The organism is Cupriavidus sp. H39 (assembly GCF_050271075.1).
Taxonomy (GTDB): domain Bacteria; phylum Pseudomonadota; class Gammaproteobacteria; order Burkholderiales; family Burkholderiaceae; genus Cupriavidus; species Cupriavidus necator_B.
Map to the genome: position 1 here is coordinate 1402230 of NZ_CP189848.1, position 55779 is coordinate 1458008.

General features: G+C 68.5%; 53 protein-coding genes (2 of these 53 running past the window's edge). 31 read left to right on the forward strand and 22 right to left on the reverse strand.

The features are described 5' to 3' along the window. The 3 genes in view from hscA to iscX are tightly spaced (at most 40 nt apart) and all read left to right on the forward strand, a layout consistent with a single transcriptional unit that may run on beyond the window. Positions 1 to 1397: the 3' portion of a Fe-S protein assembly chaperone HscA gene (hscA, locus tag ACOCMH_RS21960; RefSeq protein WP_427312988.1), read on the forward strand. It extends 469 nt beyond the left edge of the window; the window shows 1397 of its 1866 coding nt (coding positions 470-1866); the start codon falls outside the window, past its left edge; the stop codon is at positions 1395 to 1397. Positions 1398 to 1437: 40 nt separating this feature from the next. Beyond that, positions 1438 to 1776: an ISC system 2Fe-2S type ferredoxin gene (gene fdx, locus ACOCMH_RS21965; protein ID WP_171517349.1), complete on the forward strand. Its 339-nt coding sequence runs from the start codon at positions 1438 to 1440 to the stop codon at positions 1774 to 1776. A 34-nt stretch (positions 1777 to 1810) separates the two neighbouring features. Beyond that, positions 1811 to 2005, forward strand: coding sequence for a Fe-S cluster assembly protein IscX (gene iscX / locus ACOCMH_RS21970; protein WP_013956121.1), 195 nt, complete (start codon positions 1811 to 1813; stop codon positions 2003 to 2005). 44 nt (positions 2006 to 2049) lie between these two features. On the opposite strand, the gene ACOCMH_RS21975 is transcribed toward iscX, so the two are convergent. The 4 genes from ACOCMH_RS21975 to prfB form a co-directional block, all read right to left on the reverse strand. Further along, positions 2050 to 3069 (reverse strand): hypothetical protein, encoded by a 1020-nt coding sequence (locus tag ACOCMH_RS21975; RefSeq protein ID WP_427312989.1) that lies wholly within the window; start codon positions 3067 to 3069, stop codon positions 2050 to 2052. Positions 3070 to 3331: 262 nt separating this feature from the next. Beyond that, entirely contained in the window at positions 3332 to 4882 is a 1551-nt protein-coding gene (lysS, locus tag ACOCMH_RS21980) for a lysine--tRNA ligase (RefSeq protein WP_427312990.1), read from the reverse strand. Between the two features lie 51 nt (positions 4883 to 4933). Continuing rightward, on the reverse strand, positions 4934 to 5692 hold the full coding sequence (locus tag ACOCMH_RS21985) for an SDR family oxidoreductase (RefSeq protein ID WP_427312991.1): 759 nt from the start codon (positions 5690 to 5692) through the stop codon (positions 4934 to 4936). Between the two features lie 101 nt (positions 5693 to 5793). After that, positions 5794 to 6898, reverse strand: a protein-coding gene (gene prfB, locus ACOCMH_RS21990; protein WP_427312992.1) for a peptide chain release factor 2 whose coding sequence is annotated in 2 segments (ribosomal slippage) — positions 5794 to 6816 and positions 6818 to 6898 — 1104 coding nt in all. Because the reading frame shifts where the segments join, the coding sequence is not laid out codon by codon here. Positions 6899 to 7091: 193 nt separating this feature from the next. On the opposite strand from prfB, the gene ACOCMH_RS21995 reads away from it, so the two are divergent. Then, positions 7092 to 7817, forward strand: coding sequence for a peptidoglycan DD-metalloendopeptidase family protein (locus tag ACOCMH_RS21995; protein ID WP_427312993.1), 726 nt, complete (start codon positions 7092 to 7094; stop codon positions 7815 to 7817). Positions 7818 to 7829: 12 nt separating this feature from the next. Here ACOCMH_RS21995 and recJ read toward each other — a convergent pair whose 3' ends face one another. Both recJ and ACOCMH_RS22005 read right to left on the reverse strand, forming a co-directional pair. Next, entirely contained in the window at positions 7830 to 9527 is a 1698-nt protein-coding gene (recJ, locus tag ACOCMH_RS22000) for a single-stranded-DNA-specific exonuclease RecJ (RefSeq protein WP_427312994.1), read from the reverse strand. 32 nt (positions 9528 to 9559) lie between these two features. Then, the gene (locus ACOCMH_RS22005; RefSeq protein WP_427312995.1) at positions 9560 to 10678 is read right to left on the reverse strand and encodes a hypothetical protein; all 1119 of its coding nucleotides are present in this window, start codon (positions 10676 to 10678) and stop codon (positions 9560 to 9562) included. A 160-nt stretch (positions 10679 to 10838) separates the two neighbouring features. On the opposite strand from ACOCMH_RS22005, the gene ACOCMH_RS22010 reads away from it, so the two are divergent. From ACOCMH_RS22010 to ACOCMH_RS22025, 4 genes are all read left to right on the forward strand, one after another. Then, on the forward strand, positions 10839 to 12089 hold the full coding sequence (locus ACOCMH_RS22010; protein WP_427312996.1) for a lipoprotein-releasing ABC transporter permease subunit: 1251 nt from the start codon (positions 10839 to 10841) through the stop codon (positions 12087 to 12089). Continuing rightward, positions 12082 to 12822, forward strand: coding sequence for a lipoprotein-releasing ABC transporter ATP-binding protein LolD (lolD, locus tag ACOCMH_RS22015; protein ID WP_427312997.1), 741 nt, complete (start codon positions 12082 to 12084; stop codon positions 12820 to 12822). The genes ACOCMH_RS22010 and lolD overlap by 8 nt, the downstream gene beginning before the upstream one ends. A gap of 12 nt (positions 12823 to 12834) precedes the next feature. Further along, on the forward strand, positions 12835 to 13677 hold the full coding sequence (locus ACOCMH_RS22020; RefSeq protein ID WP_427312998.1) for a TatD family hydrolase: 843 nt from the start codon (positions 12835 to 12837) through the stop codon (positions 13675 to 13677). An 88-nt stretch (positions 13678 to 13765) separates the two neighbouring features. Continuing rightward, a complete protein-coding gene (locus ACOCMH_RS22025) occupies positions 13766 to 16198 on the forward strand; it encodes a DNA internalization-related competence protein ComEC/Rec2 (RefSeq protein ID WP_427312999.1) in 2433 nt (810 codons plus the stop codon). A gap of 22 nt (positions 16199 to 16220) precedes the next feature. On the opposite strand, the gene ACOCMH_RS22030 is transcribed toward ACOCMH_RS22025, so the two are convergent. Continuing rightward, positions 16221 to 17156, reverse strand: coding sequence for a MurR/RpiR family transcriptional regulator (locus ACOCMH_RS22030; RefSeq protein WP_427313000.1), 936 nt, complete (start codon positions 17154 to 17156; stop codon positions 16221 to 16223). A 254-nt stretch (positions 17157 to 17410) separates the two neighbouring features. Between ACOCMH_RS22030 and edd the strand changes: the two genes are divergently transcribed. The 12 genes from edd to ftsB all read left to right on the forward strand — a co-directional run bounded on the left by edd (position 17411) and on the right by ftsB (position 30436). Beyond that, positions 17411 to 19306 carry a phosphogluconate dehydratase gene (gene edd, locus ACOCMH_RS22035; RefSeq protein WP_427313001.1) on the forward strand — a complete coding sequence of 632 codons (1896 nt, stop codon included), beginning with the start codon at positions 17411 to 17413 and terminating at the stop codon, positions 19304 to 19306. A gap of 150 nt (positions 19307 to 19456) precedes the next feature. Then, positions 19457 to 19963 (forward strand): gluconokinase, encoded by a 507-nt coding sequence (locus ACOCMH_RS22040; RefSeq protein ID WP_427313002.1) that lies wholly within the window; start codon positions 19457 to 19459, stop codon positions 19961 to 19963. A gap of 355 nt (positions 19964 to 20318) precedes the next feature. After that, positions 20319 to 21794: a circularly permuted type 2 ATP-grasp protein gene (locus tag ACOCMH_RS22045; RefSeq protein ID WP_427313003.1), complete on the forward strand. Its 1476-nt coding sequence runs from the start codon at positions 20319 to 20321 to the stop codon at positions 21792 to 21794. Positions 21795 to 21840: 46 nt separating this feature from the next. Next, positions 21841 to 22815 (forward strand): alpha-E domain-containing protein, encoded by a 975-nt coding sequence (locus tag ACOCMH_RS22050; protein WP_427313004.1) that lies wholly within the window; start codon positions 21841 to 21843, stop codon positions 22813 to 22815. A gap of 44 nt (positions 22816 to 22859) precedes the next feature. After that, positions 22860 to 23699, forward strand: coding sequence for a transglutaminase family protein (locus ACOCMH_RS22055; RefSeq protein ID WP_427313005.1), 840 nt, complete (start codon positions 22860 to 22862; stop codon positions 23697 to 23699). 113 nt (positions 23700 to 23812) lie between these two features. Beyond that, the gene (locus ACOCMH_RS22060; RefSeq protein ID WP_171517331.1) at positions 23813 to 24634 is read left to right on the forward strand and encodes a peptidase; all 822 of its coding nucleotides are present in this window, start codon (positions 23813 to 23815) and stop codon (positions 24632 to 24634) included. A 9-nt stretch (positions 24635 to 24643) separates the two neighbouring features. Then, entirely contained in the window at positions 24644 to 25450 is an 807-nt protein-coding gene (locus tag ACOCMH_RS22065) for an alpha/beta fold hydrolase (RefSeq protein ID WP_427313006.1), read from the forward strand. Positions 25451 to 25589: 139 nt separating this feature from the next. Continuing rightward, the gene (locus tag ACOCMH_RS22070; protein WP_427313007.1) at positions 25590 to 27242 is read left to right on the forward strand and encodes a CTP synthase; all 1653 of its coding nucleotides are present in this window, start codon (positions 25590 to 25592) and stop codon (positions 27240 to 27242) included. Between the two features lie 27 nt (positions 27243 to 27269). After that, entirely contained in the window at positions 27270 to 28139 is an 870-nt protein-coding gene (gene kdsA, locus ACOCMH_RS22075; protein WP_427313008.1) for a 3-deoxy-8-phosphooctulonate synthase, read from the forward strand. 90 nt (positions 28140 to 28229) lie between these two features. Further along, on the forward strand, positions 28230 to 28523 hold the full coding sequence (locus ACOCMH_RS22080; protein WP_427313009.1) for a DUF1330 domain-containing protein: 294 nt from the start codon (positions 28230 to 28232) through the stop codon (positions 28521 to 28523). Between the two features lie 115 nt (positions 28524 to 28638). After that, complete coding sequence (gene eno / locus ACOCMH_RS22085) at positions 28639 to 29928, forward strand: phosphopyruvate hydratase (RefSeq protein WP_116382403.1); 1290 nt, start codon at positions 28639 to 28641, stop codon at positions 29926 to 29928. Between the two features lie 166 nt (positions 29929 to 30094). Beyond that, a complete protein-coding gene (gene ftsB, locus ACOCMH_RS22090; RefSeq protein ID WP_029046895.1) occupies positions 30095 to 30436 on the forward strand; it encodes a cell division protein FtsB in 342 nt (113 codons plus the stop codon). Between the two features lie 51 nt (positions 30437 to 30487). Here ftsB and ACOCMH_RS22095 read toward each other — a convergent pair whose 3' ends face one another. The 3 genes from ACOCMH_RS22095 to ACOCMH_RS22105 all read right to left on the reverse strand — a co-directional run bounded on the left by ACOCMH_RS22095 (position 30488) and on the right by ACOCMH_RS22105 (position 32631). Further along, positions 30488 to 30910: a hypothetical protein gene (locus ACOCMH_RS22095; protein WP_427313010.1), complete on the reverse strand. Its 423-nt coding sequence runs from the start codon at positions 30908 to 30910 to the stop codon at positions 30488 to 30490. A gap of 155 nt (positions 30911 to 31065) precedes the next feature. Further along, positions 31066 to 32067 carry an Hsp33 family molecular chaperone HslO gene (locus ACOCMH_RS22100; protein WP_171517325.1) on the reverse strand — a complete coding sequence of 334 codons (1002 nt, stop codon included), beginning with the start codon at positions 32065 to 32067 and terminating at the stop codon, positions 31066 to 31068. A gap of 39 nt (positions 32068 to 32106) precedes the next feature. Further along, complete coding sequence (locus tag ACOCMH_RS22105; protein ID WP_427313011.1) at positions 32107 to 32631, reverse strand: gamma carbonic anhydrase family protein; 525 nt, start codon at positions 32629 to 32631, stop codon at positions 32107 to 32109. Positions 32632 to 32754: 123 nt separating this feature from the next. Here ACOCMH_RS22105 and ACOCMH_RS22110 point away from each other — a divergent pair, with 123 nt between their 5' ends. Continuing rightward, positions 32755 to 33636: a ferritin-like domain-containing protein gene (locus tag ACOCMH_RS22110; protein WP_427313012.1), complete on the forward strand. Its 882-nt coding sequence runs from the start codon at positions 32755 to 32757 to the stop codon at positions 33634 to 33636. 7 nt (positions 33637 to 33643) lie between these two features. On the opposite strand, the gene ACOCMH_RS22115 is transcribed toward ACOCMH_RS22110, so the two are convergent. After that, on the reverse strand, positions 33644 to 34849 hold the full coding sequence (locus ACOCMH_RS22115) for an MFS transporter (protein ID WP_427313013.1): 1206 nt from the start codon (positions 34847 to 34849) through the stop codon (positions 33644 to 33646). A 49-nt stretch (positions 34850 to 34898) separates the two neighbouring features. Next, complete coding sequence (locus tag ACOCMH_RS22120) at positions 34899 to 36122, reverse strand: serine hydrolase domain-containing protein (protein ID WP_427313014.1); 1224 nt, start codon at positions 36120 to 36122, stop codon at positions 34899 to 34901. A gap of 114 nt (positions 36123 to 36236) precedes the next feature. On the opposite strand from ACOCMH_RS22120, the gene ACOCMH_RS22125 reads away from it, so the two are divergent. Continuing rightward, positions 36237 to 37136, forward strand: a complete 900-nt coding sequence (locus ACOCMH_RS22125) for a LysR family transcriptional regulator (protein ID WP_427313015.1) — start codon at positions 36237 to 36239, stop codon at positions 37134 to 37136. Here ACOCMH_RS22125 and ACOCMH_RS22130 read toward each other — a convergent pair. Continuing rightward, entirely contained in the window at positions 37133 to 38863 is a 1731-nt protein-coding gene (locus tag ACOCMH_RS22130) for an acyl-CoA synthetase (protein WP_427313016.1), read from the reverse strand. The genes ACOCMH_RS22125 and ACOCMH_RS22130 overlap by 4 nt on opposite strands. A 151-nt stretch (positions 38864 to 39014) precedes the next feature. Here ACOCMH_RS22130 and ACOCMH_RS22135 point away from each other — a divergent pair, with 151 nt between their 5' ends. Then, positions 39015 to 39914: an alpha/beta fold hydrolase gene (locus ACOCMH_RS22135; protein WP_427313017.1), complete on the forward strand. Its 900-nt coding sequence runs from the start codon at positions 39015 to 39017 to the stop codon at positions 39912 to 39914. Between the two features lie 19 nt (positions 39915 to 39933). Here the strand turns inward: ACOCMH_RS22135 and ACOCMH_RS22140 are convergent, their stop codons facing one another. Continuing rightward, entirely contained in the window at positions 39934 to 41007 is a 1074-nt protein-coding gene (locus tag ACOCMH_RS22140) for an NAD(P)/FAD-dependent oxidoreductase (protein ID WP_427313018.1), read from the reverse strand. 168 nt (positions 41008 to 41175) lie between these two features. Here ACOCMH_RS22140 and ACOCMH_RS22145 point away from each other — a divergent pair, with 168 nt between their 5' ends. From ACOCMH_RS22145 to ACOCMH_RS22175, 7 genes are all read left to right on the forward strand, one after another. Continuing rightward, complete coding sequence (locus tag ACOCMH_RS22145) at positions 41176 to 42021, forward strand: 3',5'-nucleoside bisphosphate phosphatase (protein WP_427313019.1); 846 nt, start codon at positions 41176 to 41178, stop codon at positions 42019 to 42021. 69 nt (positions 42022 to 42090) lie between these two features. After that, on the forward strand, positions 42091 to 42714 hold the full coding sequence (locus ACOCMH_RS22150) for an L-threonylcarbamoyladenylate synthase (RefSeq protein ID WP_427313020.1): 624 nt from the start codon (positions 42091 to 42093) through the stop codon (positions 42712 to 42714). A gap of 76 nt (positions 42715 to 42790) precedes the next feature. Further along, the gene (locus tag ACOCMH_RS22155; RefSeq protein ID WP_427313021.1) at positions 42791 to 43456 is read left to right on the forward strand and encodes a site-2 protease family protein; all 666 of its coding nucleotides are present in this window, start codon (positions 42791 to 42793) and stop codon (positions 43454 to 43456) included. Positions 43457 to 43466: 10 nt separating this feature from the next. Then, positions 43467 to 44045, forward strand: coding sequence for a class I SAM-dependent methyltransferase (locus ACOCMH_RS22160; RefSeq protein ID WP_427313022.1), 579 nt, complete (start codon positions 43467 to 43469; stop codon positions 44043 to 44045). Between the two features lie 137 nt (positions 44046 to 44182). Next, the gene (gene dapA, locus ACOCMH_RS22165; RefSeq protein ID WP_171517313.1) at positions 44183 to 45067 is read left to right on the forward strand and encodes a 4-hydroxy-tetrahydrodipicolinate synthase; all 885 of its coding nucleotides are present in this window, start codon (positions 44183 to 44185) and stop codon (positions 45065 to 45067) included. 49 nt (positions 45068 to 45116) lie between these two features. Next, positions 45117 to 46352: an outer membrane protein assembly factor BamC gene (gene bamC / locus ACOCMH_RS22170; protein WP_427313023.1), complete on the forward strand. Its 1236-nt coding sequence runs from the start codon at positions 45117 to 45119 to the stop codon at positions 46350 to 46352. Positions 46353 to 46419: 67 nt separating this feature from the next. Beyond that, positions 46420 to 47208 carry an MBL fold metallo-hydrolase gene (locus tag ACOCMH_RS22175; RefSeq protein WP_427313024.1) on the forward strand — a complete coding sequence of 263 codons (789 nt, stop codon included), beginning with the start codon at positions 46420 to 46422 and terminating at the stop codon, positions 47206 to 47208. 94 nt (positions 47209 to 47302) lie between these two features. Here ACOCMH_RS22175 and ACOCMH_RS22180 read toward each other — a convergent pair whose 3' ends face one another. After that, positions 47303 to 47545: a hypothetical protein gene (locus ACOCMH_RS22180; RefSeq protein WP_427313025.1), complete on the reverse strand. Its 243-nt coding sequence runs from the start codon at positions 47543 to 47545 to the stop codon at positions 47303 to 47305. A 198-nt stretch (positions 47546 to 47743) separates the two neighbouring features. Beyond that, positions 47744 to 48949 carry a JmjC domain-containing protein gene (locus ACOCMH_RS22185; RefSeq protein WP_427313026.1) on the reverse strand — a complete coding sequence of 402 codons (1206 nt, stop codon included), beginning with the start codon at positions 48947 to 48949 and terminating at the stop codon, positions 47744 to 47746. 11 nt (positions 48950 to 48960) lie between these two features. Here ACOCMH_RS22185 and ACOCMH_RS22190 point away from each other — a divergent pair, with 11 nt between their 5' ends. Beyond that, complete coding sequence (locus ACOCMH_RS22190) at positions 48961 to 49488, forward strand: FKBP-type peptidyl-prolyl cis-trans isomerase (RefSeq protein ID WP_025582242.1); 528 nt, start codon at positions 48961 to 48963, stop codon at positions 49486 to 49488. Between the two features lie 62 nt (positions 49489 to 49550). Here ACOCMH_RS22190 and ACOCMH_RS22195 read toward each other — a convergent pair whose 3' ends face one another. From ACOCMH_RS22195 to ACOCMH_RS22220, 6 genes are all read right to left on the reverse strand, one after another. Next, the gene (locus ACOCMH_RS22195; protein WP_427313027.1) at positions 49551 to 50591 is read right to left on the reverse strand and encodes a hypothetical protein; all 1041 of its coding nucleotides are present in this window, start codon (positions 50589 to 50591) and stop codon (positions 49551 to 49553) included. Then, complete coding sequence (gene mutS / locus ACOCMH_RS22200; protein ID WP_427313341.1) at positions 50588 to 53284, reverse strand: DNA mismatch repair protein MutS; 2697 nt, start codon at positions 53282 to 53284, stop codon at positions 50588 to 50590. Before mutS ends, ACOCMH_RS22195 begins: the two co-directional genes overlap by 4 nt. Before the next feature lie 249 nt (positions 53285 to 53533). Beyond that, positions 53534 to 53968: a universal stress protein gene (locus ACOCMH_RS22205; protein ID WP_427313028.1), complete on the reverse strand. Its 435-nt coding sequence runs from the start codon at positions 53966 to 53968 to the stop codon at positions 53534 to 53536. An 87-nt stretch (positions 53969 to 54055) separates the two neighbouring features. Further along, a complete protein-coding gene (ppk2, locus tag ACOCMH_RS22210) occupies positions 54056 to 55165 on the reverse strand; it encodes a polyphosphate kinase 2 (protein ID WP_427313029.1) in 1110 nt (369 codons plus the stop codon). A 13-nt stretch (positions 55166 to 55178) separates the two neighbouring features. Then, a complete protein-coding gene (locus ACOCMH_RS22215) occupies positions 55179 to 55394 on the reverse strand; it encodes a YdcH family protein (RefSeq protein ID WP_171517305.1) in 216 nt (71 codons plus the stop codon). Positions 55395 to 55609: 215 nt separating this feature from the next. Further along, positions 55610 to 55779, reverse strand: partial view of an inositol monophosphatase family protein gene (locus tag ACOCMH_RS22220; protein WP_427313030.1) — the 3' portion only. 652 nt of this gene lie beyond the right edge of the window; the window shows 170 of its 822 coding nt (coding positions 653-822); its start codon lies beyond the right edge, outside the window; it ends in the stop codon at positions 55610 to 55612.

The following is a 55779-nucleotide window of genomic DNA, read 5'->3' on the forward strand; positions in this document are numbered from 1 at the left end:
CTTATTTTGACGAAGCCCAGCGCCAGGCGACCAAGGACGCCGCGCGCCTGGCCGGCCTGGAAGTGCTGCGCCTGCTCAACGAGCCCACCGCCGCGGCCATTGCCTACGGCCTTGACAACGCCTCGGAAGGCATCTACGCGGTCTATGACCTGGGCGGCGGCACTTTCGATATCTCGGTGCTCAAGCTGACGCAGGGCGTGTTCGAGGTGCTGGCTACCGGCGGCGACTCGGCCCTGGGCGGCGATGACTTCGACCAGCGCCTGCTGTGCTGGATCGTCGAGCAGGCCAGCCTGCAGCCGCTGTCGGCGCAGGACATGCGCCTGCTGATGGTGCGCGCGCGCGCCGCCAAGGAAGCGCTGTCGGAAGCGGACAGCACGGTGATCGACGCCGTGCTGGACTCCGGCGAGATCGTGCACCTGACGCTGACCGACCAGACCTTCGACCAGATCACCGCGCACCTGGTGCAGAAGACCCTGGCGCCGGTGCGCAAGGCGCTGCGCGATGCCGGCGTGACGCCCGACGACGTCAAGGGCGTGGTGCTGGTCGGCGGCGCCACGCGCATGCCGTCGATCCGCAAGGCGGTGGGCGATTTCTTCGGCCAGACCCCGCTGACCAACCTCGACCCCGACCGCGTGGTGGCGCTGGGCGCCGCGATGCAGGCCAACCTGCTGGCCGGCAACCATGCGCCGGGCGAAGACTGGCTGCTGCTCGACGTGATCCCGCTGTCGCTGGGCGTCGAGACCATGGGCGGCCTGGTCGAGAAGATCATCCCGCGCAATAGCACCATCCCGGTGGCGCGCGCGCAGGAGTTCACCACCTTCAAGGATGGCCAGACCGCGATGGCGATCCACGTGCTGCAGGGCGAGCGCGAGCTGGCCAGCGACTGCCGCTCGCTGGCGCGCTTCGAGCTGCGCGGCATCCCGCCGATGGTGGCCGGCGCCGCGCGCATTCGCGTGACTTACCAGGTCGACGCCGACGGCCTGCTGTCGGTGACCGCGCGCGAAACGCATTCGGGCGTGGAAGCCTCGGTCACGGTCAAGCCGTCCTACGGCCTGGCCGACGACGATATCGCGCGCATGCTGCAGGACAGCTTCCGCGAAGCCGAGCACGACATGAAGAGCCGCGCGCTGGCCGAAGAGCGCGTCGAAGCCGACCGCCTCGTCGAGGCCACGCAGCGCGCGCTGGAAACCGACGGCGAGCTGTTGTCGGCGGATGAGCGCAGCGCGGTCGAGGCGCTGATGGCATCGGTGCGCGAGATCGCCGCCGGCGAGGACCATCACGCTATCCACGCCGCGGTGGAGAAGCTGTCGCACGGTACCGACGAATTCGCTGCCCGTCGCATGGACCGCTCGATCAGGAGCGCGCTGGCCGGGCGCAAGGTGCAGGAGCTGGGCTGATCACCGGGCCCGCACCGACATACAGACATCAGGACACCACATGCCACAGATCGTTGTTTTGCCCCACGTTGAATACTGCCCGGAAGGGACAGTGATCGAAGCCGAGAAAGGCGTCAGCGTCTGCGACGCGCTGCTCTCGCACGGCATCGAGATCGAGCATGCGTGCGAGAAATCGTGCGCCTGCACCACTTGCCACGTGATCGTGCGCGAGGGCTTCAATTCGCTCAACGAGGCCGAGGAGAAGGAAGAAGACCTGCTCGACAAAGCCTGGGGGCTGGAGCCGAACTCGCGCCTGTCGTGCCAGGCCATCGTCGATCAGGAAGACCTGACCATCGAGATCCCGAAGTACACCATCAACCACGCCAAGGAAGGCCACTGAGCGGCCCGGCAGACCTCAGCGGAGAATAACCACCATGAAGTGGACCGATACCTACGACATCGCGGCAGCCCTGTACGACAAGTATCCCGATGTGGATCCCATGTCGGTGCGATTCACCGACCTGCGGCGCTGGGTGCTGGAGCTGGATGGTTTCGCCGATGTGCCTGAGCGCTCCGGCGAGAAGATCCTGGAGGCGATCCAGGCCGCCTGGATCGAAGAATCCCAATGAGACTGGAAAGTGCTCGAACAGGCCGGCTTTGCCGGCCTGTTTGCTTAGAAGCGGTAGCCGACGCCCGCCAGGATCACGTCGGTATCGCGGTCGTAGCCGGTCACGGTGCGGTTCCAGGTCAGCCGCGTCAGCCAGTGGTCGCCGAGGCGGTAGCTGGCGGATATCGACATCAGGCCCGACCAGCGCGACGGCGGGCTGGCCGCGCCCAGGCCTTTCTGGCTCAGGTCGACTGCATAGTACGGCCCCGCTCCGACCCCCAGTGTCAGCTTGTCGTGGAAGAACGCGCGCGTGAGCCACGCCTGCGCGGCCACGCCGTTGCGGCGCAGCGCCGCATTCTCGCCCTCGTTGATGTAGCTGACCGTGCCGTCCACGTAGCGCCAGAGCCCGCGCCGGTATTCCACCGCCTTGGCGAAAGAGGTCTGTGAATCGAAGCTGTTGACGATGGTTTCGCCAAGAAACACCGTCAGCTCATTTTGCGTGACATTGCCGGCCCGGCCAGGAGGTGGCACCACCGGCCCGCCGCGGTCACCGCGATCGAGTTGGTAGCCGACGCCCACCAGCAGCGTGTTGGTCTTGATGCTCGATGGCGTCTGCGCGCGGTTGTAGCGCGCCTGCAGCATCCAGGGACCGCCGTCCACGTACCAGGTTGCCGCGGCGCTCAGCAACGCACCCCAGCCGTGCTGGTTGTCGTAGGTGCCGTCCGAGCGCTGGTCGGTGGTATCGAAATAGCGGTAAGGACCGGCGCCGACGGCCAGCGTCAGCCTGCGGTCCAGGGCCAGGTAGCGCCACCACAGCTGGACGCTGTGGCCGTCGCGGTGATGGTTCGTGACATGGCCTTCATTCAGGTAGGTGAAGGTCGCGTACCAGTTCTCGCCCAGGTTGTGCTGGTAAGCGTAGGCGTAGCCGTAGCTGCGCTCGCCGGGGGACTCCGTCGACTGCAGGCCGCCGAGCAGAAGCAATTCCTGCCCCTGCGCCGCGGGCGGCAGCAGGGCCAGCAGCAATCCGCCGGCCAGTGGGAGAAGCCGTTGCCAGATCCTGCGGATACTGCGGGGGGCGGGCTGCATGGTATGGACTCCGGTCCATGGGGCGCACCAGGATCATAGCAAAGCAGCCATGAGAAAGGCCGGCGACAAGCCGGCCTTGTTGTAACGGCACACTAGGCGTGCCGGTCTTGGGCGAGGCCCTATCCCGTGACGAGCGCGCCATTCTCCCTATGCACGCGCGGCCCCACCTGCACACCAGGGTTCTGCTGTCCCACTCCCGCTTGCGGGAGAAGGGAGCAAACCGACGGCGTTGATCAGGCCATGGGTTTGCCGTGCCGTCGGCTCAGTCTTCCCGGCGCAGGTGCGGGAACAGGATCACGTCGCGGATATTCGGGCTGTCCGTCAGCAGCATCACCAGGCGGTCGATGCCGATACCGCAGCCGCCCGTCGGGGGCATGCCGTATTCCAGCGCGCGGATGTAGTCGGCGTCGAAGTACATCGCTTCCTCGTCGCCGGCGTCTTTCTGCTCGACCTGCTTGCGGAAGCGGTCGGCCTGGTCCTCGGCATCGTTCAGTTCCGAGAACCCGTTGGCGATCTCGCGGCCGGTGATGAACAGCTCGAAGCGCTCGGTGATGCCCGGCACGGTATCCGAGGCGCGCGCCAGCGGCGAGACCTCGACCGGGTAATCGACGATAAACGTCGGCTCCCACAGCTGGCTCTCGGCGGTTTCCTCGAACAGCACCAGCTGCAGCGTGCCCAGCCCGGCGTTGAGGAATTGCGGCGCGCTGGTGTTGACGCCGAACTTCTTCAGCTCGGTGCGCAGGAACTCGGCATCGGCCAGTTGCGCGTCGGTGTACTGCGGCGCGAACTTCTGGATCGCCTGGCAGATGGTCAGGCGGTGGAACGGCTTGGACAGGTCCAGCTCGCGCTCCTGGTAGGTCAGCACGGCGCTGCCGCGCGCGTCGATCGCGGCCTTGCGGATCAGGTCCTCGGTGAAGTCCATCAGCCAGCGGTAGTCCGTGTAGGCCGCGTAGAACTCCATCATGGTGAACTCGGGATTGTGGCGCGGGCTCACCCCTTCGTTGCGGAAGTTGCGGTTGATCTCGAACACGCGCTCGAAGCCGCCGACGACCAGGCGCTTCAGGTACAGCTCGGGCGCGATGCGCAGGAACATCTGCATGTCCAGCGCGTTGTGGTGCGTGATGAAGGGCTTGGCCGCGGCGCCGCCCGGGATCGGGTGCAGCATCGGCGTTTCCACTTCCATGAAGCCGGCGTCGGCCATATGGCGGCGCAGCGACGAGATTGCGTTGGTGCGCGCGCGGAAGGTGTTGCGCGTCTCCGGCGACACGATCAGGTCGACATAGCGCTGGCGGTACTTCATTTCCTGGTCGGCCAGGCCGTGGAACTTGTCCGGCAGCGGGCGCAGCGACTTGGACAGCAGGCGCAGCTCGCGCACCTGCACCGACAGCTCGCCCTTGTTGGTGCGGAACAGCTCGCCGCGGGCGCTGATGATGTCGCCCAGGTCCCAGTGCTTGAAGGCCGCGTAGACCTCTTCGCCGACCTTGTCGCGGGTGATGTAGAACTGGATCTGCCCGCTGCCGTCCTGCACCGTGGCAAAGCTGGCCTTGCCCATCACGCGCTTGAGCATCATGCGCCCGGCGATGGCGACCTCGACCGGCGCGGCCTCGAGCGTGGCCTGCTCGGTGTCGGCGTACTGCGCCTGCAGCGCGGCGGCCTGGTGGGTGGGGCGGAAATCGTTGGGGAAGGCCACGCCTTGCTGGCGCAGCGCACCCAGTTTCTCGCGCCGCTCCGCGATGATCTTGTTTTCGTCGACGGCGGGGGTGTCGGCGGCGGCGGCCTTGGTCTGGGCCTGGGCGCGGTTCGGTTCGGTCATGGTGTCTTGTGGGGTCGCGCGCAGCGGGCTGCGCGCGGGTTCAGTATGGCTTCAGTAATTGCGGAGATCGTCCAGTTCGGTGCTGCCGAAATCCGGGCGGTGCAGGTAGGCGACGATGCGTCCCGCGGTTTCCTCGGCCGACGCCAGCTGCTGGTTGGCCTTGAGCTCGCGGAAGCGCTGCACCTGGGCGAAGTCGGCATTGCGGATGGTGGCCTGCATGCCGGTATCGATCACGCCCGGCGCCAGCGCCACCGCGCGCACGGTGCGCGGCGCCTCGGCCTGGGCGTACTCGGCGTTGACCGAGCGCATGAACATGTCGAGCCCGGCCTTGCCGGCGCAATACGCGCTCCAGCCTTCGATCGGGCGGCGCGCCGCGCCGGAAGAGATCCCCAGCACCTTGCGCGGGCAGCCGAACTTCTCGGTGCGCTCCAGGAACGCAGCGGTCATGGTCATCGGCGCCGCCAGGTTGGTCAGCAGGTGCGGCACCAGCGTCTTTTCCTGCAGGCCCGCGACCGGCCCGATCGGCTCGACCACGCCCGCGTTGAGGATCAGCGTGGCGCTGGTCGGCGGCAGGTCGAGCGTGTCGAGCACGCTGGCGAGCCAGGTGGCCGCGGGGCCCGCCTGGGACAGGTCCTGCAGGTGCCAGGCCACCGGCACGCCGCTGAGCGTGGCGATGCGTTCGAGCTCGCTGTTGCGGCTGCGCGCGACGCAGATCAGGCGGTTGCCCGGCACGAGCAGGGCGTTGGTCAGTGCCGCGCCCAGCCCGCGCGAGGCGCCGGTGATGATGTACAGGTGATTGGCTTCGCTCATGGTGCCCCGGTCGAGAAGGCCGTCGTGCCGGCAAGGCGCGGGCGGCGGTACAGCGATGGATGGGTTGCTGTGCCGCCGCCGGCCCGGCGGCGGGTGCGGTCTTAGAGTCCCTGCTTGAGGCTGGCCTCGATGAACGGGTCCAGGTCCCCGTCCAGCACCTTCTGGGTGTTGGACATTTCCACGTTGGTGCGCAGGTCCTTGATGCGGCTCTGGTCCAGCACGTAGGAGCGGATCTGGTGGCCCCAGCCCACGTCGGTCTTGCCGGCCTCGAGCTTGTCGGCCTCGGCCTGGCGCTTGCGCATCTCGTGCTCGTACAGGCGCGATTTCAGCATCGACATGGCCTCGGCGCGGTTGCGGTGCTGCGAGCGGTCGTTCTGGCACTGCACCACGATCCCGGTCGGGATATGCGTGATCCGCACCGCCGAGTCGGTCTTGTTAATGTGCTGGCCGCCCGCGCCCGAGGCGCGGTAGGTATCCACGCGCAGGTCCGCCGGGTTGATCTCGACCTCGAACGAATCGTCCACCTCGGGATAGACGAACACCGACGAGAACGAGGTATGGCGCCCGCCCGACGAATCGAACGGCGACTTGCGCACCAGCCGGTGCACGCCGGTTTCGGTGCGCAGGTAGCCAAAGGCGTATTCGCCTTCGATCTTGATGGTCGCGCTCTTGATGCCGGCGACGTCGCCTTCGGACTCTTCCAGCACCTCGGCCTTGAAGCCCTTGCGTTCGCAGTACTTCAGGTACTGGCGCAGCAGCATCGAGGCCCAGTCGCACGCTTCGGTGCCGCCGGCGCCGGCCTGGATGTCGATAAAGGCGTTGGCCTGGTCCATCTCGCCGGCGAACATGCGGCGGAATTCCATGTCCGCCACCACCGCCTCGAAGCCCTTGACGTCGGTCTCGATCGACTCGAGGGTCTCGTCGTCGCCTTCTTCCCTGGCGAGTTCGAACAACTCGTCCGCACCGACGAGGTCATCGGTGAGCTTGCCCAGGACGCCGACCACGCCCTCGAGCATCTTCTTTTCCTTGCCGAGGTCTTGGGCCCGCTTGGGGTTGTTCCAGACGTCGGGGTCTTCCAGCAAGCCGTTGACTTCGTCCAGCCTTCCTACTTTGACATCGTAGTCAAAGATACCCCCGTAGATCTTCCGTCCGGGAACGGAGATCGGAGATGGCACCGGAGATGGCGTTGAGGCGTTCTGCTTCCATGATGTTCCTGCGCTTCGAAAACCTCGAATTATAGCGGATCGGCGCGGCAGATCGGGGGCTTGCCGGCCGCCGCGGCGGCGCCGCGAACCGAACGTAACCGCGGCCGCGCGGTCTGTCCGGCGGTGCCGGGCGGCGCACCCGGCGATAATACGGGTCGCAAGCCGCCCCCGGCACAGATTACGAACAGGGACGCATGACGAAAACCAGACATGACATCAAGCCAGGCCGGCGCCGCGCGCTGGGCCTGCTGCTGGCCGCCGCCACGGCGGCGCTCACGGCCGGCTGCGGCACCACGGGCGGGCCCGTGCCGGACGGCTACTACCGCGTCGAGCGCGGCGACACGCTGTATTCGATCGCGCGCAAGCATCGCCGCAGCGTGCGCGACCTGACCCGCTGGAATAGCGACATCACCAGCCCCAGCCAGATCGAGGTGGGCCAGCTGATCCGGGTCCGGCCCCCGGGCGGCGCGTCAGGCAGCGCCGCGGCGTCGACAGACACCGGCCAGACCGTGACCGATACGCCGCGCGTGGACAGTGGCGCGGCGTCCCGCCCGCCCGCCAGCAGCATCCGCCTGCAATGGCCGGCCGATGGCCGTGTCACCGCCGGCTTCGCGCCGCCGGCGAGCAAGGGCCTGAGCATTGCGGTGCCGGCCAACGGCACGGTGCGCGCCGCCGCCGCCGGGCGCGCCATCCATGTCGGCAACCTGCGCGGCTACGGCATGCTGGTGATCGTCAAGCACAACGACGACTGGCTCACGGTGTACGGCAACCTGGACCAGCCGCTGGTCAGCGAGGGCGCGCAGGTGTCGGCGGGGCAGGATGTGGGCCGCATGGGCGCGAGCCCCAGCGAGCTGCACTTCGAGGTGCGCGGCAACGGCAAGCCGGTGAATCCGGCCAGCTACCTGCCGTCGCGCGGCTGAGCCGCGGGCGTCCTACTGCGCGTGCTCGATCACGAGCTGAACGCGGGTGACGCCGTTGAAGGTGTTGTTGTCGAGCCGGTAGGCCACCTGCGCGCTGGCGCCAAGCGAGTCGGCATGGTTGAACCAGATCGCGTCGAAGCGCTGGCTGCCGCGCCCCAGCTGCAGCTTCAGGTGCTTGCCCTTGAGCACGCTCTGGCGCAGCACGTCGAACTCGCCGCAGAAGGTCGGCGCCGGGAAGCCCTGGCCCCACACCTGCTGCTCCAGCAGGGTGACGAACTCCGGGCTGAAGCACTGGTCCTCGATATCGCCGTCGGTCTCGATCACCCGCGCCAGCTGGTCGTCGGTCAGCCATTCTCGGCCGACCGCCTCGAAGGCCTCCTGGAATTCGGCAAAGCGCTCGGCGCGCACGGTCAGCCCCGCCGCCATGGCGTGGCCGCCGAACTTCAGCAGCATGCCCGGGTGGCGCTTGGACACCAGGTCCAGCGCATCGCGCAGGTGGAAGCCCGGGATCGAGCGGCCCGAGCCCTTGACCGTGGTTTCATCGCCGGGCGCGAAGGTGATGGTGGGGCGGTGGAACTTGTCCTTCAGCCGCGATGCCACGATGCCGATCACCCCCTGGTGCCAGGTATCGTTGAACACGCTGACCGTGAAGCGCGCCGACGGATCCGGCCCGGCCAGCGGCTGCTCCAGGATCTGCAGCGCCTCCTGCTGCATGCCGGCCTCGATGTCGCGCCGCTCGCGGTTCATGCTGTCCAGTTCTTGCGCGATTTCCCAGGCGCGGTTGGCATCGTCGGTCAGCAGGCACTCGATGCCCAGCGACATGTCGGCGAGCCGGCCGGCCGCATTCAGGCGCGGGCCGAGGCCGAAGCCCAGGTCGAAGGTATTGGCGCGCGCGGCCTCGCGCCCGGCGGCGCGGAACAGCGCCGCTACCCCCGGCTGCATGCGTCCGGCGCGCATGCGGCGCAGGCCTTGCGCCACCAGGATGCGGTTGTTGGTGTCCAGCTTGACCACGTCGGCGACGGTGCCCAGCGCCACCAGGTCCAGCAGCGTCTGCAGCGGCGGCTGGGTCTGCTGGGTGTACACGCCGCGCTGGCGCAGCTCGGCGCGCAGCGCCAGCAGCACGTAGAACATCACGCCCACGCCCGCCAGGTTCTTGCTGGGGAATTCGCAGCCCGGCTGGTTCGGGTTGACGATCACCGCGGCCTGCGGCAGCTCCGCGCCCGGCAGGTGGTGGTCGGTCACCACCACGTCGATGCCCAGCGCATTGGCCGCGGCCACGCCGTCGACACTGGCGATGCCGTTGTCGACCGTGACGATTACGTCCGGCTGCTGCCTTGCCGCCAGCGCGACGATCTCCGGCGTCAGGCCGTAGCCGTATTCGAAGCGGTTCGGCACGATGTACTCGACCCGCGCGCCCAGCATGCGCAGCCCGCGCACGCCCACCGCGCAAGCGGTGGCCCCGTCGCAGTCATAGTCAGCGACGATCAGCAGGCGCTTGCCGGCGGCGATGGCGTCGGCCAGGTAGGCCGCGGCGTGGCCGATGCCCTTCATGGCCGCGGGCGGCACCAGTTCGGGCAGGTCGGTGGCCAGCTCGGCGGCGCGGGCCACGCCGCGCGCGGCCAGGATGCGCGCCAGCGTAGGGTGCAGGCCGGAGGCGGCCAGCGAACTGGCGTGTTCGGAAGAATATTGGCGGATGGCGATCCGGGTCATGGGCGGGGGGCAGTGTGTTGGGGGCGATGGCTTCAGGCGGCAAAGGCCAGGTCGGACAGCAGCGCGCGCCAGTCGCCGCGCTGGCCCATGCCGCGCCAGAACTTGCGCAGGTCGGCACGCCGCACGGTGAACTCGGCAAAGTGGTTCTCGCCGGCCAGCACCAGCGTGATGGCGCCGATGCGGCCGTCCGCCAGCGCTTCCAGCGCCGGACCGAACCAGTCGGCATCGAGCGCATGCATGCGGTCCAGCCACAGTCCCCAGTCTTCAGCGATATGCGCTTCCGTGGCCCCGTCCAGCATGGTCAGCACGGTGCCTTCGGCCCCGGCTGCGCCGGCCAGGCCCGCCGGCGCCGGCAGCGCGCGGCTGCCGGCGGCCAGCGCCAGGCCGCTCAGGAAAGGGTCGTTGCTCAGCACCGTGTCGGCCAGCCGCGGCACCGGCTGCAGCGCGCCGCCGCCGTACAGCCAGACCGAGTTGACCGGCACCTCGCCGGCGGCCTCGCGGGCCTGGTTGACGCGGTGGTCGAACCAGGTCATCTGGATTTCGTTCTGCAGCCGGCGCCAGTCGCGCGCGCGCTCGCCCGCCTGCATCCAGATGTCGATATTGCGACCCGCCGCGCGCAGCGGCGTGGTGGCTTCGAGCGGGCCGAACACGGCCTCGGGCAGGTACCAGCGCTGCGGGCAGGGCGTTTCCAGCGCGATGCCCGATTCCTGCAGCAGCGCGTCGATCGCGCTGCGCAGCGCGGTGGCTTCCTCCGGCCGCAGCCCCAGCTGGCCCGGCGGCATCAGCACCAGGTGGTCGCGCGCGGCATGGATATGCACCGGCTGCAGGCAGGCCCAGGACTGGCCGTCGGCGCCGGCCGGGATGTCGTGGGTCGCGCCACCGCTGTCGGCCAGCCGCATATAGGGCGCCAGCGGCACCCGCACCGTGTCCAGTCCGGCCTTGGCTGCCAGCCATCGCTCTTGCGGCAGGCTGCGCAGGAACGGGTCGTCGTGCCGCTCGCGCGGGCCGGGCGCGGCCCGGGTCAGCAACTTTCCGAGCGCCGGCAGCTCCAATTGCCGCAGCAGCGCGCCGGGAACGACGTCGTCGCGGCCGTCGTCGCCAGCGCCGGGCGGGACGGAAAAGGGCACAATCAGGGTCAGGTGCGTCATCATGGTGGCGAGATTGTAAACTCCCGGCTGGCTCGCGCCAGTCCCGGGCCTGACCGTGACATGAGCCCGGCGTGACCGGCGCGCCGCCCGCCATGGCTTGCAGGCGTGCCGCCAGCGGCGCCCCGGCGGAAACCGGCGCTTTCCCGAAACAACAGGAATCCTCTTGAAATTTCCCTACGAGTGGCAAATCGGCTGGCGATATACCCGCGCGAGCAAGCGCGCCAGCCGCAACACCTTCATTTCGTTTATCTCGATGATCTCGATGCTGGGGATCGCGCTCGGCGTGGCTGCGCTGATCGTGGTGCTGTCGGTGATGAACGGGTTCCAGAAGGAAGTGCGCGACCGCATGCTGTCGGTGCTGGCGCATATCGAGGTGATCGGCCCGTCGGCGCTGCCGGACTGGCAGAAGACTGCGGCCGAGGCCCTGCAGAACAAGGAGGTGGTCGGTGCCGCCCCGTACGTGGCGGCCCAGGCCATGCTGACCCGCGACGATGCCGTGCGCGGCGTGCTGCTGCGCGGCGTGGAGCCGACGCAGGAGCCCAAGGTGTCGGAAATCGGCAGCCAGTTCCGCGCCGGCAGCATGGCGGCGCTGGTGCCCGGCGGCTTCGGCATCGCGCTGGGCAACGAGCTGGCCAATGCCATGGGGGTGCAGGTCGGCGACAAGATCACGCTGCTGGCGCCGCAGGGCACCATCACGCCGGCGGGCGTGCTGCCGCGGCTCAAGCAATTCACCGTGGTGGGCGTGTTTTCGTCCGGGCACTTCGAGTTCGACAGCGCACTGGCGCTGGTCAACCTGCAGGACGCGGAGACCCTGTTCCGCCTGAGCGGCCCCACCGGCGTGCGCCTGAAGCTGCAGGACATGCAGCGCGCGCCGCAGGTGGCGCAGGAACTGGCCGGCACCATGTCGGGCGAGCTTTACCTGCGCGACTGGTCCAAGCAGAACCGCAACTGGTTTGCCGCGGTGCAGACCGAGAAACGGATGATGTTCATCATCCTGACGCTGATCATCGCGGTGGCGGCGTTCAACCTGGTCTCGACGCTGGTGATGACCGTCACCGACAAGCAGGCCGATATCGCCATCCTGCGCACCATGGGCGCGCAGCCGGGCTCGATCATGAAGATCTTCATCGTGCAGGGCGTGGCCATCGGCTTTATCGGCACGCTGCTGGGCGTGGCCGGCGGCACGCTGATCGCCACCAATATCGACGTGATCGTGCCGTTCATCGAGCGGCTGCTGCACGTGCAGTTCCTGCCGCGCGACATCTATTTCATCAGCCAATTGCCTTCCGACCCCCGCGTGAACGACATCGCCACCATCGGCATCATCTCTTTCGTGCTGGCCACGCTGGCCACGCTCTACCCCAGCTGGCGCGCCGCCCGCGTCAATCCGGCGGAGGCGCTGCGCTATGAGTGAAGCCGTGCTGCAAGCCGATACTTCCACGCCCGCCCCGGGCCTGCCGCGCACCGGCTCGCCGGTGCTGGTGGCCGAGGGCCTGACCAAGCGTTTCCGCCAGGGCGAACTCGACGTCGACGTGCTGCGCGGCGTCGACGTGCGCGTCAACGCCGGCGAGAAAGTCGCCATCGTGGGCGCCTCGGGCTCCGGCAAGAGCACGCTGCTGCATGTGCTGGGCGGGCTCGACGAACCCGATTCCGGCCGCGTCGCGCTGCTCGGCAAGCCCTTCACGGCGCTGCGCGAGCGCGAGCGCAACGTGGTGCGCAACCGCTCGCTGGGCTTTGTCTACCAGTTCCACCATCTGCTGCCGGAATTCACGGCGCTCGACAACGTGGCGATGCCGCTGCGCATCCGCGGCCTGACCCAGCCCGCCGCGCGCGAAGTCGCGCAGGCGATGCTGGAGCGGGTCGGGCTGGGCGGGCGCTCCCGGCACCGGCCGGGCGAGCTGTCGGGCGGCGAGCGCCAGCGCGTCGCCATTGCGCGGGCGCTGGTGGGGCAGCCGGCGTGCGTACTGGCCGACGAGCCCACCGGCAATCTCGATGACCACACCGCCGGCGGCGTCTATGACCTGATGCTGGAACTGTCGCGCACGCTCGGCACCAGCTTCGTCATCGTCACGCACGACCTGGACCTTGCCGGGCGCTGCGACCGCGTACTGCGGCTGCGCGACGGCCACCTGCACCAGGAACGCTGAAGCGGCCACGCCATGTGGATCGACACCCATTGCCACCTCGACGCCGGCGAGTTCGACGCGGACCGCCAGCAGGTTGCCGATGCGGCCGAGGCCGCCGGCGTGCGCGGCATCGTGGTGCCGGCGGTGGCCGCGTGGAACTTCGCCGCCGTGCGCGCGCTGGCGCATCGGGATGCGCGCTGCGTCTACGCGCTCGGCATCCATCCGCTTTGCTCGCCCGGCGCCGGCCAGGCCGATCTCGACACGCTGCGGCGCGAGGTGGCCGCCAGCATGGGCGACCCGCGCTTCGTCGGCATCGGCGAGATCGGGCTCGATTTCTTCGTGGCCGGGCTGGATGCCGACCACCAGACCTGGCTCTATGCCGAGCAGCTGAAGCTCGCGCGCGAATTCGACCTGCCGGTGCTGCTGCATGTGCGCAAGTCGCAGGACCAGGTTGGCGCGCAGTTGCGCAAGCTCGGCGTGAAACGCGGCATTGCCCATGCCTTCAACGGCAGCAACGAACAGGCGCGGCGCTTCGTCGACCAGGGCCTGAAGCTCGGTTTCGGCGGCAATGTCACCTTCAGCCGCGCGCGCCAGATCCGCCGGCTGGCGACGGAATTGCCGCTGGAAGCACTGGTGCTTGAAACCGACGCGCCAGACATCGCGCCGGCGTGGCTGTCGGACGACCAGTTCGGGGAACAGCACAAGGCGCGCAACACACCCGCGGAGGTCGCCGGCGTGGCGCACGTGATGGCGGAATTGCGCGGGATCGACTCCTTGACGCTGGCGCAGGCCACCTGGCGCAATGCCGTGGCGGCGCTGCCGCGCCTGGCGGCGTTTGCCGGCACCATGGCGCCTCCGCTTGCTGTCGGTCACTAACTTCCACACCTTCATGACGGGCTGACAAGCTTGCCGCGCATCGGCGCGGGTACAACTCTGGCTATGCAAGTTCAGCCGGAGGGGTTCCGTGCGTTGCTTCGTGGTGGCATTCGTGGCGGGTTGCTGGACGCTGCAGCAGCAATCGGCGCTGCCGCCGCAGCATGTCCTACGGCTCGGCGCTGCCCTGCTGGCGTTGTGCGCCATCGGTATGGCCGTGCGGGGCAGGTGCCTGCCTGCCGTGCCGCAGGCACTGCTGCGGGTTCTGCTGGCGTTCGCAACCGCCTTTTGCTGGGCTGCCTGGCGCGCCGAACTGCGCCTGCACCAATGGCTGCCCGCGGCGCTGGAAGCCCGTGACCTCGACGTGCGCGGCGTGGTGTCCGGGCTGCCCACCCAAACCGCTACCGGCACGCGTTTCGCGTTCACCATCGAGCCGTCAGCCGGGCCGGACCTGCCGCTGCCGGACCGGGTCATCCTCAACTGGCGCGGCGCGCCGCCTGACCTGACCCCGGGCCAGCGCCTCACGCTGACCTTGCGCCTGCGCCGCCCGCGCGGGCTCGCCAATCCGTTCGGCTTCGACCACGCCTACTGGCTGCTGGCGCAAGGCTATGGCGCCACCGGCTATGTGCGCCGCGCCCAGGGTCCGCCGCAAGACGCAAGGTCCGAGCGGCTGGCCTGGCGCATCGAGGCCTGGCGTGCCGCCGTGCGCGATCACCTGCGCGCCGCGCTGCCGGCCGAGGCCCGCTTCGGCGCGGTGCTGGTCGCGCTGGTGATCGGCGACCAGCGCGGCATCGAGGCGGAAGACTGGCAGTTGTTCCGGCGCACCGGCGTGAGCCACCTGGTGGCCATTTCCGGGCTGCATATCACCATGGTGGCCGGCATGGCGGCTTCAATTGCAGGACTGTTGTGGCGCCATTCGTTCGGCCTCGGCCACTGCTTGCGCCGGCCGCTGCCGCTGTGGCTGCCGGCCCGGCAAGCCGCGCTGGGGATGGCCGTAGCCACCGCGCTGGGCTACGGCATGCTGGCCGGCATGCAGATCCCGGCGCTGCGCACCGTCGCCATGCTGTGCGTCGCGGCCGTCGCGGTGTGGGGGGCACGTACCCCGCCGGCGTCGGTGGTGTTGGCGTGGGCGGCGCTGGCGGCGCTGCTGGTCGATCCATGGGCGGTGATGCTGCCCGGCTTCTGGCTGTCCTTCGGTGCCGTCGCGGTGATCTTCTTCGCTGCCCGGCCGGCACGGGACGCCGCGATGGCAGGGCGCTGGCAACGGCTGCGGGCCACGCTTGCCGCGGGCGCACGCACGCAGTGGGCCGTGACCATCGGGCTGGTGCCGCTGACGCTGCTGCTGTTCGGGCAGGTTTCGGTGGTGTCGCCGTTCGCCAATGCGGTGGCGATCCCGGTGGTGAGCCTGCTGGTGACGCCGTTGGCGCTGCTGGGCGCCGCGCTGCCGCTGCTGCTCGCGGCGCCAGTGATGGCGGTCGCCCACTTTGCGATGGTGCTGCTGGCGGCCGTGCTGGAATGGTTCTCCATGCTGCCATGGGCGATGTGGGAGGCCGCCAGCGCGGGGCCGGTGTCGTTGCTGCTGGCCGCTCTGGGTGTTGCGCTGCTGGTGGCTCCGGTGGCGTCGGCGCGTCTGCGCCGCCATGGCGGACTGCTGATGCTGCCGATGCTGTTGGCACGCGGCCCGCCGGTGGCCGAGGGCCAGTTCCGCGCGGTGATGTTCGACGTGGGGCAGGGCACGGCGGTGCTGGTACGCACGCATTCGCACGCGCTGCTGTACGACACCGGGCCGGGCTATGCCACCGGGTCCAGCGCGGGCGCGCAGGTGGTGGTGCCGCGATTGCGCGCCGAGGGGTTGGCGCGGCTCGATCACTTGATGGTCAGCCATGAAGACGTCGATCATGCCGGCGGCGTAGCGGACGTTGACGAGACGGTGGCCGTGGTGGCGCGCAGCACCGGTGCGCCGGCCGGGCACCACCTGCTGGCGGCCCGGCGGCCTCGGGCCAGCCCGGCACAATGGCCGCCCTGCGCAGCGGGACAGCAATGGGAGTGGGACGGCGTGCGTTTTTCCGTGCTGCACCCCCTGCCTGAGCAGGCCCAGCTGGCCGCCATTCCCAGCAATGCGCGCAGTTGCGTGCTGCGCGTGGACACGGCCGCGCACAGCCTGTTGCTGACCGGCGATATCGGCCTGGCGCAGGAGCGTGCGTTGATTGACCGCTTGCCGCCGGGGGCATTGCGCGCCGACGTGCTGGTGGTGGCGCATCACGGCAGCGGTACGTCGTCCGGCGCCGAGTGGATCGCGGCAGTGGGACCCGCGGCGGCGGTGTTCCAGCTCGGCTATGCCAACCGCTATCGCCATCCGAACGCCGAGGTCTGGGAGCGATTTGGCCGCGCGGGCATCTTGCGCTACCGCACCGACGAAACCGGCGCGGTAACCATGGACACGGCCCGCGCGGGCTACGCGCTATCGGTGTTCCGGCAAGCTGTGCCGCGCTACTGGCGGGAACGGCCGCAGGCGCCGCGTTAGGGGGCGCCGGTGCCGCGGACGGTCAACCGGCCTTGCGGCGGCTGGGGCGCGCCGCGGTGGGCGAGGGCGTAGTGGGCGCCGCCGCGGCGGTGCGGGCCCGGCTTCTTGCCGGGGCCGGCTCCGCACCGGCGATGCGCCGCTCGCGCAGATGCGCCTTGGCGCGCTGCAGGCGCGGCGCGACGGTATCGGCGCGCGCCAGCGCGACGCCGGCCGCGAGCACATCGCCCAGCACCAGGTGGCTGATGCGCGAGGTCATCGGCGTGTAGACCTCGCTGTCTTCCTCGACGTCCGAGAACACGCAGACGTCGGCCAGCCGTGCCAGCGGCGAGCCGCTGTGGGTCAGCGCGAGCACGCTGGCGCCGCTGCTGCGCGCCAGCGTGGCGGCGGTCAGCATGTCCCAGGTGCGGCCGCTGTTGGAGACCAGCACGGCGACGTCGCCCGGGGCCAGCAGCGCCGCCGACATGCTGAACACGTGCGGGTCGGCATAGGCGACGGTCGGCACGCCCAGGCGGAAGAACTTGTGCTGGATGTCGAGCGCGACGATGCCGGAGTTGCCGCAGCCGTAGAACTCGATGCGCCGCGCCCCGGCGAGCAGCTGGATGCCGTGCTCGATCTGGTCGGCCGACAAGGCGTTGCGCACGCTCATCAGCGTGGCAATGGTGCGGTCGAACACCTTGCCGGCGATGTCCGCCGGGCGGTCGTCGGCGGCGACATCCTGGTGCACGAAGGGCGTGCCGCCGCCTACGTTCTGCGCGAACTGCAGCTTGAATTCGCGGAAGCCGTCGTAGCCCAGCGCCGCGCAGAAGCGCGCGATGGTCGGTTGCGACACGCCGGCGCGCTCGGCCAGTTCCGGCATCGACAGCCGGATCACGGCGGCGCCGTGGCGCGCGACATAGTCTGCCAGGCGGCGTTCTGAAGGACGGAGGGTGTCATAGACGGCAAGGATGCGGTCGCGCATGGCGGCAGGCAGCGGTATCGGCGTTGGAAGGATATGTAGAGATTCTACATCTGTTGGCGCCGCATCTTGCCCGAAATGGTATCGCTCGTGCGCTCGGGGTTTGCCCTGATTTTCCGATTTCCTGCGGGATTGTGATGCCTGAACGGCTCGACGGACACGGCGTGCTCGGTATAATGGCGTCGATCTGTAGAAAATCTACAGGCGTGAGGATCGATTGCCGGCTCATTGCCCCGCCCACAAGGACCAACACCGCCATGCCTTCCGCTGTCCATGCCGAGCTTCTGGCCGTAACCGACCGCATCGTGGCGCGCAGCCGCGCCAGCCGTGCCGCCTACCTTGCCCGCTGCGAGCGGGCGCAGTCGGAGCTGGGGCCCCTGCGCGGCATGTCCTGCGCCAACCTGGCGCACGGCTTTGCCGCGCTGCCGGCCAGCGACAAGCTGAAGCTGCGCGTCGACCATGCGCCCAACCTGGGCATCGTCACCGCGTACAACGACATGCTGTCGGCGCACCAGCCCTACGAGCGTTATCCCGCCGTGATCCGCGAGGCCGCGCGCGCGGTCGGTGCGGTGGCGCAGGTGGCGGGCGGCGTGCCGGCCATGTGCGATGGCATCACGCAGGGCAATGCCGGCATGGAACTGTCGCTGTTCTCGCGCGATGCGATTGCCATGGGCACCGCGGTGGCGCTGTCGCACAACACCTTCGATGCGGCGCTGATGCTGGGGGTGTGCGACAAGATCGTGCCAGGGCTGCTGATGGGCGCCCTGCAGTTCGGCCACCTGCCGATGGTGTTCGTGCCGGCGGGGCCGATGGCAAGCGGGCTGCCCAACAAGGAAAAGGCGCGCGTGCGCCAGCTCTACGCCACCGGGCAGGTGGGGCGCGACGCGCTGCTGGAAGCCGAATGCCAGGCCTACCACGGCGCCGGTACCTGCACCTTCTACGGCACGGCCAACAGCAATCAGTTCCTGATGGAAGTCATGGGCCTGCACCTGCCCGGTGCGGCCTTCGTCCACCCCGACAGCGGTTTGCGCGATGCGCTGACGGCCGCGGCGGCGCAGCGCGCGATCGCACTACGCGCGCGCGGCGACGCCTACCTGCCGCTGGCGCGCATCGTCGACGAGCGCGCCATCGCCAATGCCATGGTCGGCCTGCTGGCCACCGGCGGCTCGACCAACCACACCATCCACCTGGTGGCGATGGCGCGCGCCGCGGGCATCGTGATCGACTGGAATGATTTCGACTTGCTGTCGCGCATCACGCCGCTACTGGCGCGCGTCTATCCCAATGGCTCGGCCGATGTGAACCATTTCCATGCGGCAGGCGGCGCCGGCTTCGTGATCCGCGAGCTGCTGCAGGCCGGCCTGCTGCACGAGGACGTGCACACCGTGGCCGGCCCCGGCCTGGCCCGCTACACGCAGGAACCGGTGATGACTGACGGCGTGCTGCACTGGCGCGACGGCGCGGCGCAGAGCGGCGACCCGCAGGTGCTGGCGACGGCCGCGGCGCCGTTTTCGGCCGAGGGCGGCCTGCGGTTGATGCAGGGCAACCTGGGCCGCGGCGTAATCAAGGTCTCGGCCGTGGCGCCCGAGCACCGCGTGGTGGAAGCGCCGGTGCGGGTGTTCGACTCGCAGGAAGCACTGCAGGCCGCGTTCGATGCCGGCGAACTCGGCGGCGACCTGGTTGCGGTAGTGCGTTTCCAGGGGCCGAATGCCAACGGCATGCCGGAACTGCACCGGCTGACCCCGCTGCTCGGCGCGCTGCAGGACGCCGGCCACAAGGTGGCGCTGGTGACCGACGGGCGCATGTCCGGCGCTTCCGGCAAGGTGCCGGCGGTGATCCACGTCGGCCCCGAGGCGCTGGCAGGCGGCGCGCTGGCGCGCGTGCGCGACGGCGACCGCATCCGTGTCGACGCCGTCGCCGGCACGCTGCAATGGTTGGGCGACGAAAGCGAATTCGCGGCGCGCTCGCTGGCCCGCGCGCCTGCCGACCGGTTCGCGCAGTTCAGCCTGGGGCGGGGCTTGTTTGGCCTGTTCCGGCGCCACGCACGCATCGCGGAAGAGGGCGGCAGTGCACTCGACCTGTCCGAGGTGGATGCCGATGCCGGCGCGCCGGGGCACGGCCATACCGCGGCGGCGCAATCCGTCGCACAATAGCCAGGCCAGAGGCCGATTTTTCCCTGAAGTTTCCTGCGGGGCGGCAGCGCCCCGGGACGCCTTTGCACCGCCGCAACGACGTCCGGCCGGACCGACAAGGACAGACAAGGATGGCAACACCATCCGATACCAAGACCGACGGAGCAGACAATGATCTATATCCTGATGGGCGTTTCCGGCAGCGGCAAGACCACGGTCGGCCAGCTGCTGGCGCAGCGGCTGGGCTGCGGCTTCCACGACGCCGATGAATTCCACAGCGACGCCAACAAGGCCAAGATGCATGCCGGCATCCCGCTGACCGACGAAGACCGCTGGCCGTGGCTGGCTGCCATGCGCGCCGCCATCGACGCGGCCCGGGCCGAAGGCCGCACCCATGTGTTCACCTGCTCGGCGCTGCGCCAGGCTTACCGGGACCGCCTGACCCCGCCCGATGGCGGCGTGACCTTTGTGTTCATGAAGGGCGATGCCTCGCTGATCGGCCAGCGCCTGTCCGCGCGCACCGAGCACTTCTTCAATCCCGAGCTACTGCAAAGCCAGTTCGATACGCTGGAAGAACCTGGGGACGCGCTCGCGCTCGATATCCGCCAGCCGCCCGAGGCGCTGGTCGACACTATCTTGCAGGCCACCATGCGGCAAGGCGCTAGCGCGGCGCGCTGAGCCGCTGTCACCGTGCCCGCAAAGCATGGTGGCGGGGCGGGCAGTCCGATATTCCATGCCACGCAACCACGGCCGCCGGCCTCGCCGGCGGCCGTTTTTGCGTGCGCTGGCAGGCATCTTGCTTGATCGGTTCCGGTGCCGGTGCGGGGGCATGGGGCGCCCACCGGGCCACCTTGCGGCTTTCGCCGGCACGGGTATGCTGGAAGGGCCAGTGACTCGACGGCATCACCGTGGCGTGCACCAAACCGGCGCCGTCGCGGCGCAGGGCACGACAGCCAGGGCAACCAGGGCGGCCCGCAGCGGCGCGAACTCGCGCGGCCGCGGCGGCAGCCCGCGACATGGAGGAGCGGCCATCATGGCGGCGCGGTACTTCGACGAGATGCTGGACTGGCGCGATGACGGTGCGCCGGCGCTGATCCACGCGGGACAGGCCGTGCCTGATGGCGCGGTACGCCTCCACTACCGGCATTTCGCCGAATGGCTGGCGCGCCAGACCGAAAGCACGATGGGCAACAAGCGCGCCGAGGCCGACCTGGTGTTCCGGCGCGTGGGCATCACCTTTGCTGTCTACGGCGACAAGGATGAGGCCAATACCGGCACCGAGCGCACCATCCCGTTCGACGTGATCCCGCGCATTTTCCCGGCCAGCGAATGGGCGCTGCTGGAAAAAGGCCTGCGCCAGCGCGTGGCCGCGCTGAACCGCTTCGTCCATGACATCTACCACGGCCAGGACATCATCCGCGCCGGCGTGATCCCGCCCGACCAGATCTACAACAATGCCCAGTACCGGCCCGAGATGCTCGGCGTCAGCGTGCCGCACGACGTCTATGCGCATGTCGCCGGCATCGATGTGGTGCGTGCCGGCGAGGGCGAGTTCTACGTGCTGGAAGACAACCTGCGCGTGCCGTCGGGCGTGTCGTACATGCTCGAGAACCGCAAGATGATGATGCGGTTGTTCCCGGACCTGTTCGCGCGCAACCGCGTGGCGCCGGTGGCGCACTATCCTGACCTGCTGCTCGACATGCTGCGCGGGGTCTCGCCGCAGGCGATCGCCGATCCCACGGTGGTGGTGCTGACGCCCGGCATGTATAACTCGGCGTACTTCGAGCATGCCTTCCTGGCGCAGCAGATGGGGGTGGAACTGGTCGAAGGCAGCGACCTCTTCGTCGAGGACAACCACCTGTTCATGCGCACCACGCAGGGCCCGCAACGCATCGACGTGATCTACCGGCGCGTCGACGACGATTTCCTCGACCCGCTCGCGTTCCGTCCTGATTCCGCGCTCGGCGCCGCCGGACTTCTGTCGGTCTACCGCGCCGGCAACGTCACCATCTGCAATGCGATCGGCACCGGCGTTGCCGACGACAAGTCGATCTACCCGTACGTGCCGGACATGATCCGCTTCTACCTGGGCGAAGAGGCCATCCTCAGCAACGTGCCGACCTACATGTGCCGGCGCCCCGATGACCTGCAGTACGTGCTGGACCATATGGGCGAACTGGTGGTCAAGGAAACCCATGGCGCCGGCGGCTACGGCATGCTGGTTGGCCCGGCGGCGACGCGCGCCGAGATCGATGCCTTCCGTGAGGTGGTCAGGTCCAGGCCCGAGCAGTACATCGCGCAGCCCACGCTGGCGTTGTCGACCTGCCCGACTTATGTCGAGGCCGGCATCGCCCCGCGCCATATCGACCTGCGCCCGTTCGTGCTGTCGGGCAAGGAAGTGCGGATGGTGCCGGGCGGACTGACCCGCGTGGCGCTGCGGGAAGGTTCGCTGGTGGTGAATTCCTCTCAAGGGGGCGGCACCAAGGACACCTGGGTGCTGGAGCGATGAACGCGATGCCGGCCATGACGACCGCCGCCAACCCCGGAGAGCCCACATGCTGAGCCGCACCGCCGATCACCTGTTCTGGATGGCCCGCTACACCGAGCGCGCGGAGAACACCGCGCGCATGCTCGATGTCAACTACCAGACCTCGCTGCTGCCGCAATCGGCCGAAGTGGCCGAGCAGGGCTGGTGGGCCATGCTCGATATCTCCGAGCTGACCGACGTCTTCGACCACAAATACGGCCTGCTGTCGCGCGACGACGTGATTGATTTCATGGTGCGCGACATGACCAATGCCTCGTCCATCATGAGCTGCCTGCGCGCGGCGCGCGAGAACGCGCGCGCGGTGCGCGGCTCGCTGACCACCGAGGTCTGGGAGACCGTCAACACCACCTGGCTCGAGGTCCAGCGCCTGATTGCCGATGGCGTGCTGAAGGAAGACCCGGCGCGCTTCTTCGAGTGGGTCAAGTTCCGCTCGCACCTGGCGCGCGGGGTGCAGTTCGGCACCATGCTCAAGGACGATGCCTTTCATTTCATGCGGCTGGGCACCTTCCTCGAGCGGGCCGACAATACCGCGCGGATCCTCGACGTCAAGTTCCAGGCATCCTCCGGCGGGGAGGGCGTGGTGGTCGAGGCCGATCCCGATCAGGGCAGCGGCCCGAACGACTTCTACCACTGGGCGGCGATCCTGCGCTCGGTGTCGGGCTTCGAGGTCTACCGCAAGGTCTATCGCGCGGTCATCACGCCGCAGCGCGTGGCCGAACTGCTGATCCTGCGCCCGGACATGCCGCGTTCGCTGGTGTCGAGCATGGACGAGGTGGTGGCGATCCTGCATACGGTGCGCAACCAGCAGTCGGCGGAAACCGAGCGGCAGGCTGGTAAACTCCACGCCGACCTGAAGTACGCGCGGATCGACGATATCTTTGCCGTTGGCCTGCATGCGTACCTGACCAGCTTCCTGGAGCGCATCGGCGACCTCGGCAACGGCATCAGCCGGGACTTCCTGGTGCCGCTGCAGGTGGCCTGACCCGGGCCGCCGGCAGCCTCCATGCGCCGCCGCGCCCTGATATCGTGAAATACAAGATCCACCACCATACTGTCTACCGCTACACCGAACCGGTGCGGCGCAGCGTGCACGAAGTGCGGCTCGAGCCGCGCTCGGGCCCGCTGCAGACCGTCAACTACTGGCACCTGTCGACGCCCGGCAAGCCCACGGCGGCGCGCGATGGCTTCGGCAACATCGTGCACAACTTCACGGTGGCGGGGCCCGCCAGCACCATCGCCATCGAAGCCAGCGGCGAAGTGGAAGTGCTGCCGCCGCACGGCGACCTCGACCGCGACGGCCACCATGCGTTCCGCGACGCCCCGCCCGATGGCGAAGCGCGGGTATCGCCGCTGTATTTCCTCGGCAGCACGCCGCTGACCACGGCGCCGGCCGAGATGCAGGCCTTTGCCGCGCCGTTCCTCGCCGCCGGGCATGACATTGGCGCGCTGCTGGCGCTCGCCAGCGGGATCGGCGAGCGCGTGCGCTACAAGCCCAATACCACTGACGTCGGCACCTCGGCGGCCCAGGCCTTCGCGCTGGGCAGCGGCGTGTGCCAGGACCAGGCGCAGGTGATGGTTGCGGCGTGCCGGGCGCTGGGCATCCCGGCACGCTATGTCAGCGGCTACTTCTACGACCCGGCTGCCACCGAGCTGGCCAGCCATGCCTGGGCCGACGTGTGCCTGGACCCGGCCGGCGAGATCTGGTGCAGCATCGACATCACGCACGGCTGCCTTACTGACGAACGGCATATACGGCTGGCGGTCGGTCGCGATTACGCTTCGGCTGCGCCAGTGCGGGGCATTTTGGACGGCGGCGCCGGTGAGACGCTGGAAGTCAATGTAACCATCACGCCACTTTCGAACTAATTAGGTGCTGGCTTCCAGACGCGGCGCCGTGCTGGTGCACGGAGGCTAGAATCCGGAAGGTGCAGGCCCCTGCCGGGCCACCCCGGCCGCCACCAAGAACACCAAGACAAATCATGACGTATTGTGTAGCCATGCGGTTGGATGCCGGCCTGGTATTCCTGTCCGATTCCCGCACCAATGCCGGGGTAGACGCCATCTCGACCGCGCGCAAGATGACGGTGTTCGAGGAACCCGGCGACCGGGTGATGGTGCTGATGACCGCGGGCAACCTGGCTATCAGCCAGTCGGTGCGCCAGATCCTGATCGAGGATCATGACGAGAAGCGCTCGCTGTGGACCGCGCGCGACATGTTCGAGGCCGCCTCGATCGTGGGCGAAGCGGTGCGGCAGGTGCACCGGCGCGATGCGCATGCGCTGCGCGACGCCGGCATCGAGTTCAATGTCAGCCTGATCTTCGGTGGCCAGGTGCGCGGCGAGCGCGTGCGGCTGTTCAATGTCTACGCCGCCGGCAATTTCGTCGAGGCCACGCCCGAGAACTGCTACTTCCAGATCGGCGAGGCCAAGTACGGCAAGCCCATTGTCGACCGCGTCGTGCATCCGTCGCTGCCGCTGGCGGAAGGCGCCAAGTGCGCGCTGATCTCGATGGATTCGACGCTGAAGTCGAATATCTCGGTGGGCCTGCCGCTGGACCTGCTGGTTTATGAAGCCGATTCGCTGCGGGTGACGCGCTTCGTCAATATCGACGAGCGCAACGCCTATTTCCGCATGATCCGCGACACCTGGGGGCAACGCCTGCGCCAGGTCTTCGGCGAAATCCATAACCCGGAGTGGGACCCGGCCGCGCCGGCGGAATTCTCGCTGGCGCGCTCCGGCGAGGCGGACCGCTGGGCGCAGCCGGTGCGGGCCAAGCGCATGCATCCACGCAAGCCGGATTAAGGCGGCAGAATGCGCGAGATCATCCATTTTTCCCATGCCAACGGCTTTCCGGTGACGACTTACCGCAAGCTGTTCGGCGAGCTGGCCGGCGAGTTCGAGTTCCGCGCCGTGGACCGCTACGGGCACAAGCCGGAATTCCCGGTGACGCGCGGCTGGCCGCACCTGGTGGAAGAGCTGCTGGGCGAAATCGACCGCCAGTACCGCGAGCCGGTATGGCTGGTGGGCCATTCGCTGGGCGGCTTCCTGTCGCTGATGGCGGCGCTGCGCCGTCCGGAGCGGGTGCGCGGCGTGGTCATGCTGGACTCGCCGATCATCGCCGGCTGGCGCGCATCGTTGCTGAAGACCGCCCAGATGCTGGGCATCGACGAAAAGCCCGGCCCGGCGGCGGTGACCAGGAACCGGCGCACGCACTGGCCGGATGCCGAGGCGGTCTGGGAACATTTCCGCGCCAAGCCCAACTTCGCGGTGTGGGACCAGGAGGTGCTGCGCGACTATGCCATCCACGGCACCGAGCCCACCGGCAAGGACAACGAGCGCCGGCTGCGCTTTGACCGCGAGGTCGAATACTGGATCTACCGCACGCTGCCAACCAGCCTCGGGCGCAAGGTCGCGCGCGGGGCGCCGGTGCCGGTCGGCTTTGTCGCCGGCACCCGTTCGCGCGAGGTACGGCAGTGCGGACTGGGGGCGACGCGCCGGCTGGTCGGGCCCAACCTGCGCTTTATCGAAGGCGGTCATCTGTACCCGATGGAGCGGCCCCGGCAAACCGCGGAACTGGTGCGCGAACTGATCGCCGCGATGCGCCAGCAGGGGCGCTGAGCCGGGGTGCGGCGCATGCGCCGCAGCGCCGCGCCAACCCGGCGCGCAGCCCGCCAGAGCCGGGCTGCTGTCACAATTTCCGGGTCGGCGGGGCACGGGCTCTCATGTATAATCCCGATTTCCCCGGCAAGCTCGGTTTATGACCAAATTCGTCTTCGTCACCGGTGGCGTCGTCTCTTCTCTCGGCAAGGGCATCGCTGCTGCCTCGCTCGCGGCCATTCTTGAGTCGCGCGGCCTCAAAGTCACCCTCCTCAAGCTCGATCCCTACATCAACGTCGATCCCGGCACGATGAGCCCCTTCCAGCATGGCGAGGTGTTTGTCACGGAAGACGGTGCGGAAACCGACCTCGATCTCGGCCACTACGAGCGTTTCGTCTCGGCCAAGATGCGCAAGTCGAACAACTTCACCACCGGCCAGATCTACGAATCGGTGATCCGCAAGGAGCGCCGCGGCGAGTACCTGGGCAAGACCGTGCAGGTGATCCCGCATATCACCAACGAGATCCAGGCGTTTGTCGAGAAGGGCGCGGCCGCGTCGCACGACGGCAAGGCCGATGTGGCGCTGGTCGAAATTGGCGGCACCGTGGGTGACATCGAATCGCTGCCGTTCCTCGAAGCCGCGCGCCAGATGAGCCTGCGCATGGGCCGCAACCACTGCGCCTTCGTGCACCTGACGCTGGTGCCGTTCATTGCCAGCGCCGGCGAGCTGAAGACCAAGCCGACCCAGCACTCGGTGCAGAAGCTGCGTGAAATCGGCATCTCGCCGACCGCGTTGCTGTGCCGCGCCGACCGCCCGATCCCGGACGACGAGCGCGCCAAGATCTCGCTGTTCGCCAATATCCCGCAAGACGCCGTGATCTCGGTGTGGGACGCGGACAGCATCTACAAGATCCCGCAGATGCTCAACGAGCAGGGCCTGGACCGCCTGATCTGCGAGGAGTTGCGCCTGGATCCCAGGCCGGCCGACCTGTCGATGTGGCAGAAGCTGGTCAACGCGCAGGAAAATCCCGAGCACGAGATCACCATCGGCATGGTCGGCAAGTATGTCGACCTGACCGAGTCGTACAAGTCGCTGATCGAGGCGTTGCGCCACGCCGGCATGCACACCGCCACTCGTGTCAACATCGAGTACATCGATTCCGAGGAACTGGAATCGGGCCACCTCGAAGTGCTGGCGCCGCTGGACGCGATCCTGGTGCCGGGCGGCTTCGGCAAGCGCGGCACCGAAGGCAAGATCCGCGCGATCCAGTACGCCCGCGAGAACAAGATCCCGTACCTTGGCATCTGCCTGGGCATGCAGCTGGCGGTGATCGAGTTCGCCCGCCACCTGGCCGGCATGGCCGACGCCAACTCGACCGAGTTCAACCTGGAAACCGAACACCCGGTGGTCGCGCTGATCACCGAGTGGGTCGACCGCGAAGGCAAGGTCGAGCAGCGCTCGGCCGATTCCGACCTGGGCGGCACCATGCGCCTGGGCGCGCAGCGCGTGCCGGTCAAGCAAGGCACCAAGGCCAACGCCATCTACGGCGCCGAGGTCAACGAGCGCCACCGCCACCGCTACGAAGTCAACAACCACTACGTGCCGACGCTGGAGAAGGCCGGCATGGTGATCTCGGCGCGTACCCCGACCGAGAACCTGCCCGAAATGATGGAGCTGCCCGAGTCGATGCACCCGTGGTTCGTCGGCGTGCAGTTCCACCCGGAATTCACCTCGACCCCGCGCGACGGCCATCCGCTGTTCAAGGCCTACGTCGAAGCCGCGCTGGCCAGCCAGCAGCGCAAGGGCGCGTAAGGCCCCGCGCAAGCAGGAGAGACAGTCATGAAACTCTGTGGTTTCGAGGCCGGCCTCGATAAGCCGTTCTTCCTGATCGCGGGCCCCTGCGTGATCGAGTCCGAGCAGATGGCGCTGGATACCGCCGGCGAGCTCAAGGCCATCACCGCGGAACTGGGCATCCCGTTCATCTACAAGTCGTCGTTCGACAAGGCCAACCGCTCGTCGGGCAAGTCGTTCCGCGGTCTGGGCATGGAGAAGGGCCTGGAAATCCTGGCCCACGTCAAGCGCGAGATCGGCGTGCCGGTGCTGACCGACATCCACGAGATCGACGAGATCCAGCCCGTCGCCGCCGTGGTCGACGTGCTGCAGACGCCGGCGTTCCTGTGCCGCCAGACCGATTTCATCCGTGCCTGCGCGCAGAGCGGCAAGCCGGTGAATATCAAGAAGGGCCAGTTCCTGGCGCCGCACGACATGAAGAACGTGATCGACAAGGCGCGCGATGCCGCGCGCGAAGCCGGTCTGCCCGACGACGTCTTCATGGCCTGCGAGCGCGGCGTTTCGTTCGGCTACAACAACCTGGTGTCCGACATGCGCTCGCTGGCGATCATGCGCGAGACCGGTGCCCCGGTGGTGTTCGACGCTACCCACTCGGTGCAGCTGCCGGGCGGCCAGGGCACCAGCTCGGGCGGCCAGCGCGAGTTCGTGCCGGTGCTGTCGCGCGCCGCGGTTGCCACCGGCGTCGCCGGCCTGTTCATGGAAACGCATCCGGACCCGAGCAAGGCCATGTCCGATGGCCCCAACGCGGTGCCGCTGTCGCGCATGAAGGAACTGCTGGCCGTGCTCAAGGAGCTGGACACGCTGGTCAAGCGCGCCGGCTTCCTGGAAGACAACTTCGGCTGGCCGGCCTGCGCCTGAGCCAGCCCGTTTGTCGCCGCCGCGCCGGTCGCGGATGCCGGCGGTGACAAACCATATCGAAAGACCATACAAAAAATCGGGAGATTCTCCATGGCCGCGGGCTTTATCATCGCCTACGTCGACGTGACCGACCCCCAGCAGTACGAGGAGTACAAGGTGCTTTCGAGCAAGGCCATGCAGATCCATGGCGCCGAGGTGCTGGTGCGCGGCGGCAAGACCGAGCCGCTGGAGGGTGAATGGGCGCCGGCGCGCGTCGTGGTGCTGAAGTTCCCCAGCTATGACGCCGCCAAGGCCTTCCACGACGGCGAGGCCTACCGCGCCGCGCGCAAGTCGCGCGAGCATGCGGCGAAGATGAACATGATCGTGGTCGAAGGCGTCGCCTGAGCCGACTGGCGCCAGGCCGGCGTCATGCGCGCATGGCTTGCGCGCATGACACGCGCCTGACACGCGCACAGGTTGAAGTGATCAGCAGCAAGAATCAACAGTCAGAGAGGAATTCATGAGTGCAATCGTAGATATCATCGGTCGCGAGGTTCTCGACTCGCGCGGCAACCCCACCGTCGAGTGCGACGTGCTGCTGGAATCCGGCGTGATGGGCCGTGCGGCGGTGCCGTCGGGCGCTTCGACCGGTTCGCGCGAAGCCATCGAGCTGCGCGACGGCGACAAGAGCCGCTACCTGGGCAAGGGCGTGCTCAAGGCCGTCGAGCACATCAACACCGAGATCTCCGAAGCCATCATGGGCCTGGATGCCTCCGAGCAGGCTTTCCTGGACCGCACCCTGATCGACCTCGACGGCACCGAGAACAAGGGCCGCCTGGGCGCCAATGCCATGCTGGCGGTGTCGATGGCCGTGGCCAAGGCCGCCGCCGAAGAAGCCGGCCTGCCGCTGTACCGCTACTTCGGCGGTTCGGGGGCGATGCAGCTGCCGGTGCCGATGATGAATATCGTCAACGGCGGCGCGCACGCCAACAACAGCCTGGACATCCAGGAATTCATGGTCATGCCGGTGTCGCAGACCAGCTTCCGCGAAGCCCTGCGCTGCGGCGCCGAGATCTTCCACGCGCTGAAGAAGATCCTGGCCGACAAGGGCATGTCCACCGCGGTGGGCGACGAAGGCGGCTTCGCGCCGAACTTCTCTTCCAATGAAGAGTGCCTGAACACCATCGTCCAGGCCATCGAGAAGGCCGGCTACCGGGCTGGCGAGGACGTGCTGCTGGCGCTGGACTGCGCCGCCAGCGAGTTCTACCACGAGGCCGAAGGCGTGTACCAGCTGGAAGGCGAAGGCCTGAAGCTGAGCTCGACGCAGTTCGCCGACTACCTGGCCAACCTGTGCGACAAGTTCCCGATCGTGTCGATCGAGGACGGCATGGCCGAAGGCGACTGGGACGGCTGGAAGACGCTGACCGACAAGCTGGGCAAGCGCGTGCAGCTGGTGGGCGACGACCTGTTCGTCACCAACACCAAGATCCTGAAGGAAGGCATCGAGAAGGGCATCGGCAACTCGATCCTGATCAAGATCAACCAGATCGGCACCCTGACCGAGACCTTCGCCGCGATCGAGATGGCCAAGCGCGCCGGCTACACCGCCGTGATCTCGCACCGCTCGGGCGAAACCGAAGACAGCACCATTGCCGACATCGCGGTGGGCACCAACGCCGGCCAGATCAAGACCGGCTCGCTGTCGCGCTCGGACCGCATGGCCAAGTACAACCAGCTGCTGCGCATCGAGGAAGACCTCGGCGATATCGCCAGCTACCCGGGCAAGGGCGCGTTCTACAACCTGCGCTGACCCCTTGCCGCGTCGGTCCCGCGCTAGCGGAAGCGACGCATCGGATGGAATGGCGGCGGCCGGGACTTCCTGGCCGCCGCCGTTTTTGTATCGAAATCTGCCTGGCAATTGCCTTCCAGGCTGAGTTCGCAGATCATTGTGCGGAAATTCCTGTCCGCCACCTTTCATGCGCCTGATTTCGCTGCTGTTGTTCGTGCTGCTGCTTGCCGTCCAGTACCCACTCTGGCTGGGCAAGGGCGGCTGGCTGCGCGTGTGGGACCTGAACCGGCAACTGACCGAGCAGGGCACGCGCAACCAGACGCTCAAGCTGCGCAATGCCAAGCTCGAAGGGGAAGTCGCCGATTTGCAGGACGGCACCGGCGCGATCGAGGAACGCGCCCGCTATGAGCTGGGCATGGTGCGGGAAGGCGAGGTCTTCGTGCAGTTCGTCGCGCCGGCGCCCAAGGTCAGCGCCACGCCGCCATTGCCGCCGCCGGCGAATTCAGTCGCCGGCCGGGGCGGCCACTAAGAATCGGTCCGCCGCGTTCCGCTGGCTTGCCTCAAGCCAGCCGGAGGCCGTTCACCACCAGCCGTACGGATAGCCGCCCCAGCCCCAGCCGGGCATGCCGACGCTGACGCCGCCGCCCCAGTGGCCGCCACCCCATCCCCCGTAATACAGATTCCAGCTGGTGTTGGGATAGCCATAGGCCGCGCGCGCGGCCGCGGCCTGCTGGTCCAGCGCGATCGCCGCGGCCTGGTCGCGCAACACCTGCTGGTTCAGCGCGTCAAGCTTCTGCCTGTCTTCGGCGGTCAGCGGCGCCGGCGGCACCGCATCGGGCGCCAGCCGCGCGGTGGGCGGCGAGCCATTGACGTCGCGCGGGATCTGCGCGCAACCGGCTGCCAGCAGCAACGCAGCGAACGCGGCGCAGGCTGCGGCGCCACGTAGCGGAACACCGGCGCGGGATGCGGACTCAGGCTGGGGAGGGTTGGCTCGGGCGGACATGGCGATTCTCAGGCTCGCGGCTCGGCAGCTGGATGCTGCCATCGTACAGCCGTTGGACCCGGCGGCAAGACCGATGTTTCCAGCCCGCCGCGCGCCGGATGCCCCGGACCGCCCACCCCGGTGTGGCAGCGCACGCAGGCGCTGCCGAATGCCGCTCAGTGGTGCTGGCGGGCGCCGGCGCCGGCGCCGGTGGCGACCGGCGTGGCCGAGAACAGCTGCGCGCAGTCGACCGGGTCGAACTCATAGCGCAGGCCGCAGAAGTCGCAGTGGATCTCGACATGGCCGCGCTCGGCGATGATGCCTTCGATCTCTTCCCGGCCCAGTGACTGCAGCATGCCGGCCACCTTGGGGCGCGAGCAGGTGCAGTGGAAATGCGGCGTCAGCGGCTCGAACACGCGCAGGCCGGCGTCCTGCAGGTCTTCCCAGAACAGGCGGCGCAGCAGGGTGTCCGGCGTCTCGGCCAGCAGTTCATCAGCCTTCAGCGTGGTGCCGAGCTGTACCGCACGGTCCCAGGTATCGAGGTCCTGCGCCCTGGCATGGCTGGCCAGCGGCGCGCCGGTCTCGCCGACTTCGGCGGTGCCGCCATAGGCCGGCAGCTTCTGCAGCAGCATGCCGGCGGCGACATGGTCGTCGGCAGCCAGCCACAGGCGCGTGTCGAGCTGCTCGGAGGCCTGCATGTAGTGCTCGAGCACGGCGCTGATCGAACCCAGCGGGCCGTGCGCGTCGGCCAGCGGCACGATGCCCTGGTACGGCTGCTGGCCCGGCAGCTTGTCCTTCGGGTCCAGCGTGATAGCAAAGCGGCCGTGGCCGTGGGCGTTGACCATCTGCGCCAGCGTGGCGTCGTCGGCAAGGTGCGCGCCGTCGGCCAGCTTGGCGGTGGCGCGCATCGACAGGTCGGACAGGCATTCCACCACCAGCATGCGCACCGGGCCGTCGCCGTGCAGCTGCATCACCAGCGCCCCGTTGAACTTCAGGTTGGCCGACAGCAGCGCCGCGGCGGCCATCAGTTCGCCCAGCAGCCGGCGCACCGGCGCGGGGTAGCTGTGCCGGCCGAGCACTTCTTGCCAGGTGGCTTCCATGCGTACCAGCTCGCCGCGCACGGGGGCCGCGTCGAACAGGAATTTCTGCAGGGTGTCGGGGGTGGTGGTATCGGTCACAATAATCGGTCGAGGTTTCGGTAAATGCCGCGGCGGCCGTCAGCCGATCCGCTTGAGCTGTTGCTTGTACAGGGCCTGCCGCGTGGCGTAGGTCTCGGCGTTGCGGTACAGGTTGGCGACGTCGGCATCGGTCAGCTGGCGCACCACCTTGGCCGGCGCACCCAGGATCAGCGAGCGGTCCGGAAAGACCTTGCCCTCGGTCACCACGGCGCCGGCGCCGACCAGGCATTCCTTGCCGATCACGGCGCGGTTCAGCACCACGGCCTGGATCCCGATCAGCGAGCCTTCGCCCACGGTGCATCCGTGCAGCATGGCCTGGTGGCCGACCGAAACCTTGTCGCCCAGGGTCAGCGGGCAGCCCGGGTCGGTATGCAGCACCGAGCCCTCCTGGATATTCGTATCGGCGCCGACCATGATCGGCTCGTTGTCGCCCCGGATCACGACACCGGGCCAGGCGCTGGCGCGGGACTTGAGGGTCACGTTGCCGATGATGGTGGCTTCGGGGGCCACATAGGCATCGCTGTCGATATTGGGCTTGACGTCGCCGAGCTGGTAAAGCGCCATGAGGTCTCCTGCACGAATGGCTTTTGTTGAAGTGGGGGTTGCCGCCGGACTTTAAAGGGTGCGGTGGGAAGGCGGGCGGCGCTGCCGGGCTGCGCGGCAGTCGGGCACCGGCCAGGCCCTACAATGGCGGCAGACCCGGATTTTACGCCCATGCCAGAAAAAACACCCGCCGCCACTTTGCCTGAGCCGTCACTTTCGCCACGCCACCAGGCGCTGGCGGTGCTGTGCATGACGGATCCCCGCGCGAAGGCCGTGGCGGCGCGGGCACTTTACCGCCACGTGACGACCTTGCCGGACGCGGACCTGGCAGCCGGCGAGGCGATCCCGGCCGAGGCCGCCCACGCCATCCCGGGCCGCCCGGAGCGGCCGCCGCTGGTGGCGCCGCAGCACGTCGAGCGGCGCCGCTCGCTGCAGACCGTTGCCGGGCGCGCGGCGATGATCCACGCGCTGTGCCATATCGAGTTCAATGCCATCAACCTGGCGCTGGACGCGGCGTGGCGCTTCGCCGGCATGCCGCCGGCGTATTACCGCGACTGGCTGCGCGTGGCCGATGAAGAGGCATACCACTTCACGCTGCTGGCCGACCACCTCGGCACGCTCGGTGCCGCCTACGGCGACTTCCCCGCCCACAACAGCCTGTGGGAGATGACCGACAAGACCGCCGGCGACGTGCTCGCGCGCATGGCGCTGGTGCCGCGCACGCTCGAGGCGCGCGGGCTCGATGCCTCGCCGCCGGTGCGTGCCCGGCTGGCCGGCGCCGGTGACCACGCCGCCGCGGCCATCATCGACATCATCCTGCGCGACGAGGTCGGCCACGTCGCCATCGGCAACCACTGGTACCGCTGGCTGTGCGCGCAGCGCGGGCTGGAGCCCGTGGCCACCTACGCCAAACTGGCCGAGCAGTACCGCGCGCCTAAGCTGCGCGGCCCCTTCAACCTCGATGCGCGGCGCGCGGCGGGTTTCGACGAGGACGAACTGGCATGGCTGGAGGCATCGGCCGGCTAGGCGGGCTTCAGCGGCGCTGCGGGAAACCGTGCCGACGCGCCGACCACACCGCCAGCCAGGTTGCCGCGAGCAGCGCCACCAGCACCGGCGCGAATGCTGCGATGCCCGGCCCGCCGAGCAGCAGCCCGCCAATGACGCCGCCGCCGGCGATGGCGATGTTCCACGCCGTGACCAGCATCGACTGCGCCACGTCGGCGGACTTGCCGGCGGTCTTTGCCAGCGCCGTCTGGAACAGCGTGGAAACGCCGCCGAAGCCGAGGCCCCAGATCGCGGCCGCGCCATAGGCCACCGCGGGGTGCGCGCCACCGGCCGCAAGCGCCAGCACCGAGAGCCCGAACAGCAGTGTGCTGGCCAGCGTCAGCGCCCGCAGCCACCTGTCGATCAGCACGCCGGTGACCCAGATGCCGGCGAGCGAGGCCGCGCCGAACACGAGCAGCACCAGGTCCAGCCGTGCCCCGGCGTTGGCCGCGCGCAGGAACGGCGCCATATAGGTGTAGAGGATGTTGTGCGCCAGCACGAAAGCGAGCGTCACGAACAGCACCGGGCGCACGCCCGGCAGCGTGAACACGCGCGCGAGCGGCAGCCGCTGGCCGGCGGGCTGGCCGGCAAAATCCGGCACGCTCGCCAGCACCCATGCAATCAGGCCGAGCGCGATCACGCTGATGATGCCGAACCCCGCACGCCAGCCCATGATGGCACCGACGAAGGTCCCGGACGGCACGCCCAGCGACAGGGCGAGCGGGATGCCCACCATCGCGACGGCGATGGCACGGCCCTTGAGGTGATCCGGCACCATGCGCGCGGCATAGCCGGCCAGCAGCGCCCACAGCAGCCCTGCCGAAACGCCTGCGAGAAAACGCGCCGCCATCGTCATGGCATAGTTTCCTGACCAGGCCGTGACCGCGTTGGCGACGGCGAAGCCGGCGATGGCAAGCACCAGCAGCGGGCGGCGCCGCAGGCCCTGCGTGGCCGCCGTCAGCGGCATCGCCGCCACCAGCGAGCCGAACGCGTAGATCGTGACCAGCTGGCCGGCAAGCGGCTCGGAGATCGCAAGGCCGGCGCCGATCTGCGGCAGCAGCCCCGCCGGCAAGGCCTCGGTCACGACGGTGATGAAGCCGGCGACAGCAAGCGCAAGCAGTGCCGGAAGCGGTAGCCGCGCAGGCTGCGCGCCGTGGTGTGCATCGTCTGCAAGCGAGTTGGTGGCTGTGGTCATGTTGGTGCCTTGAGCAGGAAGAACGGGTAGCGGGCAGGGTGGAGCGGGACTATGCGCTGCGTTTGCATGGCTGCGCGGCCGCCGGGGCCACCCCATAGACCGCGTCGCGCAGGTCGGTGACAAAGCGGCCGGACATGCCCTCATACAAGGTGTTGGTGAACGCGACCACGCTCAGTCCCTGGCTGCGGTCCACGAACCAGGCGTGGCCGTACGCGCCGCCCCAGCGCCAGGTCCCGGCGGATTCCGGCGAACCCGCCCGGCGCGGGTCGCGCAGCACCGAGAAGCCCAGCCCGAAACCGGTGCCGGGCGCATCGGGCAGGTCCAGGCCGCCGGTCTGGTCGCGTCCCATGTCGGCAACCAGCGCTGCGGGCAGCAACGCGCCGCCGCCCTGGCGCAGGGTCTCCAGCAGGCGCAGGAAGTCTGGCGCCGTGCCCGCCATGCCGGCTCCGCCGGAAGGGAAGGCCTGGTCGTTGAAGATGCGGGCAAGGCTGTAGCGAATGCCGGCGGTGCCTTCGATCACGGGTACGGTTTCGCCTTCGCGCAAGCGGCGCGGGCGGGGGCCGCCATTCACGTATGGGGTCGGCACGCGGTGCGCAGCGCGCGCCGTGAAGCCGGTGTCGGCCATGCCGAGCGGGCCGGTGACCAGTTGGCGCACGGCGAGGTCCAGCGAGGTGCCATGGATGCGCTCGATCAGCGCGCCCAGCACGTCGGTGGCAAGCGAGTAGCCCCATGCCGTGCCCGGTTCGTACAGCAACGGTACGCTGGCGATGCGCCGCAGGTTCTCGGCCAGGCTGATGGGGGCGTCGTCCATGCCGTCGGAGACGCCGGCGCGGGCATAGGGCCCGTCCGCGCCAGCCTCGAAGAAGCGATAGCCGAAGCCGGCGGTATGGCTGAGCAGTTGCCGCGCCGTGATCCGTGCCGGCCGGCCATCGGCCAGGCGCGGGCGGAACTCGGGCAGCCAGCGCTCGATGTCCTGGTCCAGGTCGAGGCGGCCATGTGCCACCAGCACCAGCGCGGCCACCGAAACGATTGGCTTGCTGACGGAAGCCAGGCGGAAGATGGCGTCGACTGTCATCGGCTGCCCGCTTTCCCGATCGGCCTGGCCTGCGGCCTGCTGGTGCACCAGTTCGCCGTCGCGGCTGGCCAGTACCACCACGCCGACCAGCCGCTGCTGCGCCAGCGCCTGGTGGACCACGGCTTCGATGCGCGCATTGAGGGACGTTGCGGAAGCAGGGGAAAGACCCCGGCACGGGGCGACCGCGGGAAGAGACACGGCAGGTTCCTTGTTCGATGAGTGACCTGCCCACGATAAGGATCCCGCGATTAAAGAAAAAGTGGGCTACAGTTCCTTTTTCTCCGGAACTTTATGTCCGCAATCGGGAGCATCATGGATAGCCTCAGTGGCTTCGCGGTGTTTGTGCAGGTCGCCGAAACCCGCAGTTTTGTCGCGGCCGGACGCATGCTGGGGGTGTCGGCCTCGGCCATCGGCAAGAGCGTGGCGCGGCTGGAACAGAGGCTCGGCGTGCGGCTGTTCCACCGCAGCACGCGCAGCGTCACGCTGACGGCCGAAGGCGCGTTGTTCCTGGCGCGCAGCCGCCGGGTGCTGGCCGAGATCGAAGCGGCGGAGCTGGAGCTGGCCGAAGCCACCGCGGCGCCGCGCGGCCGGCTGCGGGTCAGCCTGCCGCTGGTCAGCTCGCTGGTGTTGCCCGTGCTGGCCGATTTCATGCGCGCGTATCCGGACATCGAGCTCGACCTGGACTTCACGGACCAGCTGGTCGATGTCATCGAGGAGGGTTTCGATGCCGTCGTCCGCACCGGCGAGCCCGCCGATTCGCGCCTCTCGGCGCGCCGGCTCGGCGCGTTCCAGGCGATGCTGGTGGCCTCGCCCGCCTATCTGGCGCAGCGTGGCACGCCCAAGGTGCCGGCCGACCTGGCGGGCCATGCTTGCCTGCATTACCGCTTTCCCCATACCGGCAAGCTCGAGGCATGGCCGCTGCGGCGCGCGCCCGGTGAGCCCGAGCCCGCGTTGCCGATCTCGATGATCTGCAACAACATCGAGACGCGCCTGTGCTTTGCGCTGCGTGGGCTGGGCATTGCCTGCCTGCCGGACTTCGCCATCCGCGAGCAGCTGGCCGCTGGCAGCCTGTGCCAGCTCCTGCCCGATCATGTGGGACCGGCCAAGGCCTTCCATGTGCTGTGGCCGGCGAGCCGGCATCCCTCGCCCAAAGTGCGGGCGCTGGTCGATTTCCTGAGCGCGCGCGTCTTTCCGGCCGAGGGCCCGGGCTAGGCGCGCCCGGCGGCGCGTTCCTCCTCCAGCAGCCGCAATACCCGCCGCTGGATCTTGCCCGTGGTCGTCATCGGCAACTGGTCGATGAATTCGATCGCCTTCGGGTATTCGTACGGCGCCAGCTGGCCGCGCACATGGGCCTGCAGTTCCGCGACCAGCGCCGCGTCGCCGTCGAAGGAGCGCGCCACCGCCGGCGTCAGCACCACGAAGGCCTTGACCACCGCGCCCCGCTCCGGGTCGGGCGACGGCACCACGGCACAGTTGGACACCGCGGGATGCTTGAGCAGGCAGTTTTCGATCTCGCTCGGCCCGATGCGGTAGCCCGACGACTTGAACACATCGTCGGCACGCCCCTGGTACCACAGGTAGCCGTCGGCATCGACGCGCGCCAGGTCGCCGGTGCGGCACCAGCGCAGCCCGTCGCGCTCGGTGTACTTGGCCGCGGTAGCGGCTTCGTTCTTCCAGTAGCCGAGGAAGAACACCGGGTCCGGATGCCCGGCGCTGTCGGTGGCGCACACCGCCACTTCGCCGTCCTCGCCGGGCGGGCAGGGGCGGCCTTCATCGTCGATCACCTGCACGCGGTGGCCGGGGTAGGGACGTCCCATCGAGCCCGGCCGCGCTGGCCAGCCCAGGCGCGCGTCGTCGTTCTGCGCGGTGCAGTTGCCGACGATGTAGTTGATCTCGGTCTGGCCGAACATCTCGTTGACGAGCACGCCCAGCGCATCGCGGCACCAGCCAAACACGGTCTCGCCCACGGCCTCGCCGGCGCTCATCAGCGCGCGCAGGCGGATGTCGTAGCGCCGGCGCGGCTCGGGGCAGGCCTTCATCATCTGCTTTAGCGCGGTCGGGAACAGGAAGGTGTTGGTGACGGCATAGCGCTGCAGCAGTTCGAAGGCGCGCTCGGCGGAGAAGCGGCCCTGGTAGCCGACGATCGGCTTGCCGAAATACAGCGCCGGCATCAGCGCGTCCCAGAGGCCGCCGGTCCAGGCCCAGTCGGCCGGGCTCCAGAACACGTCGTTATCCTGCGGATACCAGTTCTGCGAGCAGACGAAGCCGGTGAGGTTGCCGATCAGCGCGCGGTGCGGGATCAGCGCGCCCTTGGGCGGGCCGGTGGTGCCGCTGGTGTAGATCAGCACCGCGGCCTCGTCGGCCTTAGTCTGCTCGGCGACAAAAGTTGGCAGCTGCGCGGCGAGCAGCACGTCCCAGTCGTGGTCGCCGCGGCCATGGGCATCGCCGGCGGCGATCACGGTGGCCAGCGTCGGGCATTCCGGCCGCGCGGCCAGCAGGTTGTCGATCGACGTCTCGTCGGCGATGGCCACGCCGGCTTCGCTGTGCGCGATGCGGTAGGCCAGCGCCTCCGGCCCGAACAGCATCGACAGCGGCATCGCGATCGCGCCCAGCTGGTAGATCGCCATATGCGCGATCACGGTCTCGATCCGCTGCGGCATCACGATCGCGACACGGTCGCCGCGCGCCACGCCCAGCGCGCGCAGCGCCGCCGACAGCCGGTTGGCCTCGGCCTGGATATAGGCAAAGGTATGCGCGTTGCGGCGGCCGTCCTCGTGCTCGGCATAGACCGCGATGCGGTCCATGGTGGCCGGGTCGCGGGCCCAGCGGCCGCAGCAGGCTTCGGCAATGTTGAATTGCGGCGGGATGTCCCAGCGGAACGATTCGTGCAGGGCGCGGTAGTCGTCGCGCCGGCTTGCCGGCAAGGCAGCTGCGGCCATCAAGGTCTCCGGTAGGTCCGCCTGGTGCATGCTGCCAGCCGCCAGCGACGCTGGCCGCTATAATGCCCGCAAGCGAACGATCGTTCTATTTTGTCGTGGCTTCCCTCGCCAGCCCCCGCGGCGGGGAAGACCCGGCGCAAGGGTGGAGACAATGACAATCAAGGAAACCTCGCGGTCTGAATTTATCACGGTGCGCGGGCTGCGCTACCACGTGCGCCATTGGGGCACGCCCGGCGCGCGCAAGCTGTTCATGCTGCATGGGTGGATGGACGTGGCGGCATCGTTCCAGTTCCTGGTCGACCACCTGCGCGGCGACTGGCACGTGATTGCACCCGACTGGCGCGGCTTTGGCGAGACTGATTGGCCCACGCGCTACCCGGGCACGCAGTCGTACTGGTTTGCCGACTATGTCGCCGACCTGGAGGCCTTGCTCGACCACTACCAGCCTGAGGGCGAGGTCGACCTGGTAGGCCACAGCATGGGCGCCAACGTGATCTGCCTGTATGCCGGCATCCGCCCGCAGCGCGTGCGCCGCGTGGTGGACCTGGAGGGCTTCGGCATGACCGCGACACGGCCGGAGCATGCGCCAAGGCGCTATGCGCGCTGGCTCGACGAGCTGCGCGCGGGCGCCGAACTGAAGACCTATGACAGCCTCGACGGCGTTGCCGCGCGGCTGCAGAAGACCAACCCGCGCTTGCCCGACGACCGCGCCGCATTCCTGGCCGAACACTGGTCGCGCCGCAACGCCCAGGGCCGCTGGGAAATCCTGGGCGACCCCGCGCACAAGCTGGTCAACCCGATGCTGTACCGGCTCGATGAAGTGATGGCAATCTGGGAGCAGGTCACCGCCCCGGTATTGCATGTGGAAGCGCGCGACTCGGAGACGCTGCGCCATATCGCCCACAAGCAGGCCATCGACGAATTCAAGCAGCGCTTTGGTGCGTTCCGCGACTTCCGCGAGGCGGTGGTGGACGATGCCGGCCACATGCTGCACCACGACCAGCCCGCCGCCGTGGCGGAGCTGGTGGAATCGTTCTGCGGCCCGATGTGAGACCGGCGCGCGCCGACGCTCAGGCGTGCGTGAGCTTTTCCTTCAGCGCGGCGTTGTTGCTGGTGTGCACGTGCACCAGCGCCTTTTCCGGGAAGGCGTAGTGGTAGGCCTTGCGTAGCGCCAGCGCGGCCTCGTGGAAGCCTGACAGGATCAGCTTCTGCTTGTTGGGGTAGAACGCGATATCGCCCGCGGCAAAGATGCCGCGGCGCGAGCTTTCGTAGGTGGTGGTGTCGACCAGGATGCGGCCGGCGCGCAGGTCCAGGTCCCATTGCGCAATCGGGCCGGGCTCTGACACCAGGCCGTACAGGGCTACCAGGTCCTCGGCCGGCAGCACGGTGCTGCCGTCGCGGGTACGCACTTCGACTTCGCTGAGCGCGCCGTCCTCGCCATCGGTATGGAGTGCGCCCAGCATGCCCACCACGAAGTCCATTTCGCCCGCGGCCACCGCGCGACGCATCTCCGCCACGCTGCCGTCCGCGGCACGGAAGCCTTCGCGACGATGCAGCAGCGTGACGCGCGCGGCGACCTTGCGCAGCGCCAGCGCCCAGTCCAGTGCCGAGTCGCCGCCGCCGGCGACGATCACGCGCTTGCCCGCGAAATGCGACACGTCACGCACCGCGTAGTGTACGTGGCGGCCTTCCAGCGCCGGGGCCTGCGGCAGCGATACGCGCTGCGGCGCGAACGCGCCCGCGCCGGCGCAGACCAGCACCGCGGCGACCTCGAAGCGCTTGCCGCCGTCGGTCGTCACCAGCAGGCGTTCGTGGCCCGCATGGCCTTCCGGCGCCGGGATTTCCGCTACGCTTTCGGCACGCTGGCCAAAGTGCATCGGAAAGTCGAAGGGGGCGCATTGCTCCAGCAGCCGGTCCACCAGCTCCTGCGCCAGGCATCCCGGCACGGCGGGAATGTCGTAGATCGGCTTCTCGGGATAGAGCTCGGTGCACTGGCCGCCGGCGCGGTCGAGCACATCGATCAGCTCACATTTCAGGCCTAGCACGCCGGCCTGGAAGGCAGCGAACAGGCCGACCGGGCCGGCACCCACGATCAGGACGTCGGTGGCGGTGACGGGGGCGGCAGCAGGGGTAGCGGTGGGCATGGGGCATGGCAGGCACGCCATGTGCCCGCGAATCAACGATGCAAAGCCCGACTATACCCCGCACCCACCGGCTTTCCGCCGACGCCAGCGTTGCCGGCATGGCTTTGCGCGGGCAGCCGGCTGCGCCGGCGCCACGCAGGCCAGGGGCGACGGGAGTAGAATGCCCCCATGCAAAACGCCCACGCCATCAATGCCGACCTGCATTGCCATTCCACCGTTTCCGACGGCACGCTCGCGCCGCGCGCCGTGGCGCAGATCGCCCGCGACGCGGGGGTTGCGTTCTGGGCGCTGACCGACCACGACGAGCTCGGCGGGCAGGCCGAGGCACGCGCCGCCGCCGAAGAATTCGGCATGCGCTATGTGCCGGGCGTCGAGATCTCGGTGACATGGGCGGGGCAGACCGTGCATATCGTCGGCCTGCAGATCGACCCGTTCTGTCCGGAACTGATCGATGGCCTGACCGAGACCCGCTCGGGCCGGGCGCGGCGCGCGCGCGACATCGCGGACGCGCTGGCCAAGGTGGGCATCGCCGGGGCTTATGAAGGCGCCCTGCAGTACGTGGGCAATCCGGACCTGATCTCGCGCACGCATTTCGCGCGCTGGCTGGTCGACCAGGGCTATTGCGCCACCATCGGCGATGTCTTCAGCGAATACCTGTCGGAGGGCCGCCCCGGCTATGTCGGGCACCGCTGGGCCAGCCTGGGCGAAGCGGTGCGCTGGATCCGCGCGGCCGGCGGCATCGCGGTGATGGCGCACCCGGGCCGCTACCACTACACCGACACCCAGCACGACGCGCTGTTCGATGAATTCACGGCGCTGGGCGGCGGCGCGGTCGAGGTGGTGACCGGCAGCCATACGCCCGACCAGTACCGCCGCTACGCCGAGGTGGCGCGGCACTACGGGCTGATGGCTTCGCGCGGCACTGACTTCCACGGCCCCGGCGAGGGCCGGGTTGAGCTCGGCAAGCTGCCGCCGCTGCCGCCCACGGTCACACCGGTCTGGCACGACTGGTAGGCGCGCCCCGCCTGGCCGGGGCCAGACCCCGGATGCCGCTCCGTTCCATCCGACTCCGCTCCCTGGCCCATGTCCCAGTACTTTGAGATCCATCCGCTCAACCCGCAGTCGCGCCTGGTCAAGCAGGCGGCCCAGATCCTGCAGAAAGGCGGGCTGATCGCGCTGCCGACCGACTCCAGCTATGCGCTGGCGTGCCGGCTCGACGACAAGGCCGCGGTCGAGCGCCTGCGCCGGCTGCGCGGCATCGACGACCGCCACCACCTGACGCTGATGTGCCGCGACCTGTCCGAACTCGGCAACTTTGCCCGCGTCGACAACCGGCAGTACCGCTGGCTCAAGGGCGCCACGCCGGGCCCGTACGTGTTCATCCTGGAAGCGACCAAGGAAGTGCCGCGGCGGCTGTCGCATCCGGCGCGCAAGACCATCGGCGTGCGCGTGCCCGAGCATGCCATCCCGCTGGCGTTGCTGGGCGAGACCGGCGAGCCGCTGATCTCGGCGACGCTGCAGCTGCCGGGCGACGAGGAACCGCTCAACGACCCGGCGCAAATCCGCGCGCGGCTGGAAAAGCAGGTCGACCTGGTGGTGGACGGCGGCCCGGCGCCGGCGCAGCCGACCACGGTAATGGACCTGACTGGCGGCGAGCCCGAACTGGTCCGCGCGGGCCGCGGCGACATCGCTCGCTTCGGCCTCTGACACGCAGCGCCGCCGCGCTTTCAGTCGGGTGCATCAGCGTGCGCCCGGGCGCCGGCGGGCCGCTACAATAGCGCTCATGGATTCCTCCCTTATCCAGACCTTCGCGGTCTATGCCCTGCCGGTGCTGTTCGCCATCACGCTGCACGAGGCCTCGCACGGCTACGTGGCCAAGGTGTTCGGCGACAACACCGCCTATGCACTCGGGCGCGTCAGCCTGAACCCGATCCGCCATATCGACCCGATCGGCACCATCGCCGTGCCGCTGCTGCTGTACATCATGACCAGCGGCCAGTTCGTGTTCGGCTACGCCAAGCCGGTGCCGGTGGTGTTCGAGCGCCTGCGCAACCCGCGCTGGCACGGCATGTGGGTGGCGCTGGCCGGCCCCGCCAGCAATGTGGTGCAGGCCTTCGTCTGGGTGCTGCTGGCGATCGGCCTGACCTGGGGCGGCGTGCGCGAGCCGTTTTTCGGCGAGATGGCGCTGGCCGGCGTGCGCGTCAACCTGGTGGTGGCCGCCTTCAACCTGTTCCCGGTGCCGCCGCTCGATGGCGGCCGCGTGCTGACCGCGCTGCTGCCGCAGGGCATTGCGCGCGCGGTATCCCGCGTCGAGCCCTACGGCATTTTCGTGGTGCTGGCGCTGGTCGCCGCGGGGGTGATCACCACGATCTGGATGACGCCGGTGGTCAATGTGCTGATGTCCCTGATCGAGCTGCTGCTGCGCCCGATCGTGCTGTTGCTCAATTGACGGGGCTGCCATGACGCTGTCGCACGCCGGCATTGCCGCCCCCTCCGCGTGGGTCACGCGCTGGGCCCACCTGCTGCGCCCGGGCGCCCGGGTGCTGGACCTGGCCTGCGGCGGCGGCCGCCATGCCGCCTGGCTGGCCGCGCGCGGCCACCAGGTGCTGGCGGTCGACCGGGATGCCGACGCGGTTGCCGGCCTGCCCGCCGGCGTGGCCGGGCGCGTGGCCGACCTGGAACAGGGCGCCTGGCCGCTGGCCGCCGAGGCGCCGTTCGACGCCATCGTCGTCACCAACTACCTGCACCGGCCGCTATGGCCGCACCTGGCGGCCGCGCTGGCGCCGGGCGGTTGCTGGATCTATGAAACCTTCGCCGCCGGCAACGAGACCGTCGGCAAGCCGTCGCGGCCGGATTTCCTGCTGCGCCCGGGCGAGTTGCTCGAGGTGGCGCGCGAACAGGGGCTGCGGGTGGTTGCATATGAAGACGGCGTGGTGGAAGTGCCGAAAACAGCCTTCGTGCAGCGGCTATGTGCGGTGCGGGAGGCGGCGGCGGCTGCCGGGGCGGCTGCGCCGCCACGCTACCGGCTCGATCCCTGAGCGGTGCGCCGCGCTGTCGGCGCGAACGGCGCCGCACGCGTTGAAACAGTTGGTATCAACCCCTGTCCGGGCAGCGGTCGAAGCGGCCGGCGGTTCCGGTACAATCCCGTTATTCGCATCCCGAATTCCCTAACGTTATGACACAGATTACCGGCAGCATCGTCGCCATCGTGACCCCGATGCAGGAGGACGGCAGCCTGGACTTCCCGGCCCTGCGCGCACTGGTCGACTGGCACGTTGCCGAAGGCACCGACGCCATCGTGATCGTAGGCACCACCGGCGAGTCGCCGACGGTGACCGTCGAGGAGCACTGCGAACTGATCCGCGTTGCCGTCGAACAGGCCGGCAAGCGCATTCCGATCATCGCCGGGACCGGCGGCAATTCCACCAAGGAAGCCATTGAGCTCACCGCCTTCGCCAAGAAGGTGGGCGCCGATGCCTCGCTGCAGGTCGTGCCGTACTACAACAAGCCGACCCAGGAAGGCATGTACCGGCATTTCCGCACCATCGCCGAGGCGGTGGACCTGCCGGTGCTGCTGTACAACGTCCCCGGCCGCACGGTCGCGGACATGAACAACGAGACCATCCTGCGCCTGGCGCAGGTGCCGGGCATCGTCGGCGTCAAGGAAGCGACTGGCAACATCGACCGTGCCGCGCAGCTGATCAAGGGCGCGCCGGAAGGCTTCGCCATCTACAGCGGCGACGATCCCACGGCGGTGGCGCTGATCCTGCTGGGCGGTCACGGCAATATCTCGGTGACCGCGAACGTGGCGCCGCGCAAGATGCATGAAATGTGCGCGGCGGCACTGAAGGGCGACGTCGTCACCGCGCGCCGCCTGCACATGGAAATGATCGGGCTGAACCAGGCCATGTTCATCGAAGCCAATCCGATCCCGGTCAAGTGGGCGCTCCAGCAGATGGGCAAGATGGCAGGCGGTATCCGCCTGCCGCTGACCCCGCTGTCCGAGGGCAACCACGACTACGTACGCAAGGCACTGGCCGCCGCCGGCCTGCTGGCCTGATTTTTCGCGGCGTCCTGCTGTCCGCCTTATCTACTAGGATTGCGTGTCAATGAAACTGAAGCTTAACCGCCGCGGCACGACGCAAGTCCGCCGCGCCGCCCTGGTTGTGCCCGTACTCGCCGTCGGTGTGATGACCGGCTGCAGCAGCATCAACGAGGCCATGCAGCCCGACAAGATCGACTACAAGTCGTCGGCCTCGAAGCGCACGCCCACGCTGGACGTGCCGCCCGACCTGACCAAGCTGGAAGGCGACCGCCGTTATTCGGTGCCCGATGCGAACGGCACCTCGACGCTGTCGACCTACAGCCAGGCCACCAAGGTGCGCGAGCAATCGCCGACCGAGAACGTGCTGCCCTCGGCGCAGGGCATCCGCATGGAGCGCGACGGCAACCAGCGCTGGCTGGTGATCAGCAACGGCATGCGCGGCGACCAGCTGTGGCAGCAGCTGCGCGGCTTCTGGCAGGAAAGCGGTTTCCTGCTGGTGCAGGACTCGCCCGAAACCGGCATCATGGAAACCGACTGGGCCGAGAACCGCGCCAAGATCCCGCAGGACATCATCCGCAATACCATCGGCAAGGTGTTCGATGGCCTGTACTCGACCTCGGAGCGCGACAAGTTCCGCACCCGCGTCGAGCGCGCGCAGAACGGCACGCTGGAAGTCTTCATCAGCCACCGCGGTGCGCAGGAACAGCTGACCGGCATCGACAAGTCGAGCACGGTGTGGACCCCGCGTCCGGCCGATCCCGAGCTGGAGGCCGAATTCCTGTCGCGCCTGGCCCAGCGCCTGGGCGTGCAGAAGGAGCAGGCCGACCGCATGGCCAAGAACCCGGCGCCGGCTGGCAACGCCGCCGCCGCTGACGGGGCTGCCGCAGCCGCCGGCACCGCTGCCGACGCCACCGCCACCGCCCCCGCTACGCCGAACAAGTCGTACCTGGCGCAGGTCAACGGCGCCCCCGCGCTGCAGTTGCCCGAGCCGTTCGATCGCGCCTGGCGCTCGGTGGGCCTGTCGCTGGATCGCGTGAACTTTACCGTTGAAGACCGCGATCGCGCGCAAGGGCTGTATTTCGTGCGCTATGTCGACCCACGCAACACCGTCGACAACCGCGGCTTCTTCTCCAAGCTGTTCACCAAGCCGGACGATCCCAAGACCGCCAAGAAGTACCGCGTCTCGCTCAAGGGCACGGGCAGCGGCACGCTGGTGACGGTGCTCAACGACGCCGGCCAGCCCGAGAACGGCGAGGTCGGCAAGCGCATCCTGTCGCTGCTCGACGAGCAACTGCACTGAGCCGGCGCATGATTGCTGGCTTGCCAGCCGGCCGTCCTGGCCGGTGCCTGGCGGGGAGGGCGCGGCCATGATGCGCTTCGCCTTCCTCGGCAGCGGCAGCGAGGGCAACTCGCTGCTGATCGAATCCCGCGAAGACACCACCACTACCCGCGTGCTGCTGGACTGCGGCTTCGGCATCCGCGAGACGGCCCGGCGCCTGGAGCGCCTGGGTGTCTCGCCGGACCAGCTCGACGCGGTGCTGGTCACGCATGAGCACGGCGATCATGTCGGTTCGGCCTATGCGTTTGCCGCGCGCCATCGCCTGGCGGTCTATACCAGCCACGGCACCTGGCTGGCTACCTCGCACCTGCGCGGTGCCGATAAGGCCGACGTGCGGGTTTGCTGTGCCGACCATGGCTTCGCCATTGGCGGCTTGCAGGTGCTGCCCTACACGGTGCCGCACGACGCGCGCGAGCCGGTGCAGTTCGTGCTGTCGGACGGGCACGCGCGACTCGGCGTGCTCACCGATGCGGGCATGGAAACGCCTTATGTGACCGCGCGCCTGGCGGGCGTGGATGCACTGGTGCTGGAATGCAATCATGACCGCGAGATGCTGCGCAATTCCGTCTATCCGGCCTCGCTCAAGCGGCGCATCGGCGGCGACTTTGGCCACCTGGCCAATGAAGTGGCGGCCAGCATCCTGGCGCAGGTGGCCCATGCCGGGCTGAACCGCGTGGTGGCGGCCCATTTGAGCAAGCAGAACAATACGCGTGAACTGGCCACCGGTGCCTTGGCGGCCGCCTTGGGCGCCAGCCCAAGCGAAGTGCTGGTGGCGGACCAGGATGAAGGCCTGGCATGGCAGGCGGTACGCGCCTGAAGGGCTGGCGCAATTGGGCAGGACCACGCAGTGGAGTGGCGCGCCCAAAAAAAAACCGGCCCGAAGGCCGGTTTTTTTATCGGTGAGAAACCGATTACTGCTTGGCGGCCGGAGCCGAAGCGTCAGCAGCCGGGGCCGAGGCTTCAGCAGCCGGGGCCGAGGCTTCAGCAGCCGGTGCAACCGGGGCTTCTGCAGCCGGAGCCGAAGCTTCAGCAGCCGGAGCGGTAGCAGCCGGAGCAGCCGTGTCAGCGGCCGGAGCGGCAGCTTCTTCCTTCTTGCCGCAAGCAGCGAGAGCAACAGCGGCCAGCAGCGATGCGATCAGGAGAGACTTCTTCATTGTTCGTCCTTTAACTTGTAATAACGAAAAACAGGCGATGAATAATTACCGGTAATTATCGCTCTTGAACTGCAAAATTAGGCCCTCCCGGGTGCCGACATATGCAGTGGTCCACAGTACTAGCCAGCCAACGATTATATCCGCGTTTTCCCGGCTTGTGTAGCGCCGAAATTTGCTGATTCGCAATGTTACGCATTATTACAGCGGTGGCCCCAATTGCAGCCATCCCTCCAGGGTCCAGTGGTGGAAGGTTTCCATCAGGTCGGGCAGGTCGGCACAGGTCTCAACCTCCTGGGCACTAAGCTGCCGATTATCGGCCAATTTCTTCAGCCACGGCATCAATTCAGCCGGCGGCTCGTAGGCTTCGCCATTCAGGAAGAAATTGGCCCGGTCGTAAAGCGCAATCGATGCCGGAGCCAGCACCACGCCATGCCGGGACGCCAGTGTCGCATAACGGCGCAACGGCAGGTCAGCAATCTCTGCAAATTCAACGCCAGGTTTGGGTTCGGACAGATGGCTGCCGAGGAATTCCGACACCATCTGGCTGTTCCATTGCAGTGCCTTGAGCCGTTCCGCCACCGCCTTGGCCATGCCGGCGGGCAATTGCGCGGGGCGTGTGACGGCGCGCTCGCCGGCATCGGCATAACGGCCGCCGAGATCTTGGTTGTCTTCCACTGTTTCCGACAACCACGCCAGGAAGTGGCCGGCCAATTCGCGATAGGCAGGCGCGCGGAAACCGATCGAGCAGGTCATGCATTCGCCCTCGGCAATACCGTCGTGCGCATATTGCGGCGGCAGGTACAGCATGTCGCCCGGTTCCAGCACCCATTCCTGCTCGGCGCTGAAGTCGGCGAGAATCTTCAGCGGCATGTCGGGGATCAGATCCAGGCCGGCCTGTGACGAAATGCGCCAGCGGCGCCGGCCCGAGACTTGCAGCAGGAACACGTCGTAGGAATCGAAGTGCGGGCCGACACCGCCGCCGTCGGTGGCGTAACTGATCATCACATCGTCAAGGCGGGCATCGGGGACGAAACGGAAGCGGCCCATCAGTTCCGCCGCGGCGGTATCGTGCAGGTTGACGCCCTGCACCAGCAGGGTCCACTGGCGGGTCTTGACGCCGGGCAGGTTTTCGCGCGCAAATGGACCATGCGCGAGCTTCCAGCGGTTGCGGAAGTGCGTCACCAGGCGCGATTCGACATCGTCGCGGTCGGCGAGATCGAAAAGCGCATCGCGCGACACCGGCGGCACAATTCCCGGCACCGCCTGTCGAATCAGCAAGGGCTTGCGATGCCAGATATCCCGCATGAATGCAGCAGGCGTCATGCCACCAAGCAGGTCGAGCGGAGTGTCTGGATCGACGGGGCCAGGGGGCAGGGCCTGCGCGTATAATGCGGAATCGTTCATGGAGTCAAGAATTGAAAATCGCTAAGAACACGGTGGTGTCCGTGATGTACAAGCTGTCGGACGCGCAAGGCAATCTGATCGAGGAGTCAGATGAAGCCATGGTCTATTTGCACGGCGGCTATGATGGCACGTTCCCCAAGATCGAGGAAGCGCTCGACGGCCATGACACCGGCTTCGAGACCCAACTGCAGCTGGAGCCGGAAGACGCGTTCGGCGACTACGATGCCGACCTGGTGAAGGTGGAGCCGCGCAACCGCTTCCCCGAGCCGCTCGAAGTCGGCATGCAGTTCGAGGGCATGCCCGAGGACGGCGACGAAGAAGACTCCGTCATCTATACCGTGACCGACGTGGCCGAGGACAAGGTCGTGCTGGATGGCAACCATCCGCTGGCCGGCATGGCGCTGCGCTTCTGGCTGAAGGTTTCCGAAGTGCGCGAAGCCACCGCCGAGGAAGTCGAGCATGGTCACGCCCACGGCGCCTCGGGCGTTGAAGTGGTGGACGAAGACGAGGACGACGACACGCCCCGCACACTGCACTGAGCGCTCCCAGTGCCACCCTCAGGAAGCCGGCCGTTGCCGGCTTCTTTGCTTTGGCGCGCGCATCACTGCGGTGCCGGGGCATCCTTCAGTACCACCGCGAACGGCGACGCCGCGGCGGGCGTGATCACCAGCTCGGCCCATTGGGTGATCGTGCTGGCCGGCAGCGACACGCGCGTGAAATTCTGCATCACCTTGCCGGCTGCATCGCGCAACGGCTTGTCGATGCCGAAGCCGCTGTCGGCCCCGCTTCCGGTGGCATGCACCAGCAGCACCTGGCCGCTGAAGCGCGCGCTCAGGTCGCGCAACTGCCGCTTGAATTCCAGGTAGCCATCGCGCGCGTGATGGCGCATAAAACCGTCGAGCAGCGTGGGCCGTCCCTTCTTCTCCCAGCCGTTGGCAAAATGCGGATCGGCGTGGGCGACCACGACGATGCCGTTCAGGTCGCGCTGGCGCGCCACCGAGAACGCCCGTGCCAGCCACTGCCGGTTGGCTTCGCGCCGGTCCTCGAACTCGCTGTTGCGGCCGCCTTCGTCGCGATAGTGGTTGTTATCGCCTGGCACGTTCAGGCCGACGATCAGCACGTCGCCAATGCTCATGCGCATGTTCTCGCGAAAGCTGCGGAACAGCGCCTGGTCCGATTGCCGCACCAGCGGCCACGCCTGCCGTCCGAGCGTGGCATCTTCCGGGAAGAACAGTTCGCGCAGCCGGTTCAGCCGCTCGACCGGGTCGAAGCTGCCGTTGACCGGCAGCCGGCACTCGGACCAGTCGGTTTCGCCCGGCACATAGATCAGCGGCAGCGGCGACTGGTTCAGCAACTGCTGGCGGCTGCCGAGCACGGCGTCGCTGCACGATTCCGTATCGCCCTTGATGCCCCCGGCATGGATCACCAGGTTCAGCTTGCGCTCGGCGAAGTGGTCGAGCAGCGTCGTCATATTGGCCTCCGCCGCGGGCCATTGCGGCAGGTCGGCGATCAGCGCGATACGTATCACCTGGGGCTTGGCCGGTGCCCGCGCCGCCAGCGCGTGCGGCGCGGCAGCCGCCATGGCGGTCAGGCACAGCCACGGCAGCAGCAGGGTTGGCAGGGCACGGCGCAGCGCGTTCATGCCGTATCGACCGCCTCGCCCGCCAGCGCCTTGAGCCGGTACAGCGCCTCCAGCGCCGCGCGCGGCGTCAGGGTGTCCGGATCCAGATCGGCCAGCGCATCGATCACGGCAGCCTGCTCCGGCGCCAGTGCGGCGGGGCCGGCGGCCGCGGCCGTGCCGGCATCGCTATCGTCCCAGGCCTCGTCGTCAGGCGTCGGCGGCGCGGTGAACAGGTCGAGCTGCGGCGTGGGCGTGGCGTCGGCGGATTGCTGCTCCAGCCAGGCCAGGTGCTTGCGCGCGGCGCGGATCACCGGCTGTGGCACGCCGGCCAGTTGCGCCACCTGCAGGCCGTAGCTCTGGCTGGCCGGGCCGTCCTGCACCGCATGCAGGAACACGATGCCGTCGCCATGCTCGACCGCCGACAGGTGCACGTTGGCCGCCTGCGGAAACTCCTGCGGCAACTGGGTCAGTTCAAAGTAATGCGTGGCGAACAGGGTATGGCTGCGGTTGTGCGACAGCAGGTGGCGCGCGATCGCCCACGCCAGCGCCAGGCCGTCGAAGGTCGAGGTGCCGCGCCCGATCTCGTCCATCAGCACCAGCGATGCCGGCGTGGCGTGGTGCAGGATGCCGGCGGCCTCGGTCATTTCGACCATGAAGGTCGAGCGCCCGCCCGCCAGGTCATCGGCGGCGCCGATGCGGGTGAAGATGCGGTCGATCGGCCCGATCACCGCCCGCCGCGCCGGCACATACGCGCCCACGCAGGCCAGCAGCACGATCAGCGCGGTCTGGCGCATGAAGGTCGATTTACCGCCCATGTTGGGGCCGGTGATCAGCAACAGCTTGCGCGCCTCGTTGAGCTGGCAGTCGTTGGCGATGAACGCGACCGACTCGGCCGCGAGCTGGCCTTCGACCACCGGGTGCCGGCCCTGAACGATATCGACCACGTTCTCGGCAACGCGCTCCGGCGCCGACCAGTCCAGCGTCTGCGCGCGCTCGGCCAGTGCCGCCAGCACGTCCAGTCGCGCCAGCGCTCCGGCCACGCACTGCAACTCGCCGATATGCGGCAGCAGCGCCTGCAGCAAGCCATCGTAAAGCTGCTTCTCGCGCGCCAGCGCGCGGTCCTGCGCCGACAGCGCCTTGTCCTCGAACGCCTTCAGCTCGGGCGTGATGTAGCGCTCGGCGTTCTTCAGGGTCTGGCGACGGCGGTAGTCGTCGGGCACCTTGTCGGCCTGGCCGTTGGTGACCTCGATATAGAAGCCGTGCACGCGGTTGAATTCGACGCGCAGGTTGGCAATGCCGGTGCGGGCGCGCTCGCGCGCTTCCAGGTCGATCAGGAACTGGCCGCAGTTCTCCGAGATGTCGCGCAGTTCGTCGAGTTCGGCGTCGAAGCCGCGCGCGATCACGCCGCCGTCGCGCACCACGGTGGCCGGTTCGTCCGCCACGGCGCGCACCAGCAAGTCCAGGCAGTCCTGCGGCACGGCCAGGTCCTGGACGGTTTGCTTCAGCAGCACGCTGCCCTGGTCGTCGCGGATGCAGGCCTGCACGTCCGGCAGCGCGCGCAGCGTGTCGCGCAGCGAAGACAGGTCACGCGGGCGGGCGTTGAGCAGCGCGAGCCGCGAGGTGATGCGTTCGACGTCGGCGAGCCGGCGCAGCGCCGCGCGCAGCGCGTCGGTGCCCTGGTCGATCAGCACGCCGATGGCCTGCTGGCGCGCCTGCGGCAGGGCCGGGTCGCGCAGCGGATGGTGCAGCCAGTGGCGCAGCGCGCGGCTGCCCATGGCGGTACAGCAGGTGTCCAGCAACGAGAACAGCGTCGGCGACTCGCCGCCGCGCAGCGTTTCGGTCAGTTCCAGGTTGCGCCGCGTGGCGGAATCCAGTCCGACGTACTCCGATTCGCGCTCGACCTTCACGCCCTGCACATGGCGCAGCGACTGGCCCTGTGTGGTGGCGGCGTAGTTCAGCAGCGCGCCGGCAGCGCCCAGCGCCGCCCCCAGCCCGGCGCAGCCGAACGGGTCCAGGCTGGCCACGCCAAGCTGCTCGCGCAGCCGGCGGGTGCCGGCGTCCTGGTCGAAATGCCATTCCGGCAGCCGCGTGCGCGCGCACGACAGCGCGGGGAGTTCGATGCCATCTGCATACAGCAGTTCGGCCGGGCGGATGCGCTCCAGCTCGCGGCCCAGCAGCGCGGCTTCGCATTCCATCAGGCGCAGCTCGCCGCTGGCCAGGTTCAGCCACGCCAGGCCGGTCTTGCTGACGCCGCGGCGCGTGGTCTGCTGGTGCACGGCCATCAGGAAGGTATCGGCCTTGTCGGGCAGCAGCGCGGCGTCGGTCAGCGTGCCGGGGGTGACGATGCGCACCACCTTGCGTTCCACCGGCCCCTTGCTGGTGGCGGGGTCGCCGATCTGCTCGCAGATCGCCACCGACTCGCCCAGCTTCACCAGCCGCGCCAGGTACTGGTCAGCCGAATGGAAGGGGATGCCGGCCATGCGGATCGGCACGCCGTTGGAGGCGCCGCGCGCGGTCAGCGTGATGTCGAGCAGGCGCGCGGCCTTCTCGGCATCGTCATGAAAGAGTTCGTAGAAGTCACCCATGCGGTAAAACAGCAGGGTGTCGGGGTGGTCAGCCTTGATGCGCAAATACTGCTGCATCATGGGCGTGTGGCGGCTGCCTGCGGCGTCTGCCTGTGCCTGTTCAGGGTCGGTTTTCTTCTGCAATCCCATTGCCATTTAGCCTGTCTGGCGGTGGGCCTGCGTTGTGCCGCCCGATCCGCGCCGAGCGCACCTTGCGAGCCGCGGAACAGCACCCCCGCGGGGGGCGGGCCGGGCGCTGCTCCGGCGGCCTGGGGCCGCGGCACGAAGGGGCGTTCTCGAGTATGGGCGATATGGTACAGCACGGTGCTGCCGCTGAAGTGCCGCCGAAGTGCAGCCGAAGGGCCGGCGATGTGCCGAAGCCCGCTGCGCCCGCCCGGCTCAGCGGAACACCAGCACCGGGATGTCGCTATGGGTCAGCACTTTCTGCGTTTCGCTGCCCAGCAGCAGCCCGCTGAGTCCGCGGCGACCATGCGAGGCCATGAAGATGACATCGCAGCCCAGGTCCCGGGCCGCATGGATGATGCCCTGGTACGGCGCCGAAGCCGTGGAAACGTGGCCGGTGCATGGCACCCCGGCCAGCGCTGCCGCCGACTCGACCCTGGCGAGTTCGCGGCGCGCGTTGGCTTCCGCGCGTTGCTGGTAGCTCTCGCGCTTTTCATGCGAACTGTCGCTGGACAGCACGTACGGATAGTTCTCCACGCACATGTATGGCGTGAGCCGTGCCGCCGCGGTGCGGGCGAACTGGATGGCGGCCGAGACGGCCCGGTGCGACAGCTCCGAGCCGTCGACGGGAAGCAGGATGTGCTTGAACATAGGATGCGGTTGCGGTTGAGATGGTGGTAGGCGAAGCGCGCGTGAACGCGACGAAGGTGGCGGCCGCCCCATGCCGCCGCGCGGCGCTCAGTTGGCCAGCGCGCGCCCGACGATCAGCGGATCCGGTTGGCCGATGGCGGTGGTGTCCCGGTTGGCATAGGCAAAGCGCGACAGGATGTAGCGCAGCGCATTGAGCCGCGCGCGCTTCTTGCAATCCGAGCGGATCACCGTCCATGGCGCATCGGCGGTATCGGTATGCGCGAACATCGCTTCCTTGGCGCGGGTGTAGTCGTCCCATTTGTCGAGCGAGGCCACGTCGACCGGGCTGAGCTTCCATTGCTTGAGCGGATGGACCTCGCGCTCGCGGAAGCGCCGGCGCTGCTCCTTCTGGCTGACCGAGAACCAGAACTTGAACAGGTGGATGCCGCTGCGCACCAGGTGCCGCTCGAAATCCGGCGCCTGTTGCAGGAAGTCCTGGTATTCACGCGTCGAGCAGAAGCCCATCACATGCTCCACGCCGGCACGGTTGTACCAGGAGCGGTCGAACAGAACGATCTCCCCCGCGGACGGCAGGTGCCGCACGTAGCGCTGGAAGTACCACTGCCCGCGTTCGGCTTCGGTGGGCTTTTCCAGTGCCACCACGCGGGCGCCGCGCGGGTTCATGTGTTCCATGAAGCGTTTGATGGTGCCGCCCTTGCCAGCGGCGTCGCGCCCCTCGAACAGGATCACCACGCGCACGCCGGTCTCGCGCACCCATGCCTGGAACTTGAGCAGTTCCACCTGCAGGCGGTACTTCTGCTTTTCATAGTTGCGCCGCGACATCAGGTTCTGGTACGGGTATGCGCCTTCGCGCCAGCCGGCGGACAGCGCATCGTCCGGGTGGCGCTGGCGGCCGGCCTGCCAGGCGGCCGGTTCGCCCTCCAGGATCAGGCTGCGCAGTTGCGCGGCCTCGTCCGGCGCCAGGCCGTCGAGCAGGGTGCGGATGGCGCCAAGCATGCCGGTGCCGTCGCCGGCCCGGCTGGCCAGGATGTCCTGCATGCCGCTTGCCGCCAGTTGCACCGCGGCTTCGACGGCGCTGTCGACTTCATTGCGCTGGGCCGACAGCGCCGAACGGGTGGGCAGCACATCGCCCCTGGCGGTGGCGCGGGGCCGTGCTGCGGTGGGAATACGCGCCGGCGGCGTGTCGCGATCGGTCATCTGCACGCCTCCGTCAGGCGGGGGTGCGGCGCAGGATCTGGTAGAGCTGGTCCTTGAGCAGCAGCTTTTCCTTTTTCAGCCGCTCGATCTCGAAGGTGGAAGCCGGCACCAGACCGGCTTCCATATTGTGGATTTCCTGGTCGAGCGAATTGTGGCGGTGGAACAGCCGCGCAAAGCGGGCGTCCTGCGTCTTCAGGGCGGTGATCTGGTCGCGGTACTCGGGAAACATGCTGGCTCTCCTGTTGCTGGATCCGCGCGCACATGGCGTGGCGCACGGATTCATTCTGGTGAGCGCAGGGCGGCGCGGCCTTGACCAGGATCATGGCTCGCCGGGGAATAAGACGAGGCCGCAATGCGGGACGCACTGGCGTGCGGCCCCGGAGAAAAACAAACGCCCGCCGGGGGCGGGCGTGCTTGCGTGGCCGGTCAGGCCATTTGCCAGAGTCAGGCGGCGCCGGGCTTGGCGTTGTCCAGCGAGTACGGCGACAGCAGGCGCACCATCTGGGCGAACGCCTTCGGATTGCCGGCCAGCACTTCGCCTTGTTCCATCTGGCGCGGCTCGCCGGCGTAGTTGCCCACCAGGCCGCCCGATTCGGTGATCAGCAGCATGCCGG

Bases quoted from the DNA above. Each gene is read 5' to 3' on its own strand.
- ACOCMH_RS21985 (WP_427312991.1), bottom strand. From the start codon at position 5,692: ATGAGCGAAGCCAATCACCTGTACATCATCACCGGCGCCTCGCGCGGG.
- ACOCMH_RS22095 (WP_427313010.1), bottom strand. From the start codon at position 30,910: ATGTCCGCCCGAGCCAACCCTCCCCAGCCTGAGTCCGCATCCCGCGCC.
- ACOCMH_RS22005 (WP_427312995.1), bottom strand. From the start codon at position 10,678: ATGATGACGCACCTGACCCTGATTGTGCCCTTTTCCGTCCCGCCCGGC.
- bamC (WP_427313023.1), top strand. From the start codon at position 45,117: ATGAAACTGAAGCTTAACCGCCGCGGCACGACGCAAGTCCGCCGCGCC.
- ACOCMH_RS22115 (WP_427313013.1), bottom strand. From the start codon at position 34,849: ATGACCACAGCCACCAACTCGCTTGCAGACGATGCACACCACGGCGCG.
- ACOCMH_RS21975 (WP_427312989.1), bottom strand. From the start codon at position 3,069: ATGCAGCCCGCCCCCCGCAGTATCCGCAGGATCTGGCAACGGCTTCTC.
- iscX (WP_013956121.1), top strand. From the start codon at position 1,811: ATGAAGTGGACCGATACCTACGACATCGCGGCAGCCCTGTACGACAAG.
- ACOCMH_RS22065 (WP_427313006.1), top strand. From the start codon at position 24,644: ATGCGCGAGATCATCCATTTTTCCCATGCCAACGGCTTTCCGGTGACG.
- ACOCMH_RS22110 (WP_427313012.1), top strand. From the start codon at position 32,755: ATGGCGGCAGACCCGGATTTTACGCCCATGCCAGAAAAAACACCCGCC.
- ACOCMH_RS22160 (WP_427313022.1), top strand. From the start codon at position 43,467: ATGACGCTGTCGCACGCCGGCATTGCCGCCCCCTCCGCGTGGGTCACG.
- mutS (WP_427313341.1), bottom strand. From the start codon at position 53,284: ATGGGATTGCAGAAGAAAACCGACCCTGAACAGGCACAGGCAGACGCC.
- kdsA (WP_427313008.1), top strand. From the start codon at position 27,270: ATGAAACTCTGTGGTTTCGAGGCCGGCCTCGATAAGCCGTTCTTCCTG.
- ACOCMH_RS22145 (WP_427313019.1), top strand. From the start codon at position 41,176: ATGCAAAACGCCCACGCCATCAATGCCGACCTGCATTGCCATTCCACC.
- ACOCMH_RS22180 (WP_427313025.1), bottom strand. From the start codon at position 47,545: ATGAAGAAGTCTCTCCTGATCGCATCGCTGCTGGCCGCTGTTGCTCTC.
- ACOCMH_RS22150 (WP_427313020.1), top strand. From the start codon at position 42,091: ATGTCCCAGTACTTTGAGATCCATCCGCTCAACCCGCAGTCGCGCCTG.
- ACOCMH_RS22140 (WP_427313018.1), bottom strand. From the start codon at position 41,007: ATGCCCACCGCTACCCCTGCTGCCGCCCCCGTCACCGCCACCGACGTC.
- ACOCMH_RS22125 (WP_427313015.1), top strand. From the start codon at position 36,237: ATGGATAGCCTCAGTGGCTTCGCGGTGTTTGTGCAGGTCGCCGAAACC.
- ACOCMH_RS22135 (WP_427313017.1), top strand. From the start codon at position 39,015: ATGACAATCAAGGAAACCTCGCGGTCTGAATTTATCACGGTGCGCGGG.
- ACOCMH_RS22215 (WP_171517305.1), bottom strand. From the start codon at position 55,394: ATGTTTCCCGAGTACCGCGACCAGATCACCGCCCTGAAGACGCAGGAC.
- ACOCMH_RS22105 (WP_427313011.1), bottom strand. From the start codon at position 32,631: ATGGCGCTTTACCAGCTCGGCGACGTCAAGCCCAATATCGACAGCGAT.
- recJ (WP_427312994.1), bottom strand. From the start codon at position 9,527: ATGACCCGGATCGCCATCCGCCAATATTCTTCCGAACACGCCAGTTCG.
- ftsB (WP_029046895.1), top strand. From the start codon at position 30,095: ATGCGCCTGATTTCGCTGCTGTTGTTCGTGCTGCTGCTTGCCGTCCAG.
- ACOCMH_RS22185 (WP_427313026.1), bottom strand. From the start codon at position 48,949: ATGAACGATTCCGCATTATACGCGCAGGCCCTGCCCCCTGGCCCCGTC.
- ACOCMH_RS22040 (WP_427313002.1), top strand. From the start codon at position 19,457: ATGATCTATATCCTGATGGGCGTTTCCGGCAGCGGCAAGACCACGGTC.
- lysS (WP_427312990.1), bottom strand. From the start codon at position 4,882: ATGACCGAACCGAACCGCGCCCAGGCCCAGACCAAGGCCGCCGCCGCC.
- dapA (WP_171517313.1), top strand. From the start codon at position 44,183: ATGACACAGATTACCGGCAGCATCGTCGCCATCGTGACCCCGATGCAG.
- ACOCMH_RS22205 (WP_427313028.1), bottom strand. From the start codon at position 53,968: ATGTTCAAGCACATCCTGCTTCCCGTCGACGGCTCGGAGCTGTCGCAC.
- ACOCMH_RS22070 (WP_427313007.1), top strand. From the start codon at position 25,590: ATGACCAAATTCGTCTTCGTCACCGGTGGCGTCGTCTCTTCTCTCGGC.
- ACOCMH_RS22155 (WP_427313021.1), top strand. From the start codon at position 42,791: ATGGATTCCTCCCTTATCCAGACCTTCGCGGTCTATGCCCTGCCGGTG.
- ACOCMH_RS22050 (WP_427313004.1), top strand. From the start codon at position 21,841: ATGCTGAGCCGCACCGCCGATCACCTGTTCTGGATGGCCCGCTACACC.
- eno (WP_116382403.1), top strand. From the start codon at position 28,639: ATGAGTGCAATCGTAGATATCATCGGTCGCGAGGTTCTCGACTCGCGC.
- ACOCMH_RS22020 (WP_427312998.1), top strand. From the start codon at position 12,835: ATGTGGATCGACACCCATTGCCACCTCGACGCCGGCGAGTTCGACGCG.
- ACOCMH_RS22080 (WP_427313009.1), top strand. From the start codon at position 28,230: ATGGCCGCGGGCTTTATCATCGCCTACGTCGACGTGACCGACCCCCAG.
- ACOCMH_RS22130 (WP_427313016.1), bottom strand. From the start codon at position 38,863: ATGGCCGCAGCTGCCTTGCCGGCAAGCCGGCGCGACGACTACCGCGCC.
- fdx (WP_171517349.1), top strand. From the start codon at position 1,438: ATGCCACAGATCGTTGTTTTGCCCCACGTTGAATACTGCCCGGAAGGG.
- ACOCMH_RS21995 (WP_427312993.1), top strand. From the start codon at position 7,092: ATGACGAAAACCAGACATGACATCAAGCCAGGCCGGCGCCGCGCGCTG.
- ACOCMH_RS22030 (WP_427313000.1), bottom strand. From the start codon at position 17,156: ATGCGCGACCGCATCCTTGCCGTCTATGACACCCTCCGTCCTTCAGAA.
- edd (WP_427313001.1), top strand. From the start codon at position 17,411: ATGCCTTCCGCTGTCCATGCCGAGCTTCTGGCCGTAACCGACCGCATC.
- lolD (WP_427312997.1), top strand. From the start codon at position 12,082: ATGAGTGAAGCCGTGCTGCAAGCCGATACTTCCACGCCCGCCCCGGGC.
- ACOCMH_RS22060 (WP_171517331.1), top strand. From the start codon at position 23,813: ATGACGTATTGTGTAGCCATGCGGTTGGATGCCGGCCTGGTATTCCTG.
- ppk2 (WP_427313029.1), bottom strand. From the start codon at position 55,165: ATGACCGATCGCGACACGCCGCCGGCGCGTATTCCCACCGCAGCACGG.
- ACOCMH_RS22045 (WP_427313003.1), top strand. From the start codon at position 20,319: ATGGCGGCGCGGTACTTCGACGAGATGCTGGACTGGCGCGATGACGGT.
- ACOCMH_RS22195 (WP_427313027.1), bottom strand. From the start codon at position 50,591: ATGAACGCGCTGCGCCGTGCCCTGCCAACCCTGCTGCTGCCGTGGCTG.
- ACOCMH_RS22175 (WP_427313024.1), top strand. From the start codon at position 46,420: ATGATGCGCTTCGCCTTCCTCGGCAGCGGCAGCGAGGGCAACTCGCTG.